38 protein-coding genes (1 of these 38 running past the window's edge) are annotated in these 57,671 nt (G+C 67.4%); 18 read left to right on the top strand and 20 right to left on the bottom strand.

Features of this window, described 5'->3' with window-relative positions; genetic code table 11:
* The 6 genes from HCU76_RS18575 to HCU76_RS18550 all read left to right on the top strand — a co-directional run.
* Positions 1–697, top strand: the final stretch of a protein-coding gene (locus tag HCU76_RS18575; RefSeq protein ID WP_256354279.1) for a TolC family protein. 761 nt of this gene lie to the left of the window's left edge; only the last 697 of its 1,458 coding nucleotides appear in the window; its start codon lies beyond the left edge, outside the window; the stop codon is at positions 695–697.
* Positions 694–1,521, top strand: coding sequence for an efflux RND transporter periplasmic adaptor subunit (locus tag HCU76_RS18570; RefSeq protein ID WP_218510283.1), 828 nt, complete (start codon positions 694–696; stop codon positions 1,519–1,521). Before HCU76_RS18575 ends, HCU76_RS18570 begins: the two co-directional genes overlap by 4 nt.
* 7 nt (positions 1,522–1,528) lie before the next feature.
* On the top strand, positions 1,529–3,049 hold the full coding sequence (locus tag HCU76_RS18565; protein WP_218510282.1) for an efflux RND transporter periplasmic adaptor subunit: 1,521 nt from the start codon (positions 1,529–1,531) through the stop codon (positions 3,047–3,049).
* Between the two features lie 3 nt (positions 3,050–3,052).
* A complete protein-coding gene (locus tag HCU76_RS18560; RefSeq protein WP_218510281.1) occupies positions 3,053–5,206 on the top strand; it encodes an HlyD family efflux transporter periplasmic adaptor subunit in 2,154 nt (717 codons plus the stop codon).
* A 45-nt stretch (positions 5,207–5,251) separates the two neighbouring features.
* A complete protein-coding gene (locus tag HCU76_RS18555; protein WP_218510280.1) occupies positions 5,252–10,735 on the top strand; it encodes a DUF4347 domain-containing protein in 5,484 nt (1,827 codons plus the stop codon).
* A gap of 198 nt (positions 10,736–10,933) precedes the next feature.
* On the top strand, positions 10,934–18,376 hold the full coding sequence (locus HCU76_RS18550) for a DUF4347 domain-containing protein (RefSeq protein WP_218510279.1): 7,443 nt from the start codon (positions 10,934–10,936) through the stop codon (positions 18,374–18,376).
* A 45-nt stretch (positions 18,377–18,421) separates the two neighbouring features.
* On the opposite strand, the gene HCU76_RS18545 is transcribed toward HCU76_RS18550, so the two are convergent.
* Positions 18,422–19,243 (bottom strand): NAD-dependent protein deacetylase, encoded by an 822-nt coding sequence (locus HCU76_RS18545; protein WP_213957340.1) that lies wholly within the window; start codon positions 19,241–19,243, stop codon positions 18,422–18,424.
* Positions 19,244–19,809: 566 nt separating this feature from the next.
* Between HCU76_RS18545 and HCU76_RS18540 the strand changes: the two genes are divergently transcribed.
* A complete protein-coding gene (locus HCU76_RS18540) occupies positions 19,810–20,499 on the top strand; it encodes a hypothetical protein (protein ID WP_218510278.1) in 690 nt (229 codons plus the stop codon).
* 392 nt (positions 20,500–20,891) lie between these two features.
* On the opposite strand, the gene HCU76_RS18535 is transcribed toward HCU76_RS18540, so the two are convergent.
* Genes HCU76_RS18535 through HCU76_RS18510 form a run of 6 tightly spaced genes read right to left on the bottom strand, consistent with a single transcriptional unit; the run spans position 20,892 to position 25,535 of the window.
* Positions 20,892–21,677: a 1-acyl-sn-glycerol-3-phosphate acyltransferase gene (locus tag HCU76_RS18535; RefSeq protein WP_213957341.1), complete on the bottom strand. Its 786-nt coding sequence runs from the start codon at positions 21,675–21,677 to the stop codon at positions 20,892–20,894.
* 13 nt (positions 21,678–21,690) lie between these two features.
* Positions 21,691–22,965 carry a dihydroorotase gene (locus HCU76_RS18530; RefSeq protein WP_213957342.1) on the bottom strand — a complete coding sequence of 425 codons (1,275 nt, stop codon included), beginning with the start codon at positions 22,963–22,965 and terminating at the stop codon, positions 21,691–21,693.
* A 40-nt stretch (positions 22,966–23,005) separates the two neighbouring features.
* The gene (locus tag HCU76_RS18525) at positions 23,006–23,968 is read right to left on the bottom strand and encodes an aspartate carbamoyltransferase catalytic subunit (RefSeq protein WP_218510277.1); all 963 of its coding nucleotides are present in this window, start codon (positions 23,966–23,968) and stop codon (positions 23,006–23,008) included.
* A 19-nt stretch (positions 23,969–23,987) separates the two neighbouring features.
* Positions 23,988–24,485 (bottom strand): bifunctional pyr operon transcriptional regulator/uracil phosphoribosyltransferase PyrR, encoded by a 498-nt coding sequence (gene pyrR / locus HCU76_RS18520; protein ID WP_218510276.1) that lies wholly within the window; start codon positions 24,483–24,485, stop codon positions 23,988–23,990.
* Positions 24,482–24,913, bottom strand: a complete 432-nt coding sequence (gene ruvX, locus HCU76_RS18515) for a Holliday junction resolvase RuvX (RefSeq protein ID WP_218510392.1) — start codon at positions 24,911–24,913, stop codon at positions 24,482–24,484. Before ruvX ends, pyrR begins: the two co-directional genes overlap by 4 nt.
* Before the next feature lie 22 nt (positions 24,914–24,935).
* On the bottom strand, positions 24,936–25,535 hold the full coding sequence (locus tag HCU76_RS18510; RefSeq protein ID WP_213957345.1) for a YqgE/AlgH family protein: 600 nt from the start codon (positions 25,533–25,535) through the stop codon (positions 24,936–24,938).
* Here HCU76_RS18510 and HCU76_RS18505 point away from each other — a divergent pair.
* From HCU76_RS18505 to HCU76_RS18495, 3 genes are all read left to right on the top strand, one after another.
* On the top strand, positions 25,534–27,024 hold the full coding sequence (locus HCU76_RS18505) for a deoxyribodipyrimidine photo-lyase (RefSeq protein ID WP_218510275.1): 1,491 nt from the start codon (positions 25,534–25,536) through the stop codon (positions 27,022–27,024). The genes HCU76_RS18510 and HCU76_RS18505 overlap by 2 nt on opposite strands.
* A 722-nt stretch (positions 27,025–27,746) precedes the next feature.
* Complete coding sequence (locus tag HCU76_RS18500; protein WP_213957347.1) at positions 27,747–29,228, top strand: arylsulfatase; 1,482 nt, start codon at positions 27,747–27,749, stop codon at positions 29,226–29,228.
* A 34-nt stretch (positions 29,229–29,262) separates the two neighbouring features.
* On the top strand, positions 29,263–30,480 hold the full coding sequence (locus tag HCU76_RS18495; protein WP_218510274.1) for a class I SAM-dependent methyltransferase: 1,218 nt from the start codon (positions 29,263–29,265) through the stop codon (positions 30,478–30,480).
* 462 nt (positions 30,481–30,942) lie between these two features.
* Here HCU76_RS18495 and HCU76_RS18490 read toward each other — a convergent pair whose 3' ends face one another.
* From HCU76_RS18490 to HCU76_RS18465, 6 genes are all read right to left on the bottom strand, one after another.
* Positions 30,943–37,857 carry an Hpt domain-containing protein gene (locus HCU76_RS18490; RefSeq protein WP_218510273.1) on the bottom strand — a complete coding sequence of 2,305 codons (6,915 nt, stop codon included), beginning with the start codon at positions 37,855–37,857 and terminating at the stop codon, positions 30,943–30,945.
* Positions 37,858–37,878: 21 nt separating this feature from the next.
* A complete protein-coding gene (locus tag HCU76_RS18485) occupies positions 37,879–39,972 on the bottom strand; it encodes a methyl-accepting chemotaxis protein (RefSeq protein ID WP_256354296.1) in 2,094 nt (697 codons plus the stop codon).
* 325 nt (positions 39,973–40,297) lie between these two features.
* Positions 40,298–40,834, bottom strand: coding sequence for a chemotaxis protein CheW (locus tag HCU76_RS18480; protein ID WP_213957350.1), 537 nt, complete (start codon positions 40,832–40,834; stop codon positions 40,298–40,300).
* Between the two features lie 9 nt (positions 40,835–40,843).
* Positions 40,844–41,209: a PleD family two-component system response regulator gene (locus HCU76_RS18475; protein WP_213957351.1), complete on the bottom strand. Its 366-nt coding sequence runs from the start codon at positions 41,207–41,209 to the stop codon at positions 40,844–40,846.
* On the bottom strand, positions 41,209–41,607 hold the full coding sequence (locus tag HCU76_RS18470) for a PleD family two-component system response regulator (protein ID WP_213957352.1): 399 nt from the start codon (positions 41,605–41,607) through the stop codon (positions 41,209–41,211). The genes HCU76_RS18475 and HCU76_RS18470 overlap by 1 nt, the downstream gene beginning before the upstream one ends.
* An 84-nt stretch (positions 41,608–41,691) precedes the next feature.
* On the bottom strand, positions 41,692–41,862 hold the full coding sequence (locus tag HCU76_RS18465) for a rubredoxin (protein ID WP_213957353.1): 171 nt from the start codon (positions 41,860–41,862) through the stop codon (positions 41,692–41,694).
* Positions 41,863–41,973: 111 nt separating this feature from the next.
* On the opposite strand from HCU76_RS18465, the gene HCU76_RS18460 reads away from it, so the two are divergent.
* On the top strand, positions 41,974–42,945 hold the full coding sequence (locus HCU76_RS18460; RefSeq protein ID WP_213957354.1) for a bifunctional hydroxymethylpyrimidine kinase/phosphomethylpyrimidine kinase: 972 nt from the start codon (positions 41,974–41,976) through the stop codon (positions 42,943–42,945).
* 36 nt (positions 42,946–42,981) lie between these two features.
* Positions 42,982–44,262, top strand: a complete 1,281-nt coding sequence (gene hemL / locus HCU76_RS18455) for a glutamate-1-semialdehyde 2,1-aminomutase (protein WP_218510272.1) — start codon at positions 42,982–42,984, stop codon at positions 44,260–44,262.
* Between the two features lie 175 nt (positions 44,263–44,437).
* Here the strand turns inward: hemL and purH are convergent, their stop codons facing one another.
* The 3 genes from purH to dusB are packed head-to-tail and all read right to left on the bottom strand — an operon-like array spanning position 44,438 to position 47,373.
* Positions 44,438–46,045 carry a bifunctional phosphoribosylaminoimidazolecarboxamide formyltransferase/IMP cyclohydrolase gene (gene purH / locus HCU76_RS18450; RefSeq protein ID WP_213957356.1) on the bottom strand — a complete coding sequence of 536 codons (1,608 nt, stop codon included), beginning with the start codon at positions 46,043–46,045 and terminating at the stop codon, positions 44,438–44,440.
* Between the two features lie 16 nt (positions 46,046–46,061).
* Positions 46,062–46,298, bottom strand: a complete 237-nt coding sequence (locus HCU76_RS18445) for a Fis family transcriptional regulator (protein WP_213957357.1) — start codon at positions 46,296–46,298, stop codon at positions 46,062–46,064.
* A 22-nt stretch (positions 46,299–46,320) separates the two neighbouring features.
* Positions 46,321–47,373: a tRNA dihydrouridine synthase DusB gene (gene dusB / locus HCU76_RS18440; protein WP_213957358.1), complete on the bottom strand. Its 1,053-nt coding sequence runs from the start codon at positions 47,371–47,373 to the stop codon at positions 46,321–46,323.
* 181 nt (positions 47,374–47,554) lie between these two features.
* On the opposite strand from dusB, the gene HCU76_RS18435 reads away from it, so the two are divergent.
* Positions 47,555–48,025, top strand: coding sequence for a YqaA family protein (locus HCU76_RS18435; RefSeq protein ID WP_213957359.1), 471 nt, complete (start codon positions 47,555–47,557; stop codon positions 48,023–48,025).
* 7 nt (positions 48,026–48,032) lie between these two features.
* On the opposite strand, the gene HCU76_RS18430 is transcribed toward HCU76_RS18435, so the two are convergent.
* The gene (locus HCU76_RS18430; protein ID WP_213957360.1) at positions 48,033–48,707 is read right to left on the bottom strand and encodes a glutathione S-transferase; all 675 of its coding nucleotides are present in this window, start codon (positions 48,705–48,707) and stop codon (positions 48,033–48,035) included.
* A gap of 128 nt (positions 48,708–48,835) precedes the next feature.
* On the opposite strand from HCU76_RS18430, the gene HCU76_RS18425 reads away from it, so the two are divergent.
* Positions 48,836–50,209, top strand: coding sequence for an MFS transporter (locus HCU76_RS18425; RefSeq protein ID WP_213957361.1), 1,374 nt, complete (start codon positions 48,836–48,838; stop codon positions 50,207–50,209).
* A 35-nt stretch (positions 50,210–50,244) separates the two neighbouring features.
* Here the strand turns inward: HCU76_RS18425 and ychF are convergent, their stop codons facing one another.
* Positions 50,245–51,336 (bottom strand): redox-regulated ATPase YchF, encoded by a 1,092-nt coding sequence (gene ychF, locus HCU76_RS18420; protein WP_213957362.1) that lies wholly within the window; start codon positions 51,334–51,336, stop codon positions 50,245–50,247.
* 68 nt (positions 51,337–51,404) lie between these two features.
* On the bottom strand, positions 51,405–52,286 hold the full coding sequence (locus HCU76_RS18415; protein ID WP_213957363.1) for an MOSC N-terminal beta barrel domain-containing protein: 882 nt from the start codon (positions 52,284–52,286) through the stop codon (positions 51,405–51,407).
* A gap of 74 nt (positions 52,287–52,360) precedes the next feature.
* Here HCU76_RS18415 and HCU76_RS18410 point away from each other — a divergent pair, with 74 nt between their 5' ends.
* From HCU76_RS18410 to HCU76_RS18400, 3 genes are read left to right on the top strand one after another with little or no spacing between them, the layout of a single operon-like run.
* Positions 52,361–53,479 carry an FAD-dependent monooxygenase gene (locus HCU76_RS18410; RefSeq protein WP_213957364.1) on the top strand — a complete coding sequence of 373 codons (1,119 nt, stop codon included), beginning with the start codon at positions 52,361–52,363 and terminating at the stop codon, positions 53,477–53,479.
* Between the two features lie 22 nt (positions 53,480–53,501).
* On the top strand, positions 53,502–54,230 hold the full coding sequence (locus HCU76_RS18405; protein ID WP_213957469.1) for a DsbC family protein: 729 nt from the start codon (positions 53,502–53,504) through the stop codon (positions 54,228–54,230).
* Positions 54,230–56,047, top strand: a complete 1,818-nt coding sequence (locus HCU76_RS18400; RefSeq protein ID WP_218510271.1) for a M61 family metallopeptidase — start codon at positions 54,230–54,232, stop codon at positions 56,045–56,047. The genes HCU76_RS18405 and HCU76_RS18400 overlap by 1 nt, the downstream gene beginning before the upstream one ends.
* Positions 56,048–56,053: 6 nt before the next feature.
* Here the strand turns inward: HCU76_RS18400 and HCU76_RS18395 are convergent, their stop codons facing one another.
* The gene (locus HCU76_RS18395; protein ID WP_218510270.1) at positions 56,054–56,518 is read right to left on the bottom strand and encodes a CopD family protein; all 465 of its coding nucleotides are present in this window, start codon (positions 56,516–56,518) and stop codon (positions 56,054–56,056) included.
* 119 nt (positions 56,519–56,637) lie between these two features.
* Between HCU76_RS18395 and HCU76_RS18390 the strand changes: the two genes are divergently transcribed.
* Positions 56,638–57,417, top strand: coding sequence for an enoyl-CoA hydratase (locus HCU76_RS18390; RefSeq protein WP_213957367.1), 780 nt, complete (start codon positions 56,638–56,640; stop codon positions 57,415–57,417).
* Positions 57,418–57,671 lie beyond the last annotated feature (254 nt).

The raw sequence follows: 57,671 nt of genomic DNA, 5'->3' as shown, positions 1-57,671 counted from the left end.
CTCGACCAAGTGGCAAGCGGTACGCATGGACAGCGCCGACATGCTGCGCATGGCCATCGAGAACCGGCCCGAGTTGCGCGAGGTCGCCTACCAGATGCGCAGCAACGACCGCGAAGGCACGGCCGCCATCCTTCGCGCCTTGCCGAGCCTGCGCTTGTTCATCGGTGCGGACTGGAGCGACAACAGCTACCTCTACAACAGCAGCTGGGCGGCCTCTGGCGCGCGCGCGAGCTGGAACCTGCTCAACGTGTTCCGACTGCCGGTCGACCGTGCCCGCGTGCAGGCGCAGACCGACGTACTGGACGAACGCGCGCAGGCCCTGACGATGGCCGTGGCCACGCAGTTGCAGGTGAGCCGGGCACGCTACGAGTTCCGCCTGCGCGAACTCGACACGGCGGGCCGCTACCTGCAGGTGCAGAACAGCATCGAGAAGCAGTTCGATGCCGGCTTCAAGGCCGAGAAGCTCAGCCGGCAGACCTTGATCCGCGAGCAGATGAACACTGTGGTGTCGGAGGTGCGGCTCGATGTGGCGCTGGCGGACATGCAGAACGCCTACGCCAACATCTATGCCTCCATCGGCGTCGACCCGATCGATGCCAGCATGAGCAGCAGCGATCCGGTGAGCGTGCTGACGGGGAAGCTACGCAACCTGTGGGCACAGCGCGATGACTCGCTCGCCAAGACGAGCGCGCAATGATGCTTGCCCGTTCAACGACGGCGACCTTCGCCGCGGCTGCGCTGCTTCCGTGCCTTGCCCTGGCCGCCACGCTTGTCGTTGCGCAGACGCAGGCGGGCGCAAGCGGCGCGGCATCCGACGGCAGCATCGCGCGCGGCGTCTTGCGCGCGGAGAAGGAAGCCGTCCTGTCCAGCACGGTGTCTGAACGCATCACCGCGATGCCGTATCGCGAAGGCGATCGGTTTCCGAAGGGCGCGGCGCTGGTGACTTTCGACTGCGGCCGATTTGCCGCGGACCTGCGCGCCGCCCGTGCGGGCGAGGCGGCCGAGGCGCGCAACGCGTCGGTGCAGGCCGAGCTGCTCGGCATGGGCGCGACGGGCAAGGCCGACGCCGACATCGCCGGACTCAAGCAGAAGGAGCGTGCCGCGCAGGCGCAGACGATCCAGGAGCGCATGACGGGCTGCAGGGTGATTGCGCCCTTTGCCGGGCGCGTGGTGGAAACGCTGGCGCGCACGCACGAGTCGCCGCCGGCGAACGAGAAGCTCATCCGCATCGTGAGCGACGGGCCGCTGGAGCTGCACATGGTAGTGCCGTCGAAGTGGCTGGGCTGGCTCAAGGTGGGCTCCAGCTTCGACTTCAAGGTCGACGAGACCGGCGACACGGTGAAGGTGGTGGTCGACCGTATCTCGGGCGCGGTCGACGCGGTGAGCCAGACCGTGAAGATCATCTGCAAGGTGCCTTCGGTGCCGGCCTCCGTGCTTCCGGGCATGAGCGGGCAGGCGCGGCTCGAAGCCGTCGCTGCCGTGAAGACACCGGCTACAGGGAGCGGCGGCACGAGTCGCTGAACATGTCATGAGCCAGAACGAGGAAGTCCAGGATTCTGTGGCGATCGAGGCTGGCAAGACAGTGGCCAAGCCGAGGCTGGTGGCACGGGAAGGCAAGCCGACAAGCACCGCCGGGCCACTGGGCGCCGCCAGCCCGGGGGCCGGACAGGCAGCGCCCGGCGCCGGGCTCCTGCACCTCATCACCATCGAAGGGAGCCTGCGGCAATGCAGGACGCGCCAGGCGCTGTGGACGCACCTGGCCAACGAACCCGTGGTGCTGCTGCCCTTTGGCCAGGCCCTCGTCTTCGAGCCGCGCCATCGCCTGGACCGCGGGAAGCAGGATGCCCTGCACAAGGACACGTCGGGCGGATGGCATGCGGTCGCGGTTTCGGCGCTGGCCGCGGTCAATCGGGATGCGCCGATGCTGCGCTGGTACGAGGACCTCGCCGGCAGGCTCTGGTCCGCCAGCGAGGACCGCGCGGCCATCGAGTGCTTCATCTTGCCCACGCACGCCGACCCGCAGGATCCGTGCACCGCCGAGGCCGCATTGCGGCACCTGATGTGGGTGCCCATCGCCGATGCCGGCATGCCGCCGTATGCGGGCTGGCTGCTGGCCCGCGACACCGAATGGGAAGACACGCACAGGAAGCTCGCCGCGCGCGTCGCGCAGGCCTACGCGCATGGCGCCAGCGCCATCGAAGGCCGCGCCAAGCCCTCGCGCGACTGGCCGCGGCGCTTGCGCCGGCTGGGCCTGGTGCTGGCGCTGATCGCTGCCGTGCTGGCCTTCGTGCCGGTGCCGCTGACGACGCTGGCGCCGGTCGAGGTCACGCCGAAGGACCCCTTCGTCGTGGCCGCGCCGGTCGCGGGCGTGGTCGAGCGCATCCTGGTCGAGCCCGGCGCGCAGGTGAAGACGGGCGACCCGCTGGTGCAGCTGGTCGACACCACGCTGCGCAGCGATTCGGAAGTGGCGCAGCAGAAGCTCGAGGTGGCGCGCGCCAAGATGCTGCGCCTGCAACAGGCATCGATGGACGACAACACCGCCAAGCGCGAACTCGCCATTGCGCAGTCCGAGGAAACCGTGGCCCGTGCCGAACGCGACTATGCGCAGGCCATGTTCGCCAAGGCCGTCATCAAGGCGCAGCAACCCGGCGTGGCGCTCTTCGGCGATCCGCGCGACTGGGTCGGGCGGCCGGTGGTGGTCGGCGAGGCCATCATGCGCGTGGCCGATCCGGCACAGGTCGAGTTCCAGCTCAAGGTGCCGGTGGCCGATGCGGTCAACCTGCGCGAGGGCGCGCAGACGCGGGTGTTCCTCGATGCGTCGCCGCTGCATCCGCTCGATGCCACCATCGTGCGCGCCGCCTACAAGGCCGAGACCGATCCGGCCGGCGTCGCCAGCTATGTGGTCACGGCCCGCGCGGTCGATGCGTCCGGGCCCGTCGCGCGCCTCGGCCTGCGCGGCACGGCGCGCGTCTATGGCGAACGGGTCACGCTGTTCTTCTACCTGCTGCGCCGCCCGATCACCGCCGTGCGGCAATGGACGGGGATGTGAGCCATGGACGACACGCTGCGGCCCGACATGACCAAAGCCGCGAAGGCCCCGCCGCCGCCGGGCGAGCGCGTACTGCCGCCATTGCGCCCCGACCTCCGCCTGATCGAAGGCGAAGGTGACGGGCACCAGCCCTGGAAGATCCACGACCCGCTGGCGCAACGCTTCTTCGAGGTCGACCAGGACGCGGTCGACCTGCTCTCGTGCTGGAGCGGCGGCACTGTGGACGAATTGCGGGCGCGCGCCGCCACCCAGCTCGGCCGCGAATTCAGCGAGAAGAGCGTGATCACGCTGCTGGAGTTCCTGTACCGCAATGAACTGCTGCAAGCCGTGGCGCAAGTGACATGGTCGCGTGTCGAGCAGCAGCGCGCGAGGATGCGCGATCGGCCGATCTGGCAACGGTTGATCCACGGCTACCTGTTCATCAAGGTGCCGCTGGCGCGGCCCGACCGCTTCCTGCGCGCGACGCAGCATGCGGTCGGCTTCATCTTCCATCCGGCGTTCTGGTGGTTCCTCGGCGCAGCTGGGTTGCTGAGCCTCTACCTCGTCTCGCGCCAGTGGGAGGCGTTTCGCAGCACGCTGCCCGAGATGTTCACCGCCGCAGGCGTGGTCACCTTCGGCATCAGCCTGGGGCTCGTCAAGACGCTGCATGAGCTGGGCCACGGCTATGCGGCCGTGCGCATGGGCTCGCGCATCACGACCATGGGCGTGGCCTTCATCGTGATGATGCCGGTGCTCTACACCGACACCACCGATGCATGGCGGCTGCGCAGCCATCGCCAGCGCGTGCTCATCGACGCGGCCGGCATGGCGGTGGAGTTGATCGTCGCGGTGATCGCCACCTACGTCTGGGTGCTGGTACCCGACGGGCCGGCGCGCCATGCGGCCTTTGCACTGGCCACCACGGGCTGGGTGCTCAGCATCGCGGTCAACTGCAATCCGCTGATGCGCTTCGACGGCTACTACCTGTTCAGCGACCTCGTCAACGTGCCGAACCTGCAGGAGCGCTCGTTTGCCATGGGCAAGTGGTGGCTGCGCGAGCTGCTGTTCGGCTATGGCGACAAGGCGCCGCCGACGCCGAACGGCCACACGCGCGCCTTCTTCATCGGCTTCGCGTTCGCCGTGTGGATCTACCGCTTCTTCCTGTTTCTGGGCATCGCACTGCTGGTGTATCACTTCTTCTTCAAGATCCTGGGCATCGTGATGTTCGCGGTGGAGATGGGCTGGTTCATCGTGCTGCCGATCTGGCGGGAGGTTCGCGTGTGGCTCGTGCGCCGGCGCGAGAGCGGTGCGCGCGTGCGCGTCACGGCGTTCGTGGTGCTGGCGATGATCGCGGTGTTCGTGGTGCCGCTGCCGTACAAGGTGCGCGTCCCCGCCGTGCTCACCGCGGCGCAGCAGGTGCCCTCCTTCGCGCCGCAGCCCTCGCGCATCGACGAGATCCTGGTGCGGCCCGGCGACCACGTGAAGGCCGGGCAGGTCATGCTGCGCCTCTCCGCGCCGGAGCTGGACCAGAACCTTGCCACCGCGCGCGACCGCGCCCGCCTGCTGGACGAACGCATGGCCCGCCGCACCTCCGACATCAAGGACCGCGCGGAAAGCCTGGTGCTGGCACGCGAACTGCGCATGGAGCGCGACCGCATCGACGGGCTGCAACGCGAACGCGCCCGCCTCGTGGTGCAGGCACCCATCGACGGCGTGGTGATGGACGTCGCGCTGGAGCTGCACCCCGGCCGCTGGATCGATGCGCGCACGCAGCTCGTGCTGGTCGGCCGGCCGGAGGTGCTGGAAGCGCGCGGCTATGTCGACAGCGAAGACCTGGAGCGCATCGCCGAGGGCAACAGCGGCCGCTTCGTCGACGAGGAACGCATGATGCCGCCGCTGGATGCACAGGTGCGCCGCATCGGCGCCGCCGCGTCCGACACGCTGGACAACTGGGTGCTGGCCTCGGTGCACGGCGGCCCGGTGGCGGCGCGGCTCGAAGGCAAGAAGGCCAAGGCGGAACACGCCACTTTCGAAGTCACTGCCGCCGTCGCGCGGCCGGACAACGCAGCGCCGATGGAGATCCGCGGCGAACTTCAACTCAAGGGTGCGTACCAGAGCCTGGCAGTGCGCGTTTTCGAACGCGTGGCGCATGTGCTGGTACGCGAGGGCGCCGCCTGACAGCGCGCGAATGACCACGAGCCGCAAGGCAGCAGGGGAAGTCAGATGTTCAATCGCAACCCACAGCGTCGCCACGGCGAAGTCGACCTGATGACCGCGTCCATGGACATGCGCGGGGCGATGCACCTGCATGCCCTCGAAGCGCGCGTGCTGCTGGATGCGGCCGCCGCCGGCACCGCCGCCAAGGTGGTGGCCGACAACCCGGTGCATGCCGAGCAGGCCGCGCACGACGCGCAGGCTTCGGCGGCGGAACTGGCGCAGGCCCTGGCCCATGCGAATCCGCCTGCCGCGCCGCCGGCACCTGAGGCACAGCCCACGCCTGCGCCCGTGCCAGTCGCCAGCGCCGCTACCCCGGTCGCGACCGCCGCCCCTGCCACCGACCTGTACTTCGTCGACGCCGCGCTGCCCGATGTGCAGCAACTCGTGGCGGCACTGCCCGCCAATGCCGAGGTCCACTACATCGCGCCCGGTACCGACGGCATCAAGGACATCGCACAGGCCGTGCAGGGCCGCACCGGCATCGCCTCGATCCAGATCATCAGCCACGGCTCGGCCGGCGAGCTCGACCTGGGCACGGCGGTGCTCACCACGGCCAGCATGCAGGGCCAGTACCACGACGACCTGGTCGCCATCGGCCGCAGCCTGACGGCCAATGGCGACATCCTGCTCTACGGTTGCGACTTCGGCGCCGGCGCGGACGGCCTGCACGCGATGGAACTGCTCGGCAACATCAGCGGCGCCGACATTGCCGCGTCGGCCGACACGACCGGCGCCGCGGCCTTCGGTGGCAACTGGGTGCTGGAAGACCACACCGGCCCGATCGAGGCCCAGGCGGTTGCGGCACCCGATTGGGACCACGTGCTCGCACCGCCGGTGCAGACCGTTCCCTCCTTCCGCATCATCGGCACGGACACCGCATTGATCTTCAGTGACGCAAACGCCATCAGTGTCAGTGACGCCGACGGCGACCTGAGCAGCACCGAGCTCACCGTGACGCACGGGGCGCTCAACGTCGTGCCAACGGGCGGTGCCACGATCAGTGCCGGTGCCAGCGGAACGCAGACGCTGACCATCAGCGGCACGCAGGCGCAGATCAACGCCACGCTGGGCACCCTGACCTACCTGGCCGACACGGGCTACATCGGGCTCGACTCGCTCACCGTGACATCGCGCGACGCCAGCGCGGCCGCGAGCACGGACACCATCGGCATCGGCGTCGTCCCCGCGGTTCCCGCCCCGCCGCCCATCGTGCCGGTGCTCGCACCGTCCGCCGCGGCGCCCATCGTGCTCCTCGCGGTCAACACCATGGTCAACGGCTCCTTCGAGACCGGCAGTGGAACGGGCTGGACTGGCAATGCGGGGTTCGAGGTCGGCGCCGGCAGCATGTACAACCCAGGCGCCGGCGCCGCCGATGGCACGCTGGTGGTGGAGGTGGAAGGTGGTTTTACGGGCGTGCCATCGTATGTCGAGCAGAGCCTTGCAACAGTGGTCGGCCAGACCTACTACTACTCGATCCAGGCTTCCACGCGGACCCAGATCACGGTCGGAGACCGGGGCATCATGTCGATCAATGGCGCCGAGGTGCTGCGATTCACGACCGGTGCAGCGTGGACGACTTACACGGTCAAGTTCACCGCGACCAGCACGACGACGCTGGTGCGAATCACGTCGGACGGCTCGACGAGCCAGCCCGATTTCACCTACGGCGATTTCCGCGGGCCCGGCGACGGTGTCGGCCTGATCCTCGACGACGTCCACTTCCAGACCAGCGACTACGCGACGACCTACACCGAGAACGGCGCGGGCGTCGCCATCGCCAGCGCCGACGCCCAGGTGCTGGACAACGACAGCACATCGATCGCCTCGTTGCGCGCGATCGTCAGCAACGGCCAGGCGGGCGACGTGCTCGCTGTCTCCGGTGCATTGCCGGCGGGCATCACCGCCAGCTACAACGCGAGCACCTTCACGCTGACGCTGTCCGGCGCGGCGACGCTGAAGGACTACCAGACCGCCTTGCGCGCGATCCGCTACTCGTCGACCTCGGAGAACCCGAGCACGGTGGATCGCAGCATCAGCGTGATCGCCAATGACAGCACAAGCGACTCGACGCCTGCCATCTCGACGGTCAAGGTCATCGCGGTGAACGATGCGCCGGTCAACACGATTCCTGCGAGCTGGACCGGTCCCACCAACCGGGGCATCCCGCTCACGGGCCTGTCGGTGTCGGACCTCGATGCCGCCAGCGCCCCGATCTCCGTCAAGCTCACGGCCAGCAGCGGCACCCTTGCCGCCACATCCTCCGGCGTGGTCGGCGTGAGCGGCAGCGGCTCTGCCTCCGTCACGCTGACCGGCACGCTGGCGGACATCGACGCCTACCTCGCATCGGCGTCTGCGCCCGTCTTCACGGCGACGACCGGCTTCACGGGTGTCGTCAACGTCACGATGCTGACCAACGACAACGGCAACACCGGCACCGGCGGCGCGCTCACCGACACCGATACCGGCATCATCAATGTCACCGCCCGCGTCAACGAAGCCCCGATCAACGCCGTGCCCGGCGCGCAGACCGTGGCGGAGGACACTTCGCTCCCCTTCACCGGCGTGAACACGATCAGCGTCGGCGACGTGGACACCAATCTCGTCAGCACGCGGCTCAGCGTCGCCAACGGCACGCTGCTCGTGAGCCTTGCCGGCGGCGCCACCATCAGCGCCGGTGCCAACAACTCCGGCACGCTGACGCTGTCGGGCACGCAGGCGCAGATCAACACGGCGCTGGCCACGCTCAGCTACCTGGGCAACGCCAACTACAACGGCCCCGACACGCTGACGGTGCTGTCCACCGATGCCGGCACGCCGGCGCTCACCGACTCCGACACGGTCGCCATCAACGTCACGCCGGTGCCCGACGCGCCCGTGAACACGGTGCCCGGCGCGCAGACCGTGCCCGAAGACTCGCCACTGGCCTTCACCGGCGCCAGCCTCATCAGCGTGAACGACCCCGACGGCGACCTGGCCACGGTGCAGCTCAGCGTGGGCAACGGCCTGCTCAACCTGAACCTGGCCGGCGGCGCCACCATCGTCGCGGGCGCCAACGGCAGCGGCACGCTCACGTTGTCGGGTACGCAGGCGCAGATCAACGCCGCGCTGGCCTTGCTCACCTACCAGGGCAACTCGAACTTCAACGGCAACGACACCCTCACGGTGCGCTCCACCGACGGCACGTCGCTGACCGGCACGAGCACCGTGCCCATCACCGTCACGCCGGTGCCGGACGACGTGGCGGTCAGCGGCCTCGCAGACGGCACCGTGGCCGGCACCGACGCGCAGGTCCGCGAGAGCGCCCTGCCCGGCGGCAGCGACGCGGGCGGCGCCGGCCTGGGCGCCACCGGCACCTTCACGCTCGGCCCGCCGGCCAACCTCACGAGCCTGCGCATCAACGGCGGCGCGCCCCTCACCACGGCGCAACTGAGCGCCGCCACGCCCGGCGCGCCCATCACCATCGTCGGCGCCCACGGCACCTTGCAGATCACCGGCTACAGCGCGGCCGGCGTGGCGACGTACACCTACACGCTGACCAGCGCGGCCGACCACAGCGGCGGCACCGTGAACGACGGCTTCGTGCTGACCACCATCGATGCGGATGGCGACACGACCACGCCGGGCACGCTGGCCATCAACATCCTGGACGACACCCCCATCGCGCGCAACGACATCGATGTCGCGATCAACATCCCCGGCCAGCCGAGCAGCGTGGCGGGCGGCAATGTCTTCACCGGCGCACAGGACGCCACCGATCCCAACACCAACGACGGCGTCGCCGACACCGCGGGTGCGGACGGCCCCGCGACGCCGGTGGTGACCGGCGTCATCGCCGGCACCGGCACGCCGGTCGCGGGCAACCTCGGCACGACGCTCGCGGGCACCTACGGCAGCGTCACGCTCAACAGCAACGGCAGCTACACCTACAACCCCGACTTCGCCAACGCCACCGTGATCGCACTCACGCCGGGCCAGCAGGTCACCGACGTCTTCACCTACCAGATCAGGGACGGCGATGGCAGCCCCGCCACCGCCACGCTGAGCATCGACGTGGTGGGCGTGCCCTCCATCGTCGGTCTCAACGATGCGGGCAGCAGCGACGGCCAGGTGCTCGAATCGGGCCTGGCCGGTGGCAGCGCGCCGGGCGCGGGCCAGACGCTGGACGGCACCTTCCTGATCGTCGTGTCGCCCGGTTTCCCGCTGGTAACGCTGACGGTAGGCGGCACCACCTTCACTGCGGCGGAATTGCAAGGCTTCAGCACCGCAGCCCCATCGGCCGACATCGTCATGGCGCATGGCGTACTGCAACTCACCGGCTTCGACCCCGCCAGCGGTGTCGTCGACTACGTCTTCACATTGAACGTGAGGGCCGACCACACCGGCGGACAGGTCTTCGACAGCACCACCTTGTCCATGACCGACGCCAAGAGCAACAACACGGCGGGCTTCCCGAAGACGCTGGCCATCGAGATCATCGACGACGCGCCCTCGGCCCCCGGCGACAGCTACGCCAAGCCGATCGGCACGGTGGTGATGGGCTCCAACGGCACTTTTGTCTTCACGCCTGCGCCGGGCTATGCGGGCACGACGCCCGCCACCACCTTCACGGTAAGCGACGGGCATGGCGGCGAGACCTCGGGCAAGGTGTCGGTGGAGGTGGCCCCGCCGCCGCCGGTGACGGTGCCGGAGCCGGAGCCGCCGGCTCCGGAACCGCTCCCCGGGCCACTCGGCGAAGCGCCGGTGTACAGGGATTTCGTGTTCGTGTACGGGCCGACCGACACCGCCCCGGCGACCATGCGCGACGTGTCCTTCGTGCCGCTCGAAGGTGCGCAAGGCGCGGTGGTGGCGGCCGTCAACGGCATCGACTCGCTCGGGGGCACCGAGCTGGCGACTTCGCGCATGGTCACCGGCGATCCGTCGTTCTATCGCCCGCTCGCCTCGGTCATTCGCGACACCGCGCTGCGCGACCGCACCCGCTTCAGCCTCTGGAATCCGCAGCGCACCCGCTTTGGTGGCAACGAGTTGGCCGTGGCGACTTCGCTGCGGCTTTTCGGGACGCCGGGCAAGACGGACGTGATCCTGGAGATGAACACCGACGGGCACCAGATCCTGATCGGCGTGGACGACGCCTCCACCGGCAAGGCGCCCGTGCGCCGCGTGAGCGCGACGCTGGCGGACGGCCGGCCGCTGCCCGGCTGGATCCGCGTGGACCCGAGCGGGCTGATCCTGATCGATCCGCCCGCAGGCACCGAGCGCATCTCGCTGCGCATCACGGTGGAACGCCGCAATGGCGAGACGCATGTGCACAACGTGGACATCGACGCTGCCAACACCGTGATGCAGGAACGTCGCAGCAACCTCAAGCCGCGCGGGGAGCGCCGTGCCGATGCGGCCGGGCCCGTGTCGCCGGGCGACTTCGCGAGCCAGCTGTCGCAGGCGAGCAGCCGGCTTGTCGAAGTCGATGCCGAACTGCTGGACGCCCTCGGTTGACGTGGGTATGCCATCGTCCGATTGCAAAGGGACCGCGACCTGGCCGGGAAAGGCGCTGCGCAGCAGCGTGCCCGGTCGGCTGCGCCGCTTCACACTGGCTTCAGGACGCCTGCCGGCACTGGTGCAAGCGCCCGGATAAGCGCAATATCCACCTTGCCGACACGATTCGTTGACACGTGCAACAAGGCTTGGAGTTGAATGTTCAAACGCGATCAACCTCATCACCGCCACGTCGACTGGGCCCGGAGCGCGACCGACCTCTCGTTGCCCATGCATCTCCAGGCACTCGAGCCGCGCGTCCTGCTGGATGCCGCCGCCGCAGCCACCGCCGCGGCGCACGTGCCCGACCACCATGCCGACGGCGTGCAGGCCGCGCACGACGCGCAAGCCTCCACGGCGGAATTGGCACAGGCGCTGGAGCATGCGAACCCGCCCGCCGCACAGCCAGCGGCACCGCCCGCCGCGATGCCCGCGGCCGCTGCGCCGGCTGCACCGGCTGCCACGGCGCCCGCGGTCTACTTCGTCGAACACGACCTGCCCGACGTGGCGCAACTCGTGGCCGCCCTGCCCGCGAACGCCGAGGTGCACTACATCGAGCCCGGCACCGACGGCGTGAAGGACATCGCGCAGGCGCTGGCCGGGCGCACCGGCATCGGCGCCATCCACATCCTGGCGCACGGCTCGGCCGGCGAACTCGACCTGGGCACGGCGGTGCTCACCACGGCCAGCATGCAGGGCCAGTACCACGACGACCTCGTCACCATCGGCAACGCCCTCGCGGTCCACGGCGACATCCTGATCTACGGCTGCGACTTCAGCGCGGGCGACATCGGCCTGCAAGCCGCGAACACGCTGGCGAACATCACGCATGCCGACATCGCGGCGTCGACCAACGACACCGGCGCGGCCAGCCTCGGCGGCGACTGGGTGCTGGAGACGCACATCGGCGTCATCGACACCAAAGCCGTCGCGGCGCCCGACTGGAACCACGAACTGGCCGCCAACACGCCGACCATCATCCCGTGGACCAGCGACTCCACGCAGGACGGCAAGGGCGTCGGCACCATCACCCTCACGCCCACCGCGGGCGGCACGGCGCGCGTCATCAACATCGCAATGGATTCCTTCACCGGTCCGGGCGCTTCCAATGGCGGCGTGAGCTACGGCGTCAACTACGCGGCGTCGCCGGGAAGCGACAGCGTGGCGACGGGCGCCGTGAATGGCAACGGCGTCCAGAGCCTCGCCGTGAATGCGTCGTCCAACGGCACGAGCTACCCGGCGTCGATTTCGTTCACGAGCCCGACCGGCGGCGCTGTCACGCTGGTCGACCCGATCATTCTTTTGAATTTCGTCCTGACCGGCTACACGGTCACCTTCACTGGCGTGCCGGCGGCCAACATCACCATCCTGGACGACAACGTGGGGGCAGTGGTCAATGGCAGCACCGTCAGCTTCACGGCCGGCGCCGGGAACGGCGCCTCGATGGCTGCCATCCGCCTGACCGGCAACTACACGAACTCGATCCCCTTCACCACGTCGAACACCACGGTCAACGGCTCGGTCGGCATGAACCTGCTGGTCAACAACGTCGACGTGGCCCTGTCCTCGAACCAGGTGCCGGCGGCGCAGGCCGCGACGGAAGACGTGCCCAGGGTGTTTTCCACCGCCAACGGCAATGCGATCCAGGTGGTGGACATCGACGGCGACCTGGCGGGGCAGAACCCCATCACCACCATCACGCTCACGGGCACCAACGGCACCATGACCCTGTCGGGCATCGCGGGGTTGACCTTCTCCGTGGGCGACGGCACGAGCGACGGGGCGATGACTTTCTTCGGCACGCGCAGCGCCGTCAACGCCGCGCTGAACGGCATGTCCTTCACCGGCACGCAGGATTTCAGCGGCACGGGCACGGTGCAGATCGCCTCGGCCGTGGCGGGCGACGCCACCGGCACGCACACCAATTCCGTGACGCTGAACATCGCCGCTGCCAACGACGCGCCGGTGCTCGACCCCGCCGCCGCCGCGCCGGCGCTACCCGCGGTCAACGAGGACTCCGCGCTGCCGAGCGGCGCCGTGGGCCTGCTGGTGTCGGGCATCGTCGGCGCCAACGTGACCGACGTGGACGCGGGCGCCGTCAAGGGCATCGCCATCACCGGCGCCGACGCCACCAACGGCACCTGGTACTACTCGATCAACAGCGGTTCGACCTGGACGGCCATCGGCGCCGTCTCCAACGCGAGCGCGCTCCTGCTCAACACCACCAACACGCGCGTCTATTTCCGCCCGAACGCGGACTTCAACGGCACGGTGGACCCGGGCCTCACCTTCCGCGCCTGGGACACCACGAGCGGCACCAATGGCACGCTCGCGAGCACCGCGGTGAACGGCGGCACGACGGCGTTTTCCGCGGCGACCGACACGGTGTCGGCCTCGGTCACGGCGGTCAACGATGCGCCGGTCAACAACCTGCCCGCCGCGGCCTGGACCACCAACGAAGACGCCAACGTGCTGCTGCCCGGCCTGTCCGTGACCGACGTCGACGCGGCCGGCGGCACCATCACCGTCACGTTCAGCGTCACCTCGGGCACCCTCTTCTCTCCCGCGGGCGGCGGCGTCAACGTCACCGGCAACCTCACCAGCTCGGTCACCCTCTCCGGCACGCTGAGCAACATCAATTCGCTGCTGGCGGGCGGCACGCCGCTGGTCTTCACCCCGGTCAAGGACTTCAACGGCAGCGTCACCCTCACGATGCTGACCAACGACGGCGGCAACACCGGCACCGGCGGCGCGTTGACCGACTCCGACACGAAGACGATCACGGTCGTCGCGGTCAACGATGCGCCGGTGCTCGACCCGGCCGCGGCGGCGCCTGCATTGCCCTCGGTGCTCGAGGACGCGGCCGTCCCCACCGGTGGCGTCGGCCTGCTGGTCTCGGCCATCGCCGGCGCCAACGTCACCGACGTGGACAGCGGCGCCGTGAAGGGCATCGCCATCACCGCCGCAGATACCGCCAACGGCACCTGGTACTACTCGATCAACAACGGCTCCACGTGGCTGGTGATGCCCGCCGTGTCCGACGCCAATGCGCTGTTGCTGACCAACGCGGGCAGCTCGCGCGTGTTCTTCCGGCCGGGCCCGAACTTCAACGGCAGCGTCGACCCCGGCCTCACCTTCCGCGCATGGGACACGACCAGCGGCACGAACGGCGGCGTGGCCGACACGCGGACCAATGGCACCACCACCGCCTTCTCGCTCGCCACCGACACGGTGTCGGCCTCGGTCACGGCCGTGAACGATGCACCGGTGAACACGCTGCCCGCCACCTTCACCACGAATGAGGACACCCCCCTCACGCTGACCGGACTGTCGGTCGCCGATGTCGATTCAGCGGCGGGCGTCATCAGCGTGCAGTTCACCGTCGCGTCGGGGTCGCTGTCGGCCACTTCCGGGGCCGGCGTCACGGCCACCGCGTCAAACCGCGGCCTGACCCTGACGCTCAGCGGCACGCTCGCCGACATCAACGCCTACCTCGCCTCGGCCCTCGCCCCGGTATACACGCCCGACGCGAACATCAACGGCCCGGTGACACTGACCATGCTGACCAATGACGGCGGCAACACCGGCACCGGCGGCGCGCTCACCGACTCCGAGACGTCCACCATCACCATCGTGGCGGTGAACGACCCGCCCATCCTCTCGCTCGCCGGCGACGTCGTGGTCAATGGATCGTTCGAGAACGGGGGCCAGGCCTGGTCCACCAACAGCTCCCTGTTTGAAACCAACCCTGTCTCGTCCTACGGCGCGCCCGCGTCCGGCGCAGGCACCAAGGTGCTGGAAGTCGAAGGCGCCGCGATGTCGCCGCAGTCCACGCCGACCTGGGACCAGACCACGTTCAACACCGTCGGGGGCCAGACCTACCGGCTCTCCTTCATCGCGACCAAGCGTAACGGGAATACCGCCGACTTCGGCTTCGTGGCGGCCGAAGGCGTCACCTTGCTCAACTTCACCACCACATCGGCGTGGAACACCTACACCGTCACTTTCACCGCGACGGATGCCACGACGTTCATCCGCTTCACATCGATCGGCAGCTCCGGCGGCTCCTTTGTGCAGCCGGGCGATGGCGTGGGGCTGCTGCTCGACGACGTGCAGGTGCGTCCGGTGGACACCCCGTACCTCACCACCTACACCGAGAACGGCCCGGCCGTCGCGATCGCGCCGACGCCGGGCATCCTCGACGTGGACAACGCCAACATGGCGTCGGCCAAGGTCGTGATTGGCAACGGCGTGGCCGGCGACGTGTTGTCGGTAGTCGGCGCCTTGCCGGCCGGCATCACGGCGAGCTATGACGCGGCCAGCTTCACGCTGACGCTCAGCGGCAGCGCCACCAAGGCCAACTACAACACGGCGCTCAGCCAGGTCTTCTACCAATCGACTTCCGACGACCCGCCCGCCGCCGCGCGTTCCATCCTGGTGACGGTGAACGACGGCAGCGCGGACTCCAACACCGCGGTGACCAGCGTCGCCATCGTCCAGGTCAACGATGCGCCGGTGAACACCCTTCCGGCCGCCGGCTACTCAGGCGCCCAGAACCGCGGCATCGCGCTCACCGGCCTGTCGGTCGCCGACGTGGACGCCGAAAGCGGCACGATCAGCGTGCAGTTGAGCGTGTCGGGCGGCACCCTGGCAGCGGCGTCTGGCGCGGGCGTGACGGTGGCCAATTCGGGCACGGCCTCGCTGACCCTGAGCGGCACGCTGGCCAGCATCAACGCCTACCTCGCTTCGTCTGCGGCGCCGGTCTACAGCCCGGCCGCCAATGCGACGGGCGGCGTCACGCTGACGATGCTGACCAACGACGGCGGCAACACCGGCGGCGGGGCACTGACCGACACCGACACCACGACCATCACGGTGCTGCTCGACAGCGACGGTGACGGCGTGCCCGACGTGACCGACATCGACGACGACAACGACGGCATCCTGGACACCGTCGAGAACACCTTGCCGCCCTCGCTGGTCGACGGCTCGAACGAAGGCGCGGTCGGCGTTGCATGGACAGAGAGCACCAACACCGCCAGCCTCAACGGCAACATCACGGGCACCGGATGGACGCCGGTGGCCGGCACGCCGGACACCTGGAAGGGACCCTTCTCGCTCACCGGAACGGGCTTCTGGGCCGGCGCGATGAACGGCGTGCCGGGCGCAGCCGACGGGCAGGTCTTCATCGGTCTCTACGGCGGCTCTGCCGACGAGACGATGACCCGCACCATTCCCGTGTCCGCCGGCATCCAGGTCGGGGACAAGGTCCAGATCAACTACAACGAGATCTTCGGCGGCGTGGCCGGCCTGACACCGGTGGGCCAGAGCACCAACTTCATCTTCACCATCGACGGCGTCGCCTACCAGGGCGCTTCGATGACCTATACCGGCAACGTCCCCAAGACATGGACCGCGGACGTCATCACCTTCACCGCGACGACCAACTCGCCGAAGATCGTCGTCTCGATCAAGCCGACCGGTGAATACAACTACCTCGGCTTCGACAGCTTCGAGGTACGCAAGGTGGCAGCCATCACGGCCGCGCAGGACCCGGACGGCGACGGCCTGCCCAACAGCCTCGACCTCGACAGCGACAACGACGGCATCCCCGACAACATCGAGGCGCAGACCACCGCCGGCTACATCGCGCCGTCGGGCCAGGGCGCGGCCATGACCGACGTGGATCGCGACGGCCTGGACGACCGCTACGACGCCAACACCGCGAGCACGGACCCGACGCTCAGCAAGGGCCTCACCCCGGTCAACACCGACGCCGCCGCGCCGGTGCCCGACGCCATCCCCGACTACCTCGACCCCGACAGCGACAACGACGGCACGCCCGACATCGCCGAGCGCCGCGACGGCCTGCCGACCACGATCACCAGCACCACCGACACCGATCACGACGGCCTGCTCGACATCTTCGAGGGCGGCACGCCCAACAACGGCTACAAGGTGACCGGCGCCGTCTACAACGGCACCACCTTCACCCTGGCCGACACCGACGGCGACACCACGCCGACGGGCGCCGGCGCCGTGCCGCTCAGCGCCGACTTCGACTACCGCGACAACACCAACCGACCCTTCATCGACCTCAACTCGGTGGCCAGTGCGGCCGATACCGCGCGCAACAACACGGTCAACTATTCCGACGGCGCGCCCGCCGTGAAGATCGCCACCGCCGCAGCCGACGTCAACGACGCGGGCGAGAACGACCTGCTCACGATGCACATCCAGGTGGCGTCTGGAATCCTCGACGGCGCGGCCGAGATCCTGACCATCGGCGGCATCGACTTCCCGCTGAACGCCAACAGCACGCGCACGCTCACCGTGGGCGCGACCACCTTCTCGGCGGCCTACACGACCCCCGGCGGCTTCACCATCACCCGCAACGGCGGCGGCGCGATGCCGCAGGCCGACCTCGACACCCTGGTGCGGGGCATCGCCTACCGCGACACGCTGGGGCATGTCACCACCGGCAACCGCACGCTGATCTTCGACGTGGTCGACAGCACCGGCCTGGTGTCGCCAGCCGCGGTCGCGACCATCGCGGTCACGTCGAACAACACGGCGCCGGTGGCCGTGGACGACACCTTCAGCACCAACGAGGACACATCCCTCGCGCTGCCGCTGGTGGCCAACGACACCGATGCCAACAACGACCCGCTGAGTGTCTATTCGGTCAACGGCGTGACGCTCTCCGGCGGCGTGCAAGCCGTGATCGTGCCGCACGGCGTGGTGCTGGTGGCGGCGAACGGCACCCTCAGCTTCCAGCCCACGGCCGACTACAACGGTCCCGTCACCTTCGATTACGTGGTGCAGGACGGCTTCGGCGGGCAGGACACCGGCACCGTCAACATCACCGTGATCCCGGTGAACGATGCGCCGGTCAACCACGTGCCCGGCACGCAGACGGTGGACGAGGACACCTCGCTGGCCTTCACCGGCGCGCAGCTCATCAGCGTGAACGACGTGGACGGCAACCTGGCCACCACGCGGCTCACGGTGAACAGCGGCACGCTGACGGTGAGCCTGGCCGGCGGCGCGACGGTGAGCGCGGGCGCCAACGGCACGCAGGCGCTCACGCTGTCGGGCACGCAGGCGCAGATCAATGCCGCGCTGGCCACGCTTGGCTACCCGCGCCGACGAACTGCACGAGCGTGCCGGCACCACGCGGCAGCCAGCCAACGGCCGCCGCGCCGAGGCGGCGCACCCTGCCTATCCGGGCGACTTCTCGGCGCAACTCGCGCAGGCGAGCCGCCGCCCGGCGACGATGGATGTTGCGTTGCTGGAGGCGTTGACTTGAGCCGGTCCGAATCCCGGATGGGGGCGCGGGCCGAGGGCGGCGGGTATGCCCCTCCGCGAATGTCCCCCGGCCTTCGGCCTCCTCCTTTATTTCGCTGCGGGGGACACCCACCGCCCTCGGCCCAAGACAAGTCGCGTCGTGCTGGCCGATCGACCCCTGCGCGTCCGGGTCACGTTGGTGGTGTGCTCCCGCCCAGGCCCCCAGCCACGGTCGCAGCAGACACCGAAAGTTGCAAGCGTCGGGGCAGTTTCATCCTGGCGCGCCATGACGCTGCGACTCACCACCACGCATGACGACATGGCAAACGCAGTGCCGCAGGCGCATTTGGAGGGTGGGTATCACTCCAGGCCTGCGGCCAGCTCCGCGAGCGCCTCGCCAACAGGACGCTCCACCTTGAGCGCCAGCAGGTCATCCGCCCGCGTGCGCCCCAAGTTCACCGCCGCCACCGGCTTGCCGGCCGCAGCCGCGGCCTGCACGAAACGGAACCCCGAATAAACCATCAGCGATGAGCCTGCGACCAGCACCGCGTCGCATTCGGCGAGCGCGCTTCGGGCGTCCGCGACGCGCTGTGCCGGCACGCTCTCGCCGAAGAACACCACGTCGGGCTTGAGCACCCCGCCGCAGTGCTCGCACGCAGGCACGTCGAAGCTCGCGAAATCGCGGCCGTCGAGATCGGCATCGCCATCCGGCGCGATACGTGCCTCGAAGCCCGCCCATGCCCGATTGCGCCGCAGCAGGTCCGCCTGCAATGCCGCGCGCGGACTCCGGGTGTCGCAGGCCATGCAGCGCACGGCGTCGATGCGCCCGTGCAGGTCGATCGTGTTGCGGCTGCCCGAGGCGCTGTGCAGGCCGTCGACGTTCTGCGTGAGCAGCAGCCCGACGTGGCCCGCGCCTTCCATTCGCGCCAGCGCGAGGTGCGCCGCGCCGGGCCGGGCCCCCGCCATCACGGGAAACCCGATCATGCTGCGCGCCCAGTAGCGCCGCCGCGTCAATTCATCGCCCATGAAGGCCTGGTAGGTGACCGGTGCCGGCCGCTTCCAGTCGCCGTTGCCGTCGCGGTAGTCCGGAATGCCGGATTCGGTGCTGCAACCCGCGCCGGTGAGCACGAACAGGCGGGGGTGTCGAAGCACGAAATCGGCAAGCGCTGCGGCGGAATCCATGGGCTCGGAGGCTAAGGCAGAACCCATTTCCTTGTTCTTTGGCAGGGCGGGTCTCGCGGGAAGGATCGACACCGCGCATGAGAACTTTCTCACGCCCTCGCGGGAAACCGCTGCATTCCAGAGAACCAACCCGCACATATGTATTCATTGATTGTGTACACGATTGTTTACATTTCTTCCATTCATTTAACAACTTGCTCACGCCAATGTTTTCCCCGTGCCCGACGCCGACGAATAGAACGTCCCTCACCCTTTCCCTGATTGCAGCCGCGACCGCCCTGACTCTGACCGGTTGCGGCGGCGGTGGCGGTTCCCAGGGCTTTGCCTTCGCACCCACGCCGGTCCCCCAGGCGCCCGCACCCGTTGCACAAGCACCCATTACGCAAGCGCCCGCGCCTGTCGTGGAAGCGCCTGCGCCCGACGCCGGCGGCGCGCCTGCACCCGCTCCTGCACCCGCTCCTGCACCCGACACCGGCGGCAGCGCGCCCCCGCCCGCACCCGCACCCGCGCCTGGTCCGGCGCCGGGTCCGGCACCGGCACCAGCACCCGGCCCGGCGCCTGCTCCCGTGCCCAAGACCTGGAGAGACGCGGACTGCAGCCACCCGGGCACCGCCCTGCCCGCCTGCTCGACCAATTTCTCCGACCATGACGCGAAGGTCAGCGTCGTTGCCGACAACGGCGTCAACGTGCTCCAGCTCGAAACCGGCCACGCCCCCAACACCACGCCGAGCGCCAACAACCAGGCGGTGGGCAACAAGGCCGTCTTTGGCCTGACCTTCCTCGACAAGATGAAGCTGACCGACTTCCCCGGCATCAGCTTCAAGATGAAGCTGAACACCGATGACACGACGACTGCGGGCGACGCCTACGTCAACTACGCCATCAGCCGCGACTGCACGGGCGCCGGCTGGATGAACTTGGTGACGGTCTCGAAGGACATGGTCATCGACGGTCCGGATGACGATGGCTACTTCACTTACACCGCCAGGATCGACGAAGTGAAGTGGGCGAAGACCGGCACTGCCGCTTTCCCCAACGCGACCAATCCGTTGCTGAACGGTTCCAACGGCACCGGCGGCGTCCTGACGCTCAAGGCGTTCACCGACGCCTATCCGGATGCATGCATCTACAACTACCCGCACCTGCCGGCCGGCGTGACCCCGGCGGTGGTGATCAACCTGGGTCAATCCAACACCGACACGGACAAGAAGTCCTGGGTGAAGGAATTGAAGATCGGCGACGTCACGGTGTTCTGAAGGACATCGATCGGTTGATGCAAGAGGCGCCCCGTGTGGGCGCCTTTTTTTGCATCGATGTAGTCCCAGGCCCACAGCCCTCATGCGACTTTTTCCGGCACCGCTCGTCTGATGGGATGGCGAATATCCGCTATCCCTCCCGGGAAATCGTTACCCTCCTCCCGGCGCCCCTCGGCGTCGTTTCAACAGCGCCCTTCGGGGCGCTGCTTTTTTGGGGCACTCATAACGGTTGTCGATATCGCCGAGCGTTCCGCGACGCATGAAACTTGGACGGGGGCGCAGGGGCGCGGTCCGAAGGCGGCGGGGGACATTCGCGGAGTGGAGTACGCCGTCGGCGTGATCCCGCCCCGGCGCCCATGCGCAGGCTTGGACGGCCGACGAGAGCAGTCGCCTCAGGCCGCCGCCCGGGGCGAAGCAGGTGAATTCGCGGGTGGGTTGACTGTCTGTCTGCGCAGCACGTCGATATCGGTGTGCAAGCTTTCGGCCCAAGCGCGCCGGTCGCGACCCTGCGGATCCTGCGGCTCCCCGAAGCGCACGAAGGCGGTCAGCGGCGGCGCGCACAGCGTACGCCAGACCGAGTCGAGCAGGCTGTCGTCGCCGATATAACTGGGGGCGAAGCTGGTCTCGCCGGTGGATGTCTCCGCGAAGCGAAGCGCGGCGGGCAGCACCGGGGCGCCCGACGAGATGGCCGCCTGCAGCAGGTTGGCATGGAAGGGCAGCAATTCCCGCCCGTCGCCGGTCGTGCCTTCCGGAAAGACGGCGATCAGGTCGCCGCCGCGCATCGCGTCGGCCATGTGGTGCACCACGCGCAGCGCGTCGCGCGGGCGTTCGCGCTCGATGAAGAGCGTGCCCGCCTCGGCCGACATCATCCCCAGCATCGGCCAGTGCCGGATGTTCGACTTGGCCACGAAGCGCACATGCTGCGCCGCATGCACCGCCAGGATGTCGAGCCAGGACAGGTGGTTGATGACCACCAGCATCGGCCCATGGCCCGGCGGCGTCCCCTGCACCACCACCTGGATGCCGAACACGCCGAGCATGCCGCGCGCCCAGTCCTGCACGCACCTGGCGCGCTCATCGGGCGTGCGCCGCGCGAAGGTGAAGCGGATCGTGCACCAGCCCTTGAAGGCATAGGCGATGGCGTACAGCAGCTTCCAGCAGGCAATGACGGAGCGCATCGGCGGCCCGGCTTCAGGCCTGGTGGACGATGCGACCACCGACCAGCGTGGCACTCACGCGCCCAAGCATGGCGTAGCCGGCAAAGGGCGTGTGCTTGCCTTGGCTCCTGAGGCTGTCGGGCGTCACCTGCCATTCGTGGGCCGGGTCGAAGATGCACAGGTCGGCCACCGCGCGCACGGCAAGGCTGGCCGTGGCGCCCGTGCCGAGCATGCGCGCCGGCGACGAGGTGATGACCTCGATGGCCCGCTTCATCCCGGCGCCGCTCTGCTCGCCCCATTGGAGCGCAAGCGGCAGCAGCAGTTCGAGCCCGGTCGCGCCGGCCTCGGCTTCCGCAAAAGGCAGCGTCTTGGCATCGGTCTCGACCGGCGTGTGGTCGGACACCAGCGCGTCGATGGTGCCATCGGCCAGCGCCGCCGACAGCGCGTCGCGGTCACGCTGCTGGCGCAAGGGCGGGTTCAAGCGTGCGCGGCTGTCGAAGTAGCCGATGTCGCTGTCGATCAGGTGCAGCGAGTTGATGCTGACGTCGCATGTCAGCGGCAGGCCCTCGGCCTTGGCCGCGCGCACCAGCGCCACGCCGCCCGCGCTCGACAGGCGGCACAGGTGCACGCGCGCGCCGGTGCTGCGCATCAACTCGATGATGGTGAAGACCGCGATCGTCTCCGCTGCGACCGGCACGCCCGACAACCCGAGCCGCGTCGCCAGCGGACCGCTCGCCGCCACGCCCTTGCCCAAGTCGCGCTCCTGCGGACGCAGCCACAGCGTGTAGTCGAAGGTGCTCGCGTACTGCAACGCACGCTGCAGCACCAGGGTGCTGTTCAACGGCACGTCGGCTTGGCCGAAGCCGACGCAGCCGGCCTCGGTGAGTTCGTTCATCTCGGTCAGCACTTCGCCCGACAGGCCGCGCGTGATCGCGCCCAGCGGAAAGAGCCGCGCGCATTGCAGCTTCTGGGCGCGGTACTTCAGCATCTCGACCAGGCCCGACTCGTCGAGCACCGGATCGGTGTCGGGCGGGCACACCAGGCTGGTCACGCCGCCGGCGACGGCCGCGGCCATCTCGCTGGCGAGCATGCCTTCATGCTCGTAGCCCGGCTCGCGCAGGCGAGCAGCCAGGTCGACCAGGCCGGGCACGACGACCATGCCCTCGGCCTCGATGCGGGCCTCCGGCTTGAAGTCTTCGGGGATGTCCTTGATGGCGACGATCCGCCCGTCCGCGATGGCGACGTCGGCGATTTCGTCGAAGCCAGACGCCGGATCGAGCACGCGGGCGCTGGCAATGATGATGCTCATGGATTTTTACCTCGGGGCAACCAATTGACTAAGTAAGGCCTCAGGCTTCATTGCCGGCGACGATGCTCATCACGGCCATGCGGACCGCGATGCCGAAAGTGACCTGCGGCAGGATCACGCTCTGCTGCCCGTCGACCACGGCCGAGTCGATCTCCACGCCGCGGTTGATCGGCCCCGGGTGCATCACGATGCAATCGGGCTTGGCATGCTGCAGCTTCTCGGGCGTGAGGCCGTATGTCTTGAAGAACTCCTGCGACGAGGGCAGCAGCGCGCCGCTCATGCGCTCGTTCTGCAGGCGCAGCATGATGATCACGTCGCAGTCCTTGATGCCTTCCTCCAGCGTGTGGCAGACGCGGACGCCCATCGGCGCCATGTCCGCCGGCACGAGGGTCTTGGGGCCGACGACGCGCACTTCGGCGCAGCCCAGCGTGGTCAGCGCATGGATGTCGGAGCGCGCCACGCGCGAGTGCAGCACGTCGCCGACGATCGCCACCGTGAGGTTGCTGAAGTCCTTCTTGTAGTGCCGGATCGTGTACATGTCGAGCAGACCCTGCGTCGGGTGCGAATGCCGCCCGTCGCCGGCGTTGACCACGTGCACATGGGGCGCGACGTGTTGCGCGATCAGGTAGGGCGCGCCCGATTCGCTGTGCCGCACCACGAAGATGTCGGCCGCCATCGCGCTCAGGTTGGCGATGGTGTCGAGCAGCGACTCGCCCTTGGTCGCCGACGAGCGCGCGATGTCGAGGTTGATCACGTCCGCCGACAGCCGCTTGGCCGCGATCTCGAAGGTGGTGCGCGTGCGCGTCGAGTTCTCGAAGAACAGGTTGAACACGCTCTTGCCGCGCAGCAGCGGAACCTTCTTCACTTCGCGATCGCTCACGCTGGTGAAGTTGGCTGCCGTGTCGAGGATGTGCGTGATGATGTCCTTCGGCAGGCCTTCGATGGACAGCAGGTGCAGCAGCTCACCGTGCTTGTTGAGTTGCGGATTGCGCTTGTAGAGCATCAGCGGAGCCTCCTTGCCTTCATTTGTTTTCTTCGATCTTCAGGCTGAAGGCGCCGTCGGCGGCGCGCGCCAGCGCGAGCAGTTGCGTGTCCGGCAAGGTGAGATGCGTCGCCGCGAAATCCGCCGCCACCGGCAGCTGCCGCCCGCCGCGATCGACCAGTACCGCGAGCCGCACGCAGGCCGGCCGGCCGAAGTCGAACAGTTCGTTGAGCACCGCGCGGATCGTGCGCCCGGTGTAGAGCACGTCGTCGAGCATCAGCACGTCGGCGCCGTTCACGTCGAAGGGGAGGACCGTCTGCGCGCTCGCCGACAGCCCGCGCCGCGCGAAGTCGTCGCGGTGCATGGCCGATGAAATGATGCCGGGCACACCCGCCAGGCCCAGGTCTTTTTGCAGGCGCTCGACCAGCCACGCGCCGCCGGAAGTCACGCCGACCAGTTTGGTTTCGGCGCGCATCAGCGCTTTCACGCCGGCCAGCAGGTCGACGTAGAGCGCCTCTGCGTCAGGAATGGAACTCAAGGGAGGCTCCTCAGGAATTGTTCAAGGATGATGCAGGCCGATGCCGCATCGGCGTCTTTGGCGCCGGCGGCCAGCGCCTCGGTCGTGCTGTAGCGCTCGTCGACTTCATACACCGGCAGCTTGAAGCGGCCATGCAGCTGGCGTCCGAATTTCTGCGCCCTGGCAGTGTTCTCGTGCGGCGCGCCGTCGGGGTGGTACGGCACGCCGACCACCAGCGCGTCGGGTTGCCACTCGCGGATGCGCGCCTCGACCTGTGCAAAGCGCGCATCGCCCTCGGCCTTGATCGTGGCTTGCGGCGTGGCGGTCTTCAAGAGGCGATTGCCGCTGGCAACGCCGGTGCGCTTCAGGCCGAAGTCGAAGGCCAGGAAAGATTGGAAATGGGAAGGAACGGATTCGGCAGCCTTGCCAGGCACCGCCGGACCGCTCATCGAGGCACCCGCGGCGCAGCCATCATGCGTGCCCCGCATCGGGCGACAGTTTCCAGGCCTCGAGCCCCAGCAATGCCAGCGCCCGGTCGTAGCGCTGCGCCACCGGCGTGTCGAAGATCACGGCCGGGTCGGCCGCCACCGTCAGCCAGCTGTTCTCGGCCAGTTCCGACTCCAGTTGCCCGTGTTCCCAGGCCGAATAGCCCAGCGACACCAGCACCTTGCGCGGCCCCGACCCGGTGGCGATGGCTTCGAGCACGTCCTTCGACGTGGTCATCTCCAGCCCGCCGGGAATCGTCATGGTCGACGCATAGACCGACTCGTTGCTGTCCGGCGCATTGGCCGTCACTGGCTCATGCAGCACGAAGCCGCGCTCGGTCTGCACAGGGCCGCCCTGGAACACCGGGCCTTCGCCGAAGGCAGGATTGGACAGGTGCAGCTCCACCTTCTCGAACAGCACGCGCAGGTTGATGTCGCTCGGCTTGTTGATCATGAGGCCCAGCGCGCCGCGTTCGCTGTGCTCGCACAGGTACACCACGCTGCGGCTGAAGGTCTCGTCCTGCATGCCCGGCATGGCGATCAGGAAGTGATGCGTCAAGTTCATCGGGGCAGAATCAGAGGACATGCCTCCGATTTTACTGGCCGTTGACAAGACCTATCCCAAGGGTTTGATGTGGTTTCGGCGCGACCTGCGCGTGGACGACAACGCCGCGCTCTACCACGCGCTGAGAACCTGCCGGCAAGTGGTGTGTGCTTTCGTGTTCGACAAGCGCATCCTCGACGCCTTGCCGCGCGCGGACCGGCGCGTCGAATTCATCCGCGAATCGCTCGTGGAACTGGCGACCGAACTGCGCCAGCTCGGCGGCGGGCTGGTCGTGCGCCATGCGGTCGCCGAGGACGAGATCCCGGCCTTGGCCCGCGCGCTCGACGTGCAGGCCGTGTTCGCCAACCGCGACGACGAGCCGGCGGCCCTGGCACGCGATACCCATGTGTTCGGCGCCCTCGCCAATGCCGGCATCCTGTTCCAGACCTTCAAGGACCAGGTCATCTTCGAGCGCGACGAGGTGGTCACGAAGGCCGGTGCGCCCTACACCGTGTTCACGCCGTACAAGCGCGCGTGGCTGCAGAAGGTCGACGCGTTCTATCTCAAGCCCTACCCGTCGCGCGGTTATGCGGATGCGCTGGTGCCGCCACCCGAGGCCTTGCGCGCACCAGTGCCGACGCTGCGGGACATCGGCTTCGAGCCCACCAACCTCGGCCGGCTGGAAATCCCGACGGGCGCGCAAGGCGGCGCCGCGCTGTTCGACGATTTCTTCCAGCGCATCGACCGCTACCAGGTCGCGCGCGACTATCCCGCCGTGCGCGGCCCGAGCTACCTCGGCGTGCACCTGCGCTTCGGTACCGTCTCGATCCGCCAGATGGCCGGCGTCGCGCACCAGCTTTCGCTGCAGGGCGACAACGGCGCCGCGACATGGCTCAGCGAATTGATCTGGCGCGACTTCTATTTCCAGCTGTTGGCGCATCACCCGCGCGTGGCCCAGGGCAAGAGCTTTCGGCCCGAGTACGACAAGATCCAGTGGCACCACGGCAAGCATGCCGACGGCCTGTTCGACGCATGGTGCGAGGGCCGGACCGGCTATCCGCTGGTCGATGCCGCCATGCTGCAGATCAACCAGAGCGGCTACATGCACAACCGCCTGCGCATGGTGGTGGCCAGCTTCCTCTGCAAGGACCTGGGCCTCGACTGGCGCCGCGGCGAGGCCTACTTTGCCGAGCACCTGAACGACTTCGAACTCGCATCGAACAACGGCGGCTGGCAATGGGCCAGTTCCAGCGGCTGCGACGCGCAACCGTATTTCCGCATCTTCAACCCGGTCACGCAAAGCGAGCGCTTCGACCCGGAAGGCAAGTTCATCCGGCGCTACCTGCCGCAATTGGCGAAGCTGTCCAACGCGGCGATCCATGCGCCGTGGACGGCGTCGCCGGTCGAACTGGAAGCGGCAGGGATCACGCTCGGCGAGAACTACCCCAAGCCGGTCGTCGACCATGCCGAGGCGCGCGAGAGAACGCTGCAACGGTACGGCGTGGTCAGGTCGGTTGCCACGCGCAATTGATCGGTTGCTCTGCCCGTGTCGGCAAGCATGACGCCGTGAAGGGTTTGCCGGACAGTCGACAGTGCTGCGAGGACGGCTGGTGCACGGTAGCCGTGTGACGCGTCATCGAGTTCCCTTGCGCGAATCTTCGCTCCGCTTTCTTGAGGTAGCTGCCACCTTCCCCTTCGGGCAAGCGAACTGCCCTTGATCCCGATGGCCTCGGAGCATTTGATGCCGGAGGATTGCGTCCTCTGACCAGGCCGGCGTCCGTAAAAAAAGTGACTCCGTCCGGGCGCTTCTTCCAAACCAGTCCATGGAGGCATTGCGATGCGCACTCACATCACATTTGCAGTTACGGCCGCGATCGGAATTTTGGCGCTGACCTCGATGAGCGCGTCAGCTGTCGAATGCGCAAGAGGCGTCGTGCGAGAAGGTTGCGTTGGTCCCCACGGCGCGGCTGTCGTTGAAAAACCGGTCGCGGTGCGTGAGCCAGCCGTGGTCCATCCCTCTGCGGTTGCCCATCCCCCAGCCGTCGAATGTGCAAGAGGAGTGGTGCGCGAGGGTTGTGTTGGCCCGCATGGTGGTGCAGCAGTCATCCGCAGGTGATTTGCAACGTCTTGACCTTGAGATCAAACGGAGGTTCGACATCGTAGGCGTGGGCCCGCAGGAAGCATATGCTGCGCCTGCGGGGTTCCGCGTCGCGTTCGCTGAATCCTGCGGCCTATCAACCAAAAGGAACCGGAATGACACAGAAGAAACCCAACATCCTGATTCTCTGGGGTGACGATATCGGCATTTCGAACATCAGCCACAACAGCCGGGGCATGATGGGCTATCGGACGCCCAACATCGATCGCATTGCAGAGGAAGGGGTGACGTTCACCGACTACTACTCGCAGCAGAGTTGCACGGCCGGCCGCGCCTGTTTCATTTGCGGCCAGAACCCGATCCGCACCGGCCTGACCAAGGTCGGCATGCCGGGCGCCACCGTCGGTCTGCAGAAGGAAGATCCGACCATCGCCGAATTGCTGAAGCCGCTTGGCTATGCCACCGGCCAGTTCGGCAAGAACCACCTCGGCGACCGCGACGAGTACCTGCCGACGATGCACGGCTTCGACGAGTTCTTCGGCAATCTGTATCACCTGAACGCCGAGGAAGAACCCGAGCTTCCCGACTATCCGAAGGATCCCGAGTTCAAGAAGCAGTTCGGTCCACGCGGTGTGCTGCACTGCGTCGCCGACGGCAAGGGCGGGCAGACGATCAAGGACACCGGCCCGCTGACCAAGAAGCGCATGGAGACCATCGACGAGGAGATCACCGACGGCGCGATCGCCTGGATGGAAAAGCAGGCGAAGGCGGACCAGCCCTTCTTCCTCTGGTACAACTCGACGGCGATGCACTTCCGCACGCACGTCGCCGAGAAGAACCTGGGCAAGAGCGGACAGGACCCGTACAGCGATCGCATGGTCGTTCACGACGAGCAGATCGGCCAAGTCCTCGCCAAACTCGACGAACTGGGCATCGCCGACAACACCATCGTCATGTACTCCACCGACAACGGCCCGGAGAACGACACCTGGCCTGACGGCGCCACCACCCCGTTCCGTGGCCAGAAGGATTCCAACTGGGAGGGCGGCTGGCGGGTGCCGTGCTTCATGCGCTGGCCGGGCAAGATCAAGGCCGGCTCGGTGCTGAACGGCATCGTCTCGCACATCGACATGTTCCCGACCTTGCTCGCGGCGGCCGGCAATCCGGACGTGAAGCAGCAACTGCACGAGGGCTGCACGGTGGACGGCAAGAAATTCAACGTCCATCTCGACGGCTACAACCAGATCCCCTACCTGACGGGCGAGGCCAAGGAGAGCGCGAGAAACGCCATCGTGTACTTCAGCGACGATGGCGAAGTGATCGCGGTGCGGGTGGGCGACTACAAGTTCCACCTGGCCGTGCAACGCGCCAACACGATGCGACAGTGGGCCGAGCCGTTCGTCAAGCTTCGCCTGCCCTACATCATGAACCTGCGCCGAGATCCCTACGAGCGGGCCGAATTCAACTCGAACACCTACCTGGACTGGATGGTCGACCACGTGCCGCAGCTCTACCTGATGCAGGCGGTGATTGCAGGGCAGATCGAGGAATTCGCGAAGTTCCCGCCGCGCCAGAAGCCCGCCTCGTTCAACCTGGACGCGGTGTTGGCACAGGTGGCGGGGCACGGCCATTCCTGAGCTGCCCGAAGCACCGGGTGGGGATGCCGAACGGGTGGCGCGGGAAGTAAGCGCCTTCTATGAACGTCATCCCTACCCGCCTCCGGTCGATGACCTGGAGCCCTACCGGAAATCGTGGAACGACGAGAGGCGGCGCGCCGATGCGCACCTCTTCTGGCCGCGCGCGCCGTATCGGGACGATCGGACCATCCTGGTCGTCGGATGCGGCACCTCGCAGGCGGCCAGGCACGCGCTGCGCTGGCCTCGGGCGAAGGTCCTCGGGATCGATGTCAGTTCGACGAGCATCGAGAGCACCGAGCGCCTCAAGCGCAGGCACGGCCTGGGCAATCTCGAGCTGCTCCAGCTCCCGGTGGAACGCGCAGGCGAGCTTGGACGCAGCTTCGAGCACATCGTCTGCACGGGCGTGCTGCACCACCTGCCCGATCCCGACGCGGGCCTGAGGGCCTTGCACGGCGTGATGGCGCCGGACGGCGCCATGCACCTGATGGTCTACGCGCCCTATGGCCGTGCCGGGGTGTACCTGTTGCAGGACTACTGCCGCCGGCTCGGCATCGGCGCGACGCCGCAGGAGATCAAGGCGCTCGCGCAGAGCATGCAGGCCCTCCCGCCGGATCATCCATTGATGCCGGTGCTGCGCAATGCGCCGGACTTCGGCGACCCGGCCGCGCTGGCCGATGCGCTTCTCCATCCTTGCGACCGGGCCTATTCGGTCCCGCAGCTATTGCAATTCATCGAGGCTGGCGGTTTCCGCTTCGGGCGCTGGATCGAGCAGGCCGCCTACCTGCCGCAGTGCGGCGTGCTGGCGTCCGTCCCCCATCACCCCCTGCTCGCCCGACTCGCGGCGCCGGAGCAATTCGCCGCAGTGGAATTGTTCCGGGGATCGATGATTCGCCACAGCGCCGTGGTGTACCGCGACGATCGACCGCATCATGCGCCGATCGATTTCAAGGGCGATGAATGGCTCGACTACGTGCCGATCCGCGTGCCGGACACGATCATGGTGCAGGAGCGATTGCCGCCAGGCGCCGCAGCCGTGCTGATCAACCGGCATCACACCTACACCGACCTGTACCTGCCGATCAACTCGTATCAGAAAGAGCTGGTCGATTCCATCGACGGCAAGAAGTCCATCGGCGAGATGGTGTCTGGAAACTCACTTCGCAATGTCGCGCGTGTCCTGTTCGAGGGGCTCTGGTGGTACGACCAGGTGGTGTTCGACGGATCGCGCGCACGCAGTGGAAGAACAGCATGAACGGGACAGAGAAGGAGCCATGCCAGATACCTTTGGACTCGCAATCCCTTGCATTCAAGGTGTTTGCGGCTCTGCGGACCAGCGAACGAATCTCATAGGCTTCCAAGTTGTCTGGGGGCTTATCTCGGTCGGGGGCAGTTGCGGGCACTTGCCAGCGAGGGAGGTGCCTGGATTCCAACAACCAAGACCAAGGGCAAGGTCGAGCAATTCAGACTTTCCGCCAAACGGCGACATCAAAGTAGCGCCAAACCAGGCCCGAAGCCATCCACCGCTCGCCCAACGCCGCCTGCAGAGACGCAACGGAAGTTGGCATCACATACCGAGACTTCAAGTCGGCCAACAGCTGCCTTGATTTCGAGGGCCTCGTCTTTCTGGCCCACGGGTAGGTCGCTGAGCTGCCTTCAGGCTGCGTGCAAGCACCCGCATCCGGGCCACCCGCTGCGGCCCCGGACCGGCAGCAGGTCAGGCCGCAGCCGCCAGCACCCTGTCGTCGGTGAACGCCCGCACCAGGCGCAGCAGTTCCTCTTCCGAGTACGGCTTGCCCAGGTAGTGGTTCACGCCCAGTTGCTTGGCATGCTCGCGATGCTTCTCGGCGATGCGCGAGGTGATCATGATGATCGGCATGCCGGCCAGCGACTCGTCCGCGCGGATGTTGCGCGCCAGGTCGAAGCCGTCCATGCGCGGCATCTCGATGTCCGACAGCACCACCGCCGGACGCTCCTGCTGCAGCCGCTCCAGCGCCTGCAGGCCGTCCGCCGCCAGGGCCACGCGATAGCCTTCGCGCTGCAGCAGGCGTTGCGTCACGCGGCGCACGGTGATCGAGTCGTCGACCACCAGCACCAGCGGCACCTGCGGCGGGGCTTGCTGCGCCTCGACCGCCACCGGCACGTTGGCATGGCCGCCTGCGCCAGCCTTCGCCATCGACGGAATGCCGGTAGCCTGCAGCGCGCGGGCCTGGTCGCCGTGCACCGCGGCCAGCGCCACCGGGTTGTAGATCAGCGCCACCGCACCCGAGGCCAGCACCGAGATGCCGGCCATGCCGGGCAGCCGCGCCAGTTGCGGACCGAGGTTCTTCACCACCACTTCCTGGTTGCCCAGCACTTCGTCGACGTGCAGCGCCACGCGCTGTGCCGCGCTGCGCACCACCACGACCACGTTGTTCTTGGCCAGGCCGCGCTCGCTGCGCGCGCTTGCCTGCAGCAACGCGCCGCTCCAGAAGTACGGCACCTGCTCGCCGCCGAAACCGTACTGCTGGTTCAGGTACGCCGATTCGAGGTCTGCCGCACTGGCGCGCTGCACCAGTTCGACCAGGCCCGAGGGCACGCCGAAAGACACGTTGCCAGCGCGCAGCATCACCACGTGCGTCACCGCGGTCGTGAGCGGCAGCACCAGCTTGAAGGTGGTGCCCTGGCCGGGCGTCGATTGCGTCTCGATGCGCCCGCCGAGCGCGGCCACATGCGAGCGCACCACGTCCATGCCGATGCCACGACCAGCCAGTTCCGAGACCTGCGCCGCCGTCGAGAAGCCCGGCTGGAAGATGAACTCCGACACTTCCTGGTCGGACGGCTGATGGTCCCACGCGATCAGGCCGAGGGCGCGTGCCCGCTCGGCGATGCGCTGATGGTCGAGGCCGGCGCCATCGTCGCGGAAGCTCACCGACACGTCGTTGCCTTCGTGGTGCAGCTCGATGCCGATGAAGCCGCTGGCTTCCTTGCCGGCCCGCTCGCGCACCTCGGCGTCCTCGATGCCGTGCGCCACGCAGTTGCGCAGCAGATGCTCGAAGGCCGGCGTCATGCGGTCCAGCACGCCGCGGTCCATCTCGATGTTGCCGCCGGTGATGTCCAGCCGGACCTGCTTGCCGGTGTCTTTCGACGCCTGGCGCACCACGCGGTAGAGGCGTTCCGACAGGTCCTCGAACTGGACCATGCGGGTGCGCAGCAGGCCGCGTTGCAGTTCGCGCGTCTGGCGCGCCTGGGCGCTCAGGTCGTCTTCCGTCGCCTGCACCGTCTTCTGCAAGGTGCGCTGCACGGTGGCCACGTCGTTCACCGACTCGGCCATCATGCGCGTCAGTTCCTGCACGCGGGTGAAGCGGTCGAACTCCAGCGGGTCGAAGCCCTGCTGCGAATCCTTGGCCTGGGCCAGGCGCGATTGCATCTGGCTTTCTGCCTGCACCTCGATGTCGCGCAACTGCTGGCGCAGGCGGTCCAGGTTGCCGGTCAGGTCCGTCAGCGAACTGCGCAGCTGGCCGATCTCGACCTCCAGCCGCGAGCGCGTGATGATGACCTCGCCGGCCTGGGCCACCAGGCGGTCCAGCAACTGCGTGCGCACGCGCACGGCCTGGCTCGAAGCCTGGCGCGATACGGCCAGCGCGACCGGTGTCGGCAAGGCGGACCTGGCCGTGGAAGGGGACGGGGACAGCTGCGCAGCCTGCGACGGATCGGCCAGCGGCTCGTTGGCGGACTCGTCGGCTTCGGCGACCGCCGGCATGGCAGGCGCCGGCACTTCCTCCACCAATGCGCGGCGCGTGGCGGCGGCGGCTTCCGCCGCGCGGTTCGCGACCTGTGCCTGCGTGGCATCGTCGGCCGCGCGCAGGTCGTCGAAGGTGGCTTGCAGCACGTCGTGGCGAGCCAGCAGGCGACCGATGGCTTCGCGCGGCACGGATTCGTTGCCGAGCAGTTCGATCTCGGACTCCATGCGGTGCGCGCGCTCACCCAGGCGCATCGCGCCGGCAAGGCGCGCGCTGCCCTTGAGCGTGTGCAGCGTGCGCAGGATCGACGCACGCGGCGCCATCACCTCGGGCTGCTCATGCCAGGCGCGCAATGCCGTGCCGAGCTGCGGCAACAACTCGGCGGCCTCTTCCTCGAAGATCGGGAACAGGTCGGCATCGACCGCATCGACCAGGTCGATCGGGTCTTCGCTGTCGTCGTAGACGGCCGGCTCGACGACGGCGAAGGCGGGCATCGTGACGACGGTGCGGACTTCGGCGCTCGGGGCGGGAACGGCTGGTGCGGCAGCGACGGGCTCGGCGAGCGCTTGGGGCTCGGCAGGGCTGGCCTGGATTGCTTCGACAGGCTCGACTGCCAGGACTGGCTCGAACCGTTCGACTGCGTGGACCGGTTCGACTGCGTGGAGCGGTTCGACTGCCTGGGCCGGTTCGACTGCCTGGACTGCTTCTGCGGCGTCTGCCTCTGCGTCAGTTGCTTCTGACTGTGCCTCTGCTTCGACGGGCTGTGCTTCGACGCGCTCGGTTTCGACGCGTTCAGCTTCGACGGGTTCGAACGCCGGGATCGAGGCTTCGACGGATTCAGCCGCAGCGCGCTCCGCTTCGTCAGTTTCGATTTTGCCTTCGGCCGGTCCGGCTTCCAGGCCTTCCACCTCGACCGCTTCGGCCTCTGCGGGTTCGACGTCCGGACCCTCGCCCGTTTCGAGCGCTGGCTCGGCCATCTCTTCCTCGGCCCGCGCAACCACCGGCTCATCGGCCTCGACCGGCATCGGCGAAGCCGCGACCTCGCGCAATGCAGCCAGGGTCTCGGGCGCCGGCTCCTTCAGGAAGCCAGCGGCAAACTGATGCAGCAGCCGGCGCAGTTCTTCCGTCGCGGCAATGAGGACCGTGCCCTGCTGCGGCGTGCCGCCGCCCTGCAGGTGCAGGTGCTGCAACGCGGACTCCAGCAGGCGCGACATGCCCGACAGGCTCTGGAAGCCGACCGTGGCCGAGCTGCCCGCGAGCGAATGCGCCAGCGCGACGGCCGAATCGGGCATCGGCACTCCGGGCTCCAGCGCCCACTCGCTGACGTCGCTTGCCAGTTGGCGCGACCATTCGTCGGCCTCATTGAGGAAGACGTTGTAGAGGGCGATGCCGATGCGCAGCGGGCCGATCGCCTTGATCGGATCGTCCGCGCTGGGCGCGACCGGCGGCTCCACAGCTGCGGCGGTGGCCACGAGTTCCGGCTCGGAGGCCACGTCGACAGGCTCGTGCCCGGCGACGGCTTCGATCGGTGAGTCTGCGTCCGCTGTTGCGTCGACTTCGGCATCAAGGGCCGCGACAGAATCCATGGCGGCGTCAGCATGCACCGCTGCGTCAGCAACAACGGCTGCCTGAGCATCAACCACTGCGCCTGCGTCCGCCTGCGTTTCAGCGACGGCATCTGTGTCAAGGGTCGCCGCCGTCAATTCGTGCGGCCGCACTTCCGCACCGGCCGCTTCTTCCAGCGGCGCTGCCGCCTGCGGCAGCGGCTCGGCTTCTGCGGGTTCCTGTGGATCGAAGTCGACCTCCACCACGGGCGCGACGGCCGGCGCCGCGGGCGCCTCGTCCGTCGACGTGAGTTCCAGCGGGAAATCGATCATCGCCTCCACCGGCGCATCCACTGGCGCTTCCATCGACGCGTCAGACGGCATGTCGGCCAGCGGTTGCAGGTCCGTCGATTCGAAGGAAAAGTCCTGCGCCGATGGGGCCGCGGCTGCGAAGAAGTCGATGTCCTCGGCGCCCGCGATCGCCGCGGTGTCGGGCTTGACTGGCTGCGCCGGCTCATCGAGACCGGCGAGGTCGGTCGTGTCGAAGGAGCCGAGGAATTCGTCGTAGCTTTCCTTGCGCGCCGGCGTCTCGTCGACCGCGCCGCGCGAGTGCAGGCCGGACCAGTCGGTGGCCGCGTCGGCCAGAGGCGCGGACGTGGGCGGCGCGGACGGTGCAAAAAATGGCGGCACATCGGACCGCGACACCGGTACGTCGAAGGACGGCGTGTCGAAGTCGGTCGACGCAAAGTCCAGGTCCGGCAGCTCGGGCATCGGCGGCCGGGCGTAGGCGCTGTCGGGCAGTGGCACCGAGACGTGCACCGGCTCGGCCACGGGCGCCGGCGCTGGCGGCTCGTCGGCGATGCGGCGCGCGGCCACGGCCAGTTGATCGGCACTGGGCATCGGTGCCGGCGCCGGAATCTGCTGGCCGCTGCTCAGTGCTTCGGCCAGGGTGTGGAAGGGTTCGGCCTGCCAGGTGTGCGGCTCGCCCGATGCGATGGCCTCGACCCATTTGGCGAAGTCGCGCATCGCCGTGCCGGCGCCTTCCAGCAGGTCCGGCGTGGCCGGCCGCTGGTCGGCCAGCCAGGTGTTGAGCACCTGCTCGAAGGACCAGGCTGCGTTGCCGTACTCGGTCAGGCCGACCATGCGCGAACTGCCCTTGAGCGTGTGGAACGCGCGACGCAGCACGGTCAACTCGCCGATGTCCGCCGGGTCGCGCCCCAATGCCGCAATCGCCGCGAGGCCGTTGTGCAGCACTTCGCGCGCTTCGTCCAGGAAGATGCTCTGCAGGTCGTCTTCGTCCAGCTCGGTCACTTCGGTGTCCGGCAGCGCCTCGAGCGGTGCCGGGCCGGTGATCTTCGCGGTCCAGCTGTCGGTGGCGCGGCGGAACTCCTCGATCGGCGTGGCCGGCTTGTTCTTCGGCGTGGCCAGCGCGGCCAGGCGCGCGGCGATCTGCGCGTCGATTTCGTCGGCGCTCAGGAGGGATTCGGCACGCGGCGGTGTGACCGCGGCGGATGTCGGCGCGAGGGCCACCGGCGCGGCCACGGGTGCGGCCAACGGTGCGGCTACAGGCACGGCGACGGGAGCGACAGGTGCCGGCTCCGCCACCTCTTCGGCCTCCGCCGCCTGGCGGCCCATGAGCGGCTTGAGTTCGCCCGTCTTCTCGTCGAACACGAACAGCCGCTTGGCCAAGGTCGGCTGGTAGCCCAGCATGTCGATCAGGAAGCCGAGCGCGCCGAGGTTGTTGCCTAGCGAGTCGAAGGCCCCCGACTCATCGGCGGGCTCGCTGCCGGCCATCAGTTGCTCGACGTTGTCGCGCATGCGCTGCACGGTCTGCGCCGCCTGCTCCAGGCCCAGCACCGAGAACACGCCACGCATCTGCATCAGTTGCGTCGGCACCGTGCGCAGCAGCGTCTTCTCGGCCGGCCGGCGGAAGAACTGGTCGAGCGACTTTTCCAGCTCGCCAAGGTGGGCACGCAGTTCATCGACCACGGTGCCCATGGTCTGGCGATCGCTCACGCGGCGATACAGCTCTTCCATCCACGACTCGAGCGGCTCCGACTGGCCGCTCTCGCGTGCACGCTCGATGCGGCCGGCCAATTGCACGGTGCGCGCGGTGAGCTGCCGGTCATGCGGGTCGAGGTCTTCGAAAGCGGCCTCGAGGTACAGCACCGAGGTGGCGACTTCCATCGCCAGTTCGGTCTTCGGCGGCTTGCCGGACTTGATGGAAGACTCCACCGCGTTGGTCAGCGCCTGCGCCATCGGCAGGCTCGGCGGATGCAGCTTCTGCAGCGACTCGGCCAGCTGGGCGAAGGTGTCCGCCACCTGCCGCAGGCGCGTCACGTCGCCGCCGGACAAGGCCGACCACATCTCCTTGGCAGTCTCGATGCGCTTGCGCGCCTGCGCCAGCACGACCGGGTCGAAGCGGCCGAACTGCTCGGTGGCGTAGTCGACCGCACGCTCGCCGGCGATGCCCCATGCCGCACGCACGGCGCGCAGGATGCGGGCTTCATCGCGAATGCCCGGCACGGCCTGGGCGCAGAAGAACAACAGATCGTGCGCAAGCCGCTCCGACACCGTGTTGTCGCTGCGCGCCAGCGTGGCGTACTGCAGCAGCACGCGCGAGGCGGCGCGTTTCACATAGACGTCCGCCGGCACCAGCGCTAGGCCCAAGGCCTCGAAGAAGGCAGCCGCGATGGCCCAGAAGTCCGCCACGTGCGGCACACCCGCGCCGCGCGACAGGCCGACGCAGATTTCCTGCAGCCGGCGCGCGGCCTCGTCGTCGCCGCTCTTGACGACCTTGAGCACCTCGCGGTCGAGCCGCGAGCGCACCGCCGGGTCGTACACCAGCGCCGGCTTGTGGCTTTGCAGCGAGATGTTGGCCCAGTGCCAGGACGTGGTCCACAGGTCGGCCGGATGCACACGCTCGTTGCCGACCAGTTCCAGCACGTCGCGGTACTGCGGGAACAGCGCCACGGAAGACACCGTCTTGCCCGCGAGCATCGCGTTCAGGAAGTCGGCGACGGCAAAACCGGCGCGGTCCATCTTGAGGACGGCCGCCTCGTTGCAGCGCGAGGGCTCCTGCACGAAGCTCTGCACCGCGAATTCCATGGCGCCGAGCACCAGCGCCGGCGCGCGCTGGTCGACCATCTGCAGCGCGCCGACGGCCTGGTGCAACTGTTGCCGCGCGACGCGCAGCTGGCCGATGTCGGCATCGGGCGCGCCGTTGGACTCACGCAGGAATCGCTTCAGCGACTTGCTGGTGGCATCGACCGATTTCTGGATCTCTTCGAGCACCCAGGCCAACGGCCCCAGGTCTTCGGTGGCCGGCGCGATGCCGGCGACGGGGGCGGTGGCAGGAGTCGGCACAGTGGGGGCTCAGGCAGTGAATCAGACGATCTTGAAACGGGACACCGATTGGCGCAACTCTTCGGCCATGTGCGACAGCTCGCGCACCTGGGCGGCCGTGGTCCGCGTGCCTTCTCCGGTCTGTTCCGTCACCGCGAAGATGTGCTGGATGTTGGCAGCCACCACGTTGGCCGAATTGGCTTCGCGGGAGGCGGATTGCGAAATCTGCTCGATCAGCTCTGCGAGGCGGCGCGACACGCGGTCAATCTCGGACAGCGCAGTACCGGCGTTGTCGGACAGCTTCGCCCCTTCGACCACACCCTGCGTGGAGCGCTCCATGGCGCCGACGGCATCCTGCGTGTCGGTCTGAATCGCCTTCACCAGCGCCGAGATCTGGCGCGTGGCGTCTGCGGAACGTTCAGCGAGTCGCTGCACTTCTTCGGCCACCACCGAGAAGCCGCGGCCGGCTTCACCGGCAGACGCTGCCTGGATGGCTGCGTTCAGCGCCAGCACGTTGGTCTGTTCGGTAATGTCCGAGATCAGCTCGGTGATTTCGCCGATCTCCTGCGAGGATTCGCCCAGGCGCTTGATGCGCTTGGAGGTTTCCTGGATCTGGTCGCGGATCGAGTTCATGCCGCCGATGGCGTTCTGCACGGCCTGCAGGCCCGACGAAGCGGCTTCCAGCGACTGGCGCGCCACCGTGGCGGACTCCTGCGCCTGCGAGGACACGCCGTTGATGCGCTCGGCCATCGTCAGCACCGACTGGCCGGTGTCGCGGATCTCGCGCAGCTGTTCCGTCGATGCGGCCAGCAGTTCGGTCGAGGTGTTTTCCACCTGCGACGTGGTGCTCGCCACGCGCGATGCCGTGTTCTGCACGTTGCCCACCAGCAGGCGCAGTTCTTCCACCGTGTAGTTCACCGAGTCGGCGATGGCGCCGGTGATGTCTTCGGTCACCGTGGCTTCCTGCGTCAGGTCGCCTTCGGCCACTGTCTGCAGTTCGTTCATGAGGCGCAAGATGGCAGCCTGGTTGGCGGTGTTCACGCGGCTGGCTTCCTCGCGCTGCATGTCGGCGGCAAGGCGCTCCTGCTCGGCGATGGCGGCACGCTCGCGGCCTTCGCGAACCTGCACGAAACCGATGGCGCCGGCGAGTGCCAGTGCGGCGACCGACAGCACCAGCAGCATCAGGATGGTGCCGGCGCCGAGGCCGGTGCGGGCCGACAGCTTGTCCTGCAGTTCGCCGAGCAGGCCGCGCAGCGGCTCGCTGTCGGTCAGGATCGTGTTTTGCGCTTCGCGTGCGGTCACCAGGCCTTGCAGGTTGCCAAGGATGGAACCGGCCTGGGCGCGCGTCTGCTCGAAGGTCTTGAGGATCTGTTCGAGTTGCGCGCGGGTCTGTGCATCACGCGTCGTCGGCAGGCGCTGTTGCGAGTTGCCGTCGAGCAGGCCCTTGGTCACTTCCTGGAAAGTGTTCAGGTCCTTGCCCAGCAGGAACACGGCGTCGGGGCTCACGCCTTCAACCGTCAGGAATTCGTTGGCCGACTTGCCGATGCGCTGCGTCAGCATCACGAGCTGGCCTGCGGCCGAGATCTCGGGGATGGTGGCGTTCTGCTGCATCTTCAGCGAGGCCACGGTCTCGGCCATTTCAAGCAGGTCGGAGGACTGGCGGTTGATGCCGCGCAGCGCGGTGCCCACCTGGGTCAGGATCTTCTGCTGCGACAGCACCGCCTTGGCGCTGGCATCCGCACGCTGGACCAGCGGCGTGATCTTCGCGAACTCCTCGTCGTACTGGCTGCCCACGCGCTCCAGCTTGAGCGATTCGTCGCCGTTGGCCAGGCCCTGCACGCGACGCGACAAGTCGTCGGCGCTGTCCTTCACTTCGGCGAAGGCCGGCACGCTGCCCACCAGCGCCTGCGAGACCGACTTGGCCAGGCGTTGCGACTGCATCAGCGACTGGCCAGTGGCCGCCACCTGTTGCGCCAGGCGTTCGGCGCGAAGAATCGAGGAACCCGCAACCAGCAGCAGCAACAGCACCACGCCGGCCAGCGCGGCGGCCAGGATGCGCTGCTGGCGCGCCGAGTTGGAGCGCGGCGGCTCGCCCGTCGGGGCGGCGCTGGCTGCGGCGGCTGGGGCGACCAACATCGGCTCCACAGGCATCGACGGCTCCATCGAAGGCGCCACCAGGGGCTCCATCGTCGGCTCGATCGGCGCGGCGTCGCCAGTCACCGGCGCATCGTTGGCCGCAGGGACGGGCTCACCCGCGACATGCGTGGTCGGGGCCATGGCGTCGCGATGCACATGCACGGTTTTTTCGTCCATCGGCTCGACGATCTCGACATCGTCGGGCAGCGGGGCGCCGTCGGCGCGAACCGCCACGCTGTCGTCGTGGGTGGGTAGGAGTTTCTTGAACTTTTCGGCGATGGGGCTCACGGTCAGTCCTCTTTTGATTTCAATGTCCGGCCAGCCGTCAGGCAGCGCCGATGCTCAGGAATTCAGGTTGTTGCGAAAGGGCTTGCAGGTTGACTTCCTGCCACCTGGCGCCATCGGCGTCGATGTAGGCGTGTCCCATCCAGCCCGGCGCGTCGGCATCCGGGGCTGCGGCATCGGTGAAGGCTTCCACGCCGCGCAGGCCGATCAGGCGATCGATCTGCAACGCGCAATTGACTTCCAGCAGTTCGTTGAGCGCCACCAGCCGCGACTGCGCCCGGGTCGCTTCCGTCACCGCCGCGGCGCTGCGCTGGCCGGTGGCGAAGGTGGACAACTGCACCACGCCATAGAGCCCGCCGCGCAGGTTGGCCACGCCGAGGAACCACGGCTCGGTGTAGGGCACCGGCTGCGGTTGTGTCCACGGGAATATTTCGCCCGCATGCCCGAGCGGAAAGAGGTACCTGGCATCCCCCGCCTCGACGGCCAGCCACGAGGCCGACACACCGGTGCTGCGCGCCGCTTGCAGGCGACCCGCAAGGCGGGATTGAAATGCGCGCAGGGCGTCGCGATTGGCCATGGCTTCGCCTCAGGCGAGGGCGCTGATCTTGGACATCAACTCTGCCGCAACGACGGGCTTGACGATGTAGTCCTTCGCCCCCTGGCGCATGCCCCATACGCGGTCCGTTTCCTGGTTCTTGCTCGTGCACAGGATGATCGGCAGGTTCTCGTACTTCGGGTTGCGTGCGATGGCGCGCGTCAACTGGAAGCCGTTCTGGCCGGGCATCACCACGTCCATCAGGATCAGGTCGGGACGCTCTTCTTCGAGGCGGCGCATGGCGTCGTCGGCGTTCTCCGCCGTCTTCACGGCAAAGCCGTTCTTCTGCAACATGTCGGAGAGGAACATCAGTTCCGTCTTCGAGTCGTCAACCACGAGTACTTTGTGAATGGCCATCAGAGGGCTTCCGTTTGAACGAGGCCGAACTGCTGCACGGCTTGCAGCAGCTGGTCTTTGGTGAAAGGCTTGGTGAGGTAGTCCTGCGAGCCGACCATGCGACCGCGCGCCTTGTCGAACACGCCGTCCTTGGAGGACAGCATGACGACCGGCACGGAGGAGAACTGGGCGTTGCGCTTGATGATGGCGCAGGTCTGATATCCGTCGAGGCGAGGCATCAGGATGTCGCAGAAGATCAGGTGCGGCTTGTGGTCGTTGACCTTGGAGAGTGCATCGAATCCGTCTTCGGCCAACAGCACTTCGTGGCCACCCTGCTTGAGGAAGATCTCGGCGCTGCGCCGAATCGTGTTGCTGTCATCAATCACCAGCACTTTGTAACCGGATGCATGGGTGCTCATGGCGCACGCTCCTCATATAGAGACTTCGATCAATACCGCGCCGATACGTTCGGCGCTTCATGAAGCGCAGCCCTATGCCATGCTTCAGATTTCAACCATTTCAAAGTCTTCCTTGCGAGCGCCACACTCCGGGCAAGTCCAATTCATGGGGACCTCAGCCCAGGCTGTACCAGCCGCAATACCGTCCTCCGGCACCCCTGTCGCTTCGTCGTAGATCCACCCGCAAATCAGGCACATCCAGGTTTTCGTATTCATCGCAGCTTAAAGTCCCTGTTCATAGAATGCAACGATTGTATCTAGACGTTTCACAGTTCCCTGTGACAAGCGTCTCACTTATGCCACCATCGAGGTGACTCACCACGGCGCATGAAAACTTACCTATTACCTTCACGAGCCGCGAGTGATGCGGCCGATCTTACCGGGGCCTCCGACGACGAAAACCTGGCGTCGGAGGAGGACCTCAACCCGCCCTGCGTGCTGGTCTTCAATGCCAGCGATCCCAGTGGCGCCGGCGGCCTCGCCGGCGATGCGCTGGCGATGGCTTCGGTCGGTGCGCACATGCTCCCCGTGGTCACCGGCGCCTACGCACGCGACACCGCGGAAATCTTCGAGCACTTCCCTTTTGACGAAGAGGCCGTTGCCGAACAAGCCCGCGCCATTCTTGAGGACGTGGAGGTGCGACTGATCAAGGTCGGTTTCGTCGGCACCCCCGAGAACCTCAGCACGATTGCGGAAACTGCCAGCGACTATCCCGATCTGCCGCTGGTTGCCTACATGCCCAACCTTTCATGGTGGGAAGAAAACCAGATCGAGCCCTATCACGATGCCTTCCGCGACCTGCTGCTGCCGCAGACCACGGTGTTGGTCGGCAACCACAGCACGCTGTGGCGTTGGCTGCTCCCCGACTGGACCGGTGATCGCAGCCCCACGGCACGTGACATTGCCCGGGCTGCTGGCGAACACGGCGTGCCTTACACGCTCGTGACGGGCATCGTACTGCCCGACCAGTTTTTCGACAACGTATTGGCCTCGCCGCAAGCCGTCCTGGCCAACGAGAAATACGAAAGGCTCGAAGCCGTGTTCTCGGGCGCGGGCGATACCTTGTCGGCCGCGCTGGCCGCGCTGCTTGCGAGCGGCACCGACCTCACCGCCGCCACCGCCGAGGCGCTGAGCTACATGGACCGCTGCCTCGACGCCGGCTTCCGCCCCGGCATGGGCCACGTGCTGCCGGACCGGCTGTTCTGGGCGCAGACCGAGGAAGACGATGAGGAAGATGGCGACGCGGGTCCCGCAGATCCGATCGACTTCGCATTGCCGCCGCACGATACGCGGCACTGACACCCGCTCGCGCCGCAAGGGCGAGAATCCACGCCCATGACTGACCGCAACGACATACTTTTCGAGCGCGCCCGCGCCGTGATTCCTGGTGGCGTGAATTCACCCGTCCGAGCCTTCAAGGCCGTGGGCGGCACGCCCCGCTTCATCACCCGCGCGCAGGGCGCGTACTTCTGGGATGCGGACGGCAAGCGCTATATCGACTACATCGGCTCCTGGGGTCCGATGATCCTGGGGCATGGCCATCCGGCCGTGGTCGAGGCGGTGCAGAAGGCCGTGCTCGAAGGCTTCTCGTATGGGGCGCCCACCGAACGCGAGATCGAACTGGCCGAGGCCATCCTCGCGCTGGTGCCCTCGATGGAAATGGTGCGCCTCGTGAGTTCCGGCACAGAGGCTGCGATGAGCGCGCTGCGCCTGGCGCGGGGCGCCACCGGCCGCAAGTACATCATCAAGTTCGAAGGCTGCTATCACGGCCATGCCGATGCGCTGCTGGTCAAGGCCGGCTCCGGCCTCGCGACCTTCGGCAACCCGACCTCCGCGGGCGTGCCGCCAGAAGTCGTGCAACACACGCTGGTCCTCGAATACAACAACCTCGCGCAACTGGAAGAAGCCTTTGCGTTGCACGGCCACGAGTTGGCCTGCCTGATGATCGAGGCCATTGCGGGCAACATGAACTTTGTGCGCGCCACGCCCGAGTTCGCCAGGCGCTGCCGCGAGTTGTGCACGCAGCATGGCGCGCTGCTGGTGTTCGACGAGGTGATGACGGGCTTTCGCGTGGGCCTGCATGGCGCACAAGGCGTGCTCGGCATCGCGCCGGACCTCACGGTGCTCGGCAAGGTCATCGGCGGCGGCATGCCGCTCGCGGCCTTCGGCGGACCGCGCGCCATCATGGAGCAATTGGCCCCGCTCGGCCCGGTCTACCAGGCCGGCACGCTCTCCGGCAACCCGGTGGCCACGGCCTGCGGCCTCGCGACGCTCAAGGAAATCGCCAAGCCCGGCTTCTATGAAGCACTGGGCTTGAAGACGCGCTCATTGATCGACGGCCTGAAGTCCGCCGCCGCGGCCGAAGGCCTGCCCTTCAGCGCCGACAGCGAAGGCGGCATGTTCGGCTTCTTCCTGTTCGACCAACTGCCGCAGAACTACGCAACGGTGATGACCACCGACAACAAGAAGTTCAACACCCTGTTCCACGGCCTGCTGGACCGTGGCGTCTACATCGCGCCCGCGTTGTATGAGGCCGGCTTCGTGAGCGCCGCTCACAGCGACGAAGACATCGCCGCCACCATCGAGGCGGCACGCGAGACCTTCAAGGCGCTGTAAGCGCGCCCCTCACAGCAGAGGACGCACCGTCCGAGACTGGCGCAAAAACTTCGCCGAGCGGCGTAGCGAGCGGTTGCAGGGCAAGGCGAACGCAGCGCAGGGACCGGAACGTACTCAAGTACGTGAGGATGCTCAACGCCGCCCTGCGACCGCGCAGTAGCCGAGCGGCGAAGTTTCAGTGCCTGAAGTGGCGAACGCCGCTCAGGACCATCACGACGCCACGCTCATCCGCAGCATCGATCACTTCCTGGTCGCGCATAGACCCACCTGGCTGAATCACAGCCGTCGCACCCGCATCGACAACGACATCGAGTCCATCGCGGAACGGAAAGAACGCATCGCTCGCCACCGCGGTGCCTGCCAGCGACAGCCCCGCATGCTCGGCCTTGATGCTGGCGATGCGCGCCGAGTCGAGCCGGCTCATCTGGCCCGCGCCGACACCCATCGTCATGCCGCCCGCACAGAAGACGATGGCGTTGCTCTTCACGTACTTGGCGACCTTCCAGGCGAACAGCAGGTCCTGCAACTGCTCGGCCGTCGGCTGCTTCTTGCTGACCACCTTGAGTTCGCTTTCCGCGAGCACGCGGTTGTCCGCCGTCTGCATCAAGAGACCCGAGCCGATGCGCTTCACATCCACCGCGTTGCGCCCGTTGTCCCAATCCGTCGCGCCGCCAGGCGGCAAGGCGATCTCGAGAATGCGCACGTTGAGCTTGGCCTTGGTGGCCTTGAACACTTCCAGCGCTTCCGGCGTGTAGCCCGGCGCCATCAGCACTTCGACGAACTGCTTGTTGATCTCCTGCGCGGCCGCGACATCCACCGTACGGTTGAAGGCAATGATGCCGCCGAAGGCCGAGGTCGGATCGGTCTTGAAGGCCTTCGAATAGGCCTCGAGCGAATTCGCGCCGATGGCCACGCCGCACGGGTTTGCGTGCTTGACGATCACGCAGGCCGGCACGTCGAAGCTCTTGACGCATTCCCAGGCCGCGTCGGCATCGGCGATGTTGTTGTAGCTGAGTTCCTTGCCCTGCAACTGCTTCGCGCTCACGAGCGAGCCTGGCGCCGGGTACAGGTCGCGATAGAACGCGGCTTGCTGGTGCGGGTTCTCCCCGTAGCGCAGGTCCTGCAGCTTGATGAAGCGGCCGTTGCTCTGCGCCGGGAACAGCGAGCGCCTCGGCGATGGCTGGCCCACGCTGGCGTCGAAGTCGATGCCCGAGAGGTAGTCGCTGATGGCGCCGTCGTAGTCGGCGATGCGATTGAACGCGGCCACCGACAACGTGAACTTCGTCTTGTCGCTGAGCTTGCCGTCGGCCTTCAGTTCGGCCAGCGCGCCCGGGTATTGCGAGGCGTCGGTGAGCACGCCGACGTCCTTCCAGTTCTTGGCCGCGCTGCGCACCATGGCCGGGCCGCCGATGTCGATGTTCTCGATGGCGTCCTCCAGCGTGCAGCCGGTCTTGGCTACCGTGGCTTCGAAAGGGTAGAGGTTCACCACCAGCAGGTCGATGGTGTCGATGCCGTGCTCCTGGATGGCGGCCACGTGCGCTGGCACATCGCGGCGCGCGAGCAGGCCACCATGGATCTTGGGATGCAGCGTCTTCACGCGGCCATCGAGCATTTCCGGAAAGCCGGTGTGGTCGGCCACCTCGGTCACCGGCAGGCCGGCATCGGCCAGCAATTTTGCGGTGCCACCGGTGGAGAGGAGTCGGATGCCGAGTGCGTCGAGCGCTTGCGCGAATTCGAGGATGCCGGTCTTGTCGGAAACGGAAAGCAGTGCGGTCAGTGCCATGAATCAGGTTTGGTTGTTATTTGAGGAGCTTGTGCTCGACAAGCTTTTTCCGCAGCGTGTTGCGGTTGAGACCCAGCCATTGCGCGGCGCGCGACTGGTTGCCTTCGGCGCGTGTCATCACCACGTCGAGCAGCGGTTTCTCCACCACCTGCACGATCATGTCGTACACGCCGTCAGGCTCGGTGCCGCGCAAATCGCGAAAGTAGGTCTCCAGACTGCTGCGCACGCAGTCTTCAATTTGTTTTTTGCTCATGTCGGGGTTCTCTTCTTCTCACTCATCCGGCGGCAGTGGCCGCCTCCTCGTCCGGGAGCAGATCTTCGTCCGCGCCCCGGGCTGGCATGCGGTCCGTGTGGACCGCAAGCGCATCAAAAAAGTCCGCGACCGCACGCAGTTGCAAGGCGCAGTCGTCGAGGGTGTTCATGTGGGCGCGGAAGGCTTCGCCCCCCGGCAGCGCGCGCACATACCAGCCGATGTGCTTGCGCGCGGTGCGCACACCGCTGAACTCGCCGTAGAGCGCGTAGTGCGCCTGCAGGTGGTCGAGCATCAGGCGCCGCACTTCCGCGACGAGCGGCGGCGCGAGTTCGCTGCCCGTGGCCAGGTAGTGCGCGATCTCGCGAAAGATCCATGGCCGTCCTTGCGCAGCGCGTCCGACCATCACCGCATCCGCGCCAGTGAGCGCCAACACATCGCGCGCCTTTTGCGGTGACGTGATGTCGCCGTTGGCCACCACCGGCACACGCACCGCGGCCTTGACCGCCGCGATGGTGTCGTACTCGGCGTCGCCCTTGTAGCCCTGCTCGCGCGTGCGTCCATGCACGGTGAGCATCTGCACGCCGGCCGCTTCGAAATCGCGCGCCAGCTTGACCGCGTTGCGATGGTCCGCACTCCAGCCGGTGCGCATCTTCAGGGTCACCGGCACGCCATGCGGCGCCGCCGCATCGACCACTGCCTGCACGATTTCCAGCGCCAGCGGCTCGTCGCGCATCAATGCGGAACCGGCCCACTTGTTGCAGACCTTCTTGGCCGGACATCCCATGTTGATGTCGATGACCTGCGCGCCGCGGTCGATGTTGTAGGCGGTGGCCTCCGCCATCATGGCCGCTTCGGTACCGGCAATCTGCACTGCGATCGGGCCGGGCTCGCCCTCATGGTTGGCGCGGCGCGAGGTCTTGAGCGTGTTCCACAACTCCTTGCGCGAGGTCACCATTTCGCTCACCGCGTAGCCCGCCCCCAGTTCGCGGCACAGCATGCGGAACGGCCGGTCGGTCACGCCGGCCATGGGCGCGACGAACAGGCGGTTTTCCAGCGCGATAGGGCCGATCTGCATGGTGGGAGGAGGAAGGGGAGCGAGCGGGGGCTGCTGAAAAATGAGGCACGATTGTACTGGCGCTCGATTTCAGAGACTGAAACAGAATGCGCCGTCATGGCTATCGTTCATTCGCTTGACATGCGCATCTCGCGTTTTCCCACACGCCGATATTGCGACACGTTCCTATACTCCTGCGCACATGCAAGCATGGTTCGACTCCCTCCTCGCGTTGCTGGCGCTTCCGCAGTACGGCCTGTCGTCGCTGTTTTTTGTTTCGTTCGTTTCGGCTACGTTGTTGCCGCTGGGCTCGGAGCCCGCGCTGTTCGGATTGCTCAGGCTCAGCCCCGACATGTTCTGGCCCGCGATCTTCGTGGCGACCGCAGGCAACACGCTGGGCGGCGCGGTCGACTGGTGGATGGGTTACGGCGCGCACGAGATTGCAGATAAGTACTCACACTCCAAGCATCACGTGCGCGTGCTGGGCTGGCTCGAAAGGCTGGGGCCCAAGGCCTGCCTGCTCGCCTGGTTGCCGCTTGTCGGCGACCCGCTCTGCGCCGTGGCCGGGTGGCTCAAGCTGCCGTTCTGGCCATGCGTCTTCTACATGGCCATCGGCAAGTTTGCGCGCTACCTGACGATGACGGTGGCCCTCTTGTATATCTGGCCGAGCTGAGTTCAGCTCAACTCAACAGTCCGTAAGGCCCGCCGCGCTCCAGCGCACGCTGGTACGCCGGGCGCGCGTGAATGCGTTCAAGGAACGCCATCAACTTCGGCCTCGATGCATCCAGCCCGCCGCGCGCTTTGGCGGCTTCAACGGGAAAGCTCATCTGGATGTCCGCACCGGTCAACGCATCGCCAGCAAACCATTCACTCTTGCCCAATTCGCCTTCCATGAAGTCGAGATGGGCTGCGATGTTCGGCATGACGAACCGGCTCTTCGCCTTGTCGGCAATGCCCTTCGCGATCGGCTTGGCGAAGAAGGGCATGTCGCTGCTCTCGATCCGATCGAAGACCAGCTTCATCAGCAGCGGAGACATGGCCGAGCCTTCGGCGAAGTGCAGCCAATAGCGGTAGCGCACTGCCTCCGGTGAACCTGCCACCGGCGCCAACCTGCCCTGGCCGAAGCGCTCGATGATCGTCTCGATGATCGCGCCCGATTCGGCCAGCACCAGGCCGTCGTCAGTGGTCACTACAGGCGACTTGCCCAGCGGATGCACCTTGCTCAGTTCGGGCGGCGCGAGCATCGTCTTCGCATCGCGCTGGTAGTGCACGATCTCGTACGGAAGGCCGAGTTCCTCGAGCAGCCAGAGGACGCGTTGCGAGCGCGAGTTGTTGAGGTGATGGACGGTGAGCATGGACGGGGGCCTGATGGGACGGCGCAGTCTATGTCAGCGTGTGCCGAAGCGCTCGCCGACGCGATGAACGGTGCACCGCTACCATCGATGCCACACGCGGCATTCCGGTCGCATCACCCTGCGCCCTCATGGATCGCCCGTCGACTCTCTACAACGCATCGGCCGATGCACTCACGCCCCGCGGCCGCCGCGCCCTCGCCGCAATCATGGTGGCCGTTCTGCTGGCCACGCTCGACACGGCCATCGCCAACACCGCCCTGCCCGCGATCGCGGCCGACTTGCTGGCCGCGCCGGCGGCCTCGGTCTGGGTCATCAACGCCTACCAGCTCGCGATGGTCGCGACCATCCTGCCGCTCGCGGCGCTGGGCGACATCGTGGGGCACCGGCGCATCTACATCGGCGGGCTCGCGATCTTCACGCTCGCCTCGCTGGCCTGCGCGCTCGCCACCACGCTGCCTGCACTCGCGGCCGCACGCGCGCTGCAGGGCCTCGGCGCCAGCGGAATCATGAGCGTGAATGCCGCACTGCTGCGCTTCATCTATCCGCCGCATCGGCTCGGCCGCGGCGTGGGCCTCAATGCGCTGGTGGTGGGCATCGGCTTCGCGGTCGGGCCGAGCGTGGCCTCGCTGGTGCTGAGCGTTGCGCCATGGCCGTGGCTGTTCGGCATCAACGTGCCGCTCGGCATTGCAGCGCTGGCGGTCGCCATGCCGTCTCTGCCGGCCTCGCCGCGCGGCACGCACGGCTTCGACAAGCTCGCGGCCGTCTACAACGTGGTGGCCTTCACGGCGCTGATCCTCGCATTGGGTTCGGCCGCGCAGCGCGAGCCGATGGGCTGGTGGCTGGGCGCGCTCGCGGTGGCATTGGTGTTCGGCATGCTGCTGGTGCGACGCGAGCATGGCCGGCCCTCGCCGATCCTGCCGGTCGATTTGTTCCGACGCCCAGCCTTCGCGCTGTCGTCGATCACCTCGGTCTGCACCTTTGCCGCGCAGGGGCTGGCTTTCGTCTCTCTACCGTTCTACTTCGAAGGCGTGCTGCATCGCAACCAGGTCGACACGGGTTTCCTGATGTCGCCGTGGTCGCTGGTGGTGGCCTTTGCCGCGCCGCTCGCGGGCCGGCTCGCCGACCACTATCCGCCGGGGATGCTGGGTGGCATCGGCCTCGCCGTGCTGAGCGCGGGCATGGTCTCGCTGGCGCTGCTGCCGGCCGACCCCAGCGTGCTCGACATCGCGATCCGCATGGCGATCTGCGGCGCGGGCTTCGGCTTCTTCCAGGCACCCAACCTGCGCGCCCTCATGTCGGCCGCACCGCCCGAGCGTGCCGGCGGTGCGAGCGGGACCATCGCCACTTCACGCTTGCTGGGCCAGGCCACGGGCGCCGCATTGACCGCGCTGTGCTTCAGCCTGGCCGGCGTGCACGGCGCAACGAATGCGCTGTGGCTGGGCGCGGCCTTCGCGGCGGTGGCGAGCGTGACCAGCGGCTTGCGGCTGGTCGTCGCCAAATAGAAGAAAGCGGCCCTGCGAACGAGGCCGCAATCGCATCAAGGGCTGAACAGGAAGTTCATCACGTCGCCATCCTTGACGACGTATTCCTTGCCTTCGCTGCGCATCTTGCCCGCGTCCTTCGCGCCCTGCTCGCCCTTGAAGGCGATGTAGTCGTCGAAGGCGATGGTCTGGGCGCGGATGTAGCCCTTCTCGAAATCGCCGTGGATCACGCCGGCGGCTTGCGGGCCGGTGTCGCCGATGTGGATGGTCCAGGCGCGCACTTCCTTCACGCCGGCGGTGAAGTAGGTCTGCAGGCCCAGCAGCTTGAACGCGGCGCGGATTAGGCGGTTGAGGCCCGGCTCGTCCTGGCCGATCTCGGCAAGGAACATCTTCTTGTCCTCGTCGTCCATGTCGGCGAGTTCGGCTTCGATCTTGGCGCAGATGGCGACGACGGGCGCGCCCTGCCTGGCGGCATATTCGCGCAGGCGGTCGAGGTAGGGGTTGTTATCGAAGCCGGTCTCCGACACGTTGCCTACGAACATCGCCGGCTTCGCCGTGATCAGCGTGAAGGACTTGACCAGCGGCATCTCTTCCTTCGAGAACTCGAGCGCGCGCACCGGGATGTTCTCGTTCAACGCCTTCTGGCAGCGCTCCAGCAGGCCGACTAGCTTCTGCGCGTCCTTGTCGCCCGAACGCGCCACCTTGGTGTGGCGGTGCAAGGCCTTCTCGACCGTCGAGAGGTCGGCCAGGCAGAGCTCGGTCTGGATCACTTCGATGTCGGAGATCGGGTCGACCTTGCCGGCCACGTGGATCACGTTGTCGTCGTCGAAGCAGCGCACCACGTTGACCGTGGCATCGGTCTCGCGGATGTGGGCGAGAAACTTGTTGCCCAGACCTTCGCCGGTGCTCGCACCCGCCACGAGGCCTGCGATGTCGACGAACTCGACGATGGCCGGCACGATGCGCTCGGGCTTGACGATCGCGCTGAGCTGCGCCAGGCGCGGGTCAGGCACTTCCACCACGCCGGTGTTCGGCTCGATGGTGCAGAAGGGATAGTTTTCCGCCGCGATGCCTGCCTTGGTCAATGCGTTGAAAAGGGTGGACTTGCCGACGTTCGGCAAGCCGACGATGCCGCACTGGAGACTCATGGCGGGGTTCTTTCAGGGAATCTGGGGAGCCGGCGATTTTAGCGGCCGGGGCATTGGGCACGTTACGGCTATTCGAAGCGGTAGTTGGCCGCGACAGGCTGGCCGACCTTCAGCATGTAATCGATGCCTTGCAGCACGATCGCGTTCATGCCGAAGGTGACCGCACCGTCGACGCGCGCATTCTGCCGGTAGGTGCGCAACATGTCGCCCACCTCGGGGCTGCTGATGGCGGTCTTGGGATCGATGTCGGGCATCGGGCAGCGCGGACAGGGCTTGACCGGCTGCAGCAGCGCCTCGCCCTCGCCCGTCGCGATGTGCATGGTCTCCAGGCGGTCCTCGTCCTGTGCCTCGACACCGGCCAGCACGATGTTGGGCCGGAACCGTTCCATGACGACTGCCTCGTGGCCCTCGGCGACCAGCTTCTCGTTGAGCTCCGCCAGCGACGCCTCGCTCGCCACCAGCAACGCAAAGCCATCGGCAAACTGGTTCTGGGCCTCGACACCATCGGTCCACTTCAGGCTGGAGATGCGCTTGTGCTCTGGGTCGAAGCGCACCAGGCGCAGCTTCTGCGGCTTTCCGGGCTCCGAGAGGAAATCGCTGAACCACTGGGCCGCGACGTCGCCCATGTCGTAGGCCGCCACCTCGTCGCTCCACACCCGCACGCGCATCGGCTGCTCGACCCGGTCGTAGGCGACGTGCAGCGCCAGCATGCCGGGGGCGCGCAGCACCATCTCGAACTGCTTGAGCTTGGGCTGGATCAGCGCCATCCGGGGCAGTTCCCGCTGCGAGACGAACTCGCCCCCGGCGTCGACCACCATCCAGGCGCGGTCGAACTCCAGGCCGGTTTCGGTCAGCAGCACTTCCGGCAGGTCCACCCCGGCACAAGACTTGACCGGGTAGACGAGAAGACGGGCGATGGTGGCCTGGAGATCGAAGGCGGCAGATGTCACGAATGGATCCTTGGGGAAGAAGCGGGATTCTCCCGCAGTCCACGCCGCCCAGCCCCAACTCCTACAATCCCGCGATGGCTCTTCCCCCCGAGGTTTGCATTCGCGGCGCCGGCATCGTCGGCCGCACACTGGCGCTTCTGCTCGCGCGCGAGCGCGTGCGCGTAGCCCTCGTCGCGCCGGCGACCCGCTCGAGCCAGGACGACGTGCGCGCCTATGCGCTCAATACCGCCTCGCGCACCATGCTCGAATCGCTGCGCGCCTGGCCCGACGATGCGCACGCTACCGCCGTGCGCGAGATGCAGGTGCATGGCGACGACGGCGGGCGCGTGCAGTTCGATGCGCAGCGCCAGAAGGTCGACGCGCTGGCCTGGATCGTCGATGTGCCCGCGCTGGAACGCCAGCTGGCCGATGCCGTGCGCTTCCAGCCCATGATCGACGTGCGTGAAACTCCGGTCCCGGCCGCACTGACCGTGGTCTGCGAAGGCAAGGGCAGCGCGACGCGCGAGGGCCTGGGTGTGCGCTATGAGGTCACCCGCTACCCGCAGCACGCCATTGCGGCCCGCCTCGAAGCCGAGCGCCCGCACGATGGCATGGCCCGCCAATGGTTCAACGACAAGGGCGAGGTGCTGGCCTTGCTGCCCCTCGGCGGCGCGGCCGGCCGGCAGGTGGCGCTGGTGTGGTCGGTCGACCAGTTCCGCGCGCCCGAACTGATGGCGCAGGACGCCGCCCAGTTCGCGGCGGCGTTGGGCCAGGCCACGCGCAACGCCCTCGGCGCCCTCACGCTCACCAGCGAACGCGCCGCCTGGCCGCTGCAGCGCGCCATGGCCGACCGCTGGACCGGCGCCTTCCCGGACGGCAAGTCCTGGGCCCTGGCCGGCGATGCCGCACACACCGTGCACCCGCTGGCCGGCCAGGGCCTGAACCTCGGCCTGGCCGACGCCGCCGCACTGGCCGGCGTCCTCAAAGACCGCGAATACTGGCGCAGCGTGGGGGACCCGCGCCTGCTGCGCCGCTACGAACGCGCCCGCCGTGCCGACGTGCTGGCGATGAGCCTCACCACCGACGGTCTCCAGCAACTTTTTTCGCAGACCGTGGATCCAATCCCCACGTTGCGCAACTGGGGCATGCGCGGCTTCAACCAGACCCAACTGCTCAAGAACTGGATCGCCCGGCAGGCCATGGGCCTTCGCTGATCCACCAACAAGTCCAACCATGATGAAGCTCGCTCGCAACCTCCTCGCTACCCTGGCCTTCGGCAGTGTTCTTGCCGTCACGCTGCAGGCACACGCCGGCGAAGCCGAGATCCGCAAGAACCTGGCCGCACGCATCCCGCAATTCGCCAAGATCGACGAGATCACCAAGTCGCCGATGCCGGGCCTCTTCGAAGTGCGCATCAACGGCTTCGAGATCTTCTACACCGACGCCGACGGCAACTACTTGCTGCAGGGCAACCTGATCGACGTGAAGGCGCGCCGCAACCTGACCGAGGAGCGCGTCGAGAAGCTCAGCGAAGTCGCCTTCGACAAGCTGCCCGTCAACGACGCCTTCAAGATCGTGCGCGGCAACGGCAAGCGCAAGCTGGCGGTGTTCGAGGACCCGAACTGCGGCTACTGCAAGCACTTCGAGCGCGACATGAAGAACGTCGACAACGTCACCGTCTACCTGTTCCTCTACCCGGTCCTGGGCCCGGATTCGACCGTCAAGTCGAAGAACATCTGGTGCAGCAAGGACAAGGCGAAGAGCTGGAACGACTGGATGTCCGGCGAGGTCAAGCCGCAGGACGCACCCGCCAACTGCGACACGGCGGCGCTTGAGCGCAACGTCGCCTTCGGCCGCAAGTACAACATCACGGGCACGCCCACGCTTATCTTTGCGGACGGCACGCGCGCACCGGGCGCCATTCCGGCAGCCCAGGTCGAGAAACAACTCGCCGCGGCCAATTGATGGCGCCGGCCGTTGCCACCCCGCGCCGCAAAGCGCCGGCGCTGCGCTACCGCGTCGAATGCGCCGACCGCCACGCGCACCTGTTCGCCATCACGCTCACCATCGACAGCCCGGCCGCGCTGCAGCGCGTGTCGCTGCCGGTGTGGATACCGGGCAGCTACCTGGTCCGCGAATTCGCCAAGAACCTGCAGAAGCTGAGCGCATCGCAAGGCCGCCGCGCGCTGGCCATTCAGCAGCTCGACAAGCACAGCTGGCAAGTCGACTGCGCCGCCGGCAAGACGCTCGTGCTGCGCTACGAGGTCTGTGCCTACGACCATTCGGTGCGCACCGCCTGGCTCGATGCCGACCGCGGCTTCTTCAATGGCACCAGCCTTTGCCTGCGTGTCGAGGGGCAGACCGAAAACCCGCACGGCATCGAGATCGTCGCGCCCGAACCCGTGCCCGGCGGCGCACAGTGGTCCTGCGCCACCGCCCTGCACGGCGTGGTGACCGACGCCCAGGGTTTCGGCCTGCATTGGGCCGCCAACTACGACGAACTGGCCGACTCGCCGGTCGAGATGGGCGCCTTCTGGAGCGCCGACTTCAGCGTCTGCGGCGTGCCGCATTGCTTCGTGGTCGCTGGCGCCACCGCATCCTTCGACGGCGACAAGCTGATCGCCGACACCCGCGCCATCTGCGAGACCGAGATGCGCTTCTGGCATGGCGACAAGGTCGGCAAGCGCGGCGGTCCGAGCGCGCCTTTCGACCGCTACGTGTTCATGCTGAACGCCGTCGACGACGGCTACGGCGGCCTCGAGCATCGCCATTCCACCGCGCTGATCTGCACCCGCCGCGACCTGCCGCAACTCGAAGCCCGCAAGCAGCCCGAGGGCTACACCACGCTGCTGGGCCTGATCAGCCACGAGTACTTCCACACGTGGAACGTGAAGCGCCTGCGACCCGCGGAATTCGCGCGCTACGACTACGGGCAAGAGAACCACACCGAACTGCTCTGGCTCTTCGAAGGCTTCACCAGCTACTACGACGACCTGCTGCTGCGCCGCGCGGAACGCATCGACAACGCGGGCTACCTGAGGCTCATCAACAAGACCATCAACGGCGTGCTGCAGTCTCCCGGGCGCTTGGTGCAGTCGGTGGCGCAGGCCAGCTTCGATGCCTGGATCAAGTACTACCGGCAAGACGAGCAGACGCCCAACAGCACCATCAGCTACTACACCAAGGGCTCGCTGGTCGCACTGTGCTTCGACCTCACGCTGCGCCGCGAAGGCAATGGCTCGCTCGACGATGTGATGCGGCTGTTGTGGAACGTGAGCGCGGGCGGCCCGATCACCGAGGCCGACTTCGCCAGCGCGTTGCTGGCCATCGGCGGCCGCACCTTCGACGAGGAGATGGCAGCCTGGGTGCATGGCACCGACGAGCTGCCCCTGTCGGAGTTGCTGCGCGCACACGGCGTGGCCGCGCTCGACGACCCGTCGCAGCGCGCGCAGGAACTGGGCCTGCGCGTCAGCGAGACGAACGGCAGCGTGCAAGTGAAGGTCGTGCTGCGCGGCGGCGCGGCCGAGCAGGCCGGCTTCGCAGCCAACGACGAATGGATCGGCATTGAAGTGCCCGCGAAAAAAGGCCACCCCGCGCAGGCCTGGCGCATCACCAAGCTGGACGACCTGGCGCTCTACCTCGGTCCGCAGAAGAAGATGACAGCGATCGTCGCGCGCGACCGGCGCATCTTGCGGCTGCCGCTCACGCTGCCCACCGGCCTGACGACCTGGCGCCTGTTCGCGCAAGAGCCCGCGCTGCTCTCGGCCTGGCTCGTGGACTGACCCGCTTCAGCCCGTGCGACCGGCCACGGCCAGCGCGAACACGAGCACGCCGAGGACGAGATTCAACGCGACCAGCATGCGGATCAAGTGAAGCCGCTTGGCCGCGGCAGGCCACTCCCTGACCGCGATTGCGCGCCGCAGCTTCGGATAGATGCCAAAGCGGATGTGGCCATACACGGCCATCATCACCAACCCGATTCCAAGCATCGCATGCACGTTCCAGCGCGCCGCGCCCATGCCGCCTGCGAACGTGATCATCACGAAGCCGCTCAGCAGCAACAGCACGATCGCCACGTTCACCCCCACGAAGAAACGCCCCAGCGCCGCGGCCAGCATCGGCAGGCGCAACGGCGGCTCCAGCACGGCCACCGCCGCGGGGCGTACGGCAAAGTGCATCACCGCCATTCCGCCCACCCAGAAGGCGGCCGAGGCCAAGTGAAGGAACAACAGCACGGCGGTTATCAAGCTCATCGGGGCACCTCTTGCAGAGCGTCGAGTGTGCACCGCGCGGGCTGCCCCGTCTCGCTATAGTCGTTCGATCCCGCTTTCCCCATTCCCTCCCATTCCTCCCCATCCCAACGGAGACCACCATGAGCTACGAGAACATCGAAGTGCGCACCGAGGCCGGCACGGTCGGCATTATCACGCTGAACCGTCCCAAGGCGCTCAACGCACTCAACGATGCATTGATGACCGAGTTGGGCAGCGCACTCAAGGCCTTCGATGCCGACGAAGCCATCGGCTGCATCATCGTCACCGGCAGCGAGCGTGCCTTTGCAGCGGGCGCCGACATCCGCGCCATGGCCAGCTACAGCTTCGCCGACGTCTACAAGGGCGACTTCATCACCCGCAACTGGGAAATCATCCGCTCGATCCGCAAGCCCGTGATCGCCGCGGTGGCCGGCTTTGCGCTCGGCGGCGGCTGCGAGCTGGCGATGATGTGCGACTTCATCATCGCGGCGGACAACGCGAAGTTCGGCCAGCCCGAGATCAAGATCGGCGTGATCCCCGGCGCTGGCGGCACGCAGCGCCTGCCGCGCGCGGTCGGCAAGAGCAAGGCGATGGACATGGCGCTCACCGCCCGCATGATGGACGCGGCCGAGGCCGAACGCGCCGGCCTGGTCAGCCGCGTGGTGCCCCTCGACAAGCTGGCCGACGAGGCGCTCGGCGCGGCGCTGGTCATTGCGGGCTTCTCGCGCATAGCGGTGATGGCGGCCAAGGAGTCGGTCAACCGCGCCTTCGAAAGTGGCCTCAGCGACGGCGTGATGTTCGAGCGCCGACTGTTCCATTCGCTGTTCGCGACCAACGACCAGAAGGAAGGCATGGACGCGTTCGTGAACAAGCGCGAGCCGACGTTCACGCACACCTGATTCGCACGGCCGGCGCGTAAGGGGTGCAGCGCCCCGGCAAACTGACCCGGGCTCGCTGCTGCGGGGACGGTGACTGGAGGTCGGGTCGCACAGTCCGACGGCGGCCCCGGTCTTATTGCCGGGGCAACGGAGCGGAGTCGGTGTTCGGCGCCTCCGGTTCGGCAGATTGGGCGGCTGGCGGCGCTACAGATTGAGCGGCCGGTGCGGCCGCTCGCGCGGGTTGCGCGGGTTGCGCGGACGGCGCGGTCGGTTGC

Source organism: Variovorax sp. dw_308, assembly GCF_019207085.1.
Taxonomy (GTDB): Bacteria; Pseudomonadota; Gammaproteobacteria; order Burkholderiales; family Burkholderiaceae_C; genus Variovorax.
Note: the sequence above shows the minus strand (reverse complement) of the source record. Positions and strands in the feature narration are given on the sequence as shown.

Bases quoted from the DNA above. Each gene is read 5' to 3' on its own strand.
- HCU76_RS18570 (WP_218510283.1), top strand. From the start codon at position 694: ATGATGCTTGCCCGTTCAACGACGGCGACCTTCGCCGCGGCTGCGCTG.
- HCU76_RS18565 (WP_218510282.1), top strand. From the start codon at position 1,529: ATGAGCCAGAACGAGGAAGTCCAGGATTCTGTGGCGATCGAGGCTGGC.
- HCU76_RS18560 (WP_218510281.1), top strand. From the start codon at position 3,053: ATGGACGACACGCTGCGGCCCGACATGACCAAAGCCGCGAAGGCCCCG.
- HCU76_RS18555 (WP_218510280.1), top strand. From the start codon at position 5,252: ATGTTCAATCGCAACCCACAGCGTCGCCACGGCGAAGTCGACCTGATG.
- HCU76_RS18550 (WP_218510279.1), top strand. From the start codon at position 10,934: ATGTTCAAACGCGATCAACCTCATCACCGCCACGTCGACTGGGCCCGG.
- HCU76_RS18545 (WP_213957340.1), bottom strand. From the start codon at position 19,243: ATGGATTCCGCCGCAGCGCTTGCCGATTTCGTGCTTCGACACCCCCGC.
- HCU76_RS18535 (WP_213957341.1), bottom strand. From the start codon at position 21,677: ATGCGCTCCGTCATTGCCTGCTGGAAGCTGCTGTACGCCATCGCCTAT.
- HCU76_RS18530 (WP_213957342.1), bottom strand. From the start codon at position 22,965: ATGAGCATCATCATTGCCAGCGCCCGCGTGCTCGATCCGGCGTCTGGC.
- HCU76_RS18525 (WP_218510277.1), bottom strand. From the start codon at position 23,968: ATGCTCTACAAGCGCAATCCGCAACTCAACAAGCACGGTGAGCTGCTG.
- ruvX (WP_218510392.1), bottom strand. From the start codon at position 24,913: ATGAGCGGTCCGGCGGTGCCTGGCAAGGCTGCCGAATCCGTTCCTTCC.
- HCU76_RS18505 (WP_218510275.1), top strand. From the start codon at position 25,534: ATGCCTCCGATTTTACTGGCCGTTGACAAGACCTATCCCAAGGGTTTG.
- HCU76_RS18510 (WP_213957345.1), bottom strand. From the start codon at position 25,535: ATGTCCTCTGATTCTGCCCCGATGAACTTGACGCATCACTTCCTGATC.
- HCU76_RS18500 (WP_213957347.1), top strand. From the start codon at position 27,747: ATGACACAGAAGAAACCCAACATCCTGATTCTCTGGGGTGACGATATC.
- HCU76_RS18485 (WP_256354296.1), bottom strand. From the start codon at position 39,972: ATGTTGGTCGCCCCAGCCGCCGCAGCCAGCGCCGCCCCGACGGGCGAG.
- HCU76_RS18480 (WP_213957350.1), bottom strand. From the start codon at position 40,834: ATGGCCAATCGCGACGCCCTGCGCGCATTTCAATCCCGCCTTGCGGGT.
- HCU76_RS18475 (WP_213957351.1), bottom strand. From the start codon at position 41,209: ATGGCCATTCACAAAGTACTCGTGGTTGACGACTCGAAGACGGAACTG.
- HCU76_RS18470 (WP_213957352.1), bottom strand. From the start codon at position 41,607: ATGAGCACCCATGCATCCGGTTACAAAGTGCTGGTGATTGATGACAGC.
- HCU76_RS18465 (WP_213957353.1), bottom strand. From the start codon at position 41,862: ATGAATACGAAAACCTGGATGTGCCTGATTTGCGGGTGGATCTACGAC.
- HCU76_RS18460 (WP_213957354.1), top strand. From the start codon at position 41,974: ATGAAAACTTACCTATTACCTTCACGAGCCGCGAGTGATGCGGCCGAT.
- hemL (WP_218510272.1), top strand. From the start codon at position 42,982: ATGACTGACCGCAACGACATACTTTTCGAGCGCGCCCGCGCCGTGATT.
- purH (WP_213957356.1), bottom strand. From the start codon at position 46,045: ATGGCACTGACCGCACTGCTTTCCGTTTCCGACAAGACCGGCATCCTC.
- HCU76_RS18445 (WP_213957357.1), bottom strand. From the start codon at position 46,298: ATGAGCAAAAAACAAATTGAAGACTGCGTGCGCAGCAGTCTGGAGACC.
- dusB (WP_213957358.1), bottom strand. From the start codon at position 47,373: ATGCAGATCGGCCCTATCGCGCTGGAAAACCGCCTGTTCGTCGCGCCC.
- HCU76_RS18435 (WP_213957359.1), top strand. From the start codon at position 47,555: ATGCAAGCATGGTTCGACTCCCTCCTCGCGTTGCTGGCGCTTCCGCAG.
- HCU76_RS18430 (WP_213957360.1), bottom strand. From the start codon at position 48,707: ATGCTCACCGTCCATCACCTCAACAACTCGCGCTCGCAACGCGTCCTC.
- HCU76_RS18425 (WP_213957361.1), top strand. From the start codon at position 48,836: ATGGATCGCCCGTCGACTCTCTACAACGCATCGGCCGATGCACTCACG.
- ychF (WP_213957362.1), bottom strand. From the start codon at position 51,336: ATGAGTCTCCAGTGCGGCATCGTCGGCTTGCCGAACGTCGGCAAGTCC.
- HCU76_RS18410 (WP_213957364.1), top strand. From the start codon at position 52,361: ATGGCTCTTCCCCCCGAGGTTTGCATTCGCGGCGCCGGCATCGTCGGC.
- HCU76_RS18405 (WP_213957469.1), top strand. From the start codon at position 53,502: ATGAAGCTCGCTCGCAACCTCCTCGCTACCCTGGCCTTCGGCAGTGTT.
- HCU76_RS18400 (WP_218510271.1), top strand. From the start codon at position 54,230: ATGGCGCCGGCCGTTGCCACCCCGCGCCGCAAAGCGCCGGCGCTGCGC.
- HCU76_RS18395 (WP_218510270.1), bottom strand. From the start codon at position 56,518: ATGAGCTTGATAACCGCCGTGCTGTTGTTCCTTCACTTGGCCTCGGCC.
- HCU76_RS18390 (WP_213957367.1), top strand. From the start codon at position 56,638: ATGAGCTACGAGAACATCGAAGTGCGCACCGAGGCCGGCACGGTCGGC.